53 protein-coding genes and 1 tRNA gene (1 of these 54 running past the window's edge) are annotated in these 57,671 nt (G+C 51.6%); 38 read left to right on the forward strand and 16 right to left on the reverse strand.

Annotated features, from left to right (window positions below):
• Window positions 1-279: 279 nt before the first annotated feature.
• The 17 genes from wecB (at window position 280) to FCN15_RS15625 (ending at window position 19,963) form a co-directional block, all read left to right on the forward strand.
• Window positions 280-1,371, forward strand: coding sequence for a non-hydrolyzing UDP-N-acetylglucosamine 2-epimerase (gene wecB / locus FCN15_RS15545; RefSeq protein WP_138495912.1), 1,092 nt, complete (start codon window positions 280-282; stop codon window positions 1,369-1,371).
• Window positions 1,364-2,350, forward strand: a complete 987-nt coding sequence (locus tag FCN15_RS15550; RefSeq protein ID WP_138495913.1) for a polysaccharide biosynthesis protein — start codon at window positions 1,364-1,366, stop codon at window positions 2,348-2,350. Before wecB ends, FCN15_RS15550 begins: the two co-directional genes overlap by 8 nt.
• A complete protein-coding gene (locus FCN15_RS15555) occupies window positions 2,347-3,186 on the forward strand; it encodes a dTDP-4-dehydrorhamnose reductase family protein (protein ID WP_138495914.1) in 840 nt (279 codons plus the stop codon). Before FCN15_RS15550 ends, FCN15_RS15555 begins: the two co-directional genes overlap by 4 nt.
• Window positions 3,179-4,165, forward strand: coding sequence for an NAD-dependent epimerase/dehydratase family protein (locus FCN15_RS15560; RefSeq protein ID WP_138495915.1), 987 nt, complete (start codon window positions 3,179-3,181; stop codon window positions 4,163-4,165). The genes FCN15_RS15555 and FCN15_RS15560 overlap by 8 nt, the downstream gene beginning before the upstream one ends.
• 17 nt (window positions 4,166-4,182) lie before the next feature.
• A complete protein-coding gene (locus FCN15_RS15565) occupies window positions 4,183-5,118 on the forward strand; it encodes an NAD-dependent epimerase/dehydratase family protein (RefSeq protein WP_138495916.1) in 936 nt (311 codons plus the stop codon).
• Between the two features lie 94 nt (window positions 5,119-5,212).
• Window positions 5,213-5,983 carry a glucose-1-phosphate cytidylyltransferase gene (gene rfbF, locus FCN15_RS15570; RefSeq protein ID WP_138495917.1) on the forward strand — a complete coding sequence of 257 codons (771 nt, stop codon included), beginning with the start codon at window positions 5,213-5,215 and terminating at the stop codon, window positions 5,981-5,983.
• Between the two features lie 53 nt (window positions 5,984-6,036).
• On the forward strand, window positions 6,037-7,008 hold the full coding sequence (locus FCN15_RS15575) for a glycosyltransferase (RefSeq protein ID WP_162515379.1): 972 nt from the start codon (window positions 6,037-6,039) through the stop codon (window positions 7,006-7,008).
• Window positions 7,009-7,183: 175 nt separating this feature from the next.
• Complete coding sequence (locus FCN15_RS15580; RefSeq protein WP_138495919.1) at window positions 7,184-7,372, forward strand: hypothetical protein; 189 nt, start codon at window positions 7,184-7,186, stop codon at window positions 7,370-7,372.
• An 804-nt stretch (window positions 7,373-8,176) separates the two neighbouring features.
• Window positions 8,177-10,615 (forward strand): N-6 DNA methylase, encoded by a 2,439-nt coding sequence (locus FCN15_RS15585; RefSeq protein WP_238996718.1) that lies wholly within the window; start codon window positions 8,177-8,179, stop codon window positions 10,613-10,615.
• Window positions 10,608-12,101, forward strand: a complete 1,494-nt coding sequence (locus tag FCN15_RS15590) for a type I restriction-modification system subunit M (RefSeq protein WP_138495921.1) — start codon at window positions 10,608-10,610, stop codon at window positions 12,099-12,101. Before FCN15_RS15585 ends, FCN15_RS15590 begins: the two co-directional genes overlap by 8 nt.
• Window positions 12,091-12,678 carry a restriction endonuclease subunit S gene (locus FCN15_RS15595; RefSeq protein WP_138495922.1) on the forward strand — a complete coding sequence of 196 codons (588 nt, stop codon included), beginning with the start codon at window positions 12,091-12,093 and terminating at the stop codon, window positions 12,676-12,678. The genes FCN15_RS15590 and FCN15_RS15595 overlap by 11 nt, the downstream gene beginning before the upstream one ends.
• Window positions 12,668-13,729 (forward strand): restriction endonuclease subunit S, encoded by a 1,062-nt coding sequence (locus tag FCN15_RS15600; protein WP_138495923.1) that lies wholly within the window; start codon window positions 12,668-12,670, stop codon window positions 13,727-13,729. Before FCN15_RS15595 ends, FCN15_RS15600 begins: the two co-directional genes overlap by 11 nt.
• A gap of 52 nt (window positions 13,730-13,781) precedes the next feature.
• Window positions 13,782-14,765, forward strand: coding sequence for a site-specific tyrosine recombinase/integron integrase (xerA, locus tag FCN15_RS15605; RefSeq protein ID WP_138495924.1), 984 nt, complete (start codon window positions 13,782-13,784; stop codon window positions 14,763-14,765).
• A 37-nt stretch (window positions 14,766-14,802) separates the two neighbouring features.
• The gene (locus tag FCN15_RS15610) at window positions 14,803-15,399 is read left to right on the forward strand and encodes a restriction endonuclease subunit S (RefSeq protein ID WP_162515380.1); all 597 of its coding nucleotides are present in this window, start codon (window positions 14,803-14,805) and stop codon (window positions 15,397-15,399) included.
• Window positions 15,400-18,312 carry a type I restriction endonuclease subunit R gene (locus tag FCN15_RS15615; RefSeq protein WP_138495926.1) on the forward strand — a complete coding sequence of 971 codons (2,913 nt, stop codon included), beginning with the start codon at window positions 15,400-15,402 and terminating at the stop codon, window positions 18,310-18,312.
• A 179-nt stretch (window positions 18,313-18,491) separates the two neighbouring features.
• Window positions 18,492-19,013, forward strand: a complete 522-nt coding sequence (locus tag FCN15_RS15620) for a DUF6932 family protein (RefSeq protein ID WP_138495927.1) — start codon at window positions 18,492-18,494, stop codon at window positions 19,011-19,013.
• On the forward strand, window positions 19,010-19,963 hold the full coding sequence (locus FCN15_RS15625) for a hypothetical protein (RefSeq protein WP_138495928.1): 954 nt from the start codon (window positions 19,010-19,012) through the stop codon (window positions 19,961-19,963). Before FCN15_RS15620 ends, FCN15_RS15625 begins: the two co-directional genes overlap by 4 nt.
• A 171-nt stretch (window positions 19,964-20,134) precedes the next feature.
• Here the strand turns inward: FCN15_RS15625 and FCN15_RS15630 are convergent, their stop codons facing one another.
• The 5 genes from FCN15_RS15630 to rfbG are packed head-to-tail and all read right to left on the reverse strand — an operon-like array spanning window position 20,135 to window position 24,449.
• A complete protein-coding gene (locus FCN15_RS15630) occupies window positions 20,135-21,262 on the reverse strand; it encodes a DegT/DnrJ/EryC1/StrS family aminotransferase (protein ID WP_138495929.1) in 1,128 nt (375 codons plus the stop codon).
• Window positions 21,263-21,275: 13 nt separating this feature from the next.
• Window positions 21,276-21,962 carry a GNAT family N-acetyltransferase gene (locus FCN15_RS15635; RefSeq protein ID WP_138495930.1) on the reverse strand — a complete coding sequence of 229 codons (687 nt, stop codon included), beginning with the start codon at window positions 21,960-21,962 and terminating at the stop codon, window positions 21,276-21,278.
• Between the two features lie 24 nt (window positions 21,963-21,986).
• Window positions 21,987-22,760, reverse strand: coding sequence for a glycosyltransferase family 2 protein (locus FCN15_RS15640; RefSeq protein WP_138495931.1), 774 nt, complete (start codon window positions 22,758-22,760; stop codon window positions 21,987-21,989).
• 22 nt (window positions 22,761-22,782) lie between these two features.
• On the reverse strand, window positions 22,783-23,334 hold the full coding sequence (gene rfbC / locus FCN15_RS15645; RefSeq protein WP_138495932.1) for a dTDP-4-dehydrorhamnose 3,5-epimerase: 552 nt from the start codon (window positions 23,332-23,334) through the stop codon (window positions 22,783-22,785).
• Window positions 23,331-24,449 carry a CDP-glucose 4,6-dehydratase gene (gene rfbG / locus FCN15_RS15650; protein WP_138495933.1) on the reverse strand — a complete coding sequence of 373 codons (1,119 nt, stop codon included), beginning with the start codon at window positions 24,447-24,449 and terminating at the stop codon, window positions 23,331-23,333. The genes rfbC and rfbG overlap by 4 nt, the downstream gene beginning before the upstream one ends.
• Before the next feature lie 208 nt (window positions 24,450-24,657).
• On the opposite strand from rfbG, the gene FCN15_RS15655 reads away from it, so the two are divergent.
• The 6 genes from FCN15_RS15655 to FCN15_RS15680 all read left to right on the forward strand — a co-directional run bounded on the left by FCN15_RS15655 (window position 24,658) and on the right by FCN15_RS15680 (window position 30,252).
• Window positions 24,658-25,131 carry a hypothetical protein gene (locus tag FCN15_RS15655; RefSeq protein WP_138495934.1) on the forward strand — a complete coding sequence of 158 codons (474 nt, stop codon included), beginning with the start codon at window positions 24,658-24,660 and terminating at the stop codon, window positions 25,129-25,131.
• Between the two features lie 35 nt (window positions 25,132-25,166).
• Entirely contained in the window at window positions 25,167-25,628 is a 462-nt protein-coding gene (locus FCN15_RS15660; RefSeq protein ID WP_138495935.1) for a hypothetical protein, read from the forward strand.
• A gap of 215 nt (window positions 25,629-25,843) precedes the next feature.
• Window positions 25,844-27,361, forward strand: a complete 1,518-nt coding sequence (locus tag FCN15_RS15665) for a glycosyltransferase family 2 protein (protein ID WP_138495936.1) — start codon at window positions 25,844-25,846, stop codon at window positions 27,359-27,361.
• Window positions 27,351-28,061 carry a glycosyltransferase family 2 protein gene (locus tag FCN15_RS15670; protein ID WP_138495937.1) on the forward strand — a complete coding sequence of 237 codons (711 nt, stop codon included), beginning with the start codon at window positions 27,351-27,353 and terminating at the stop codon, window positions 28,059-28,061. Before FCN15_RS15665 ends, FCN15_RS15670 begins: the two co-directional genes overlap by 11 nt.
• Before the next feature lies 1 nt (window position 28,062).
• Window positions 28,063-29,181 (forward strand): glycosyltransferase, encoded by a 1,119-nt coding sequence (locus FCN15_RS15675; protein ID WP_138495938.1) that lies wholly within the window; start codon window positions 28,063-28,065, stop codon window positions 29,179-29,181.
• A 36-nt stretch (window positions 29,182-29,217) separates the two neighbouring features.
• Window positions 29,218-30,252 (forward strand): polysaccharide pyruvyl transferase family protein, encoded by a 1,035-nt coding sequence (locus FCN15_RS15680; RefSeq protein WP_138495939.1) that lies wholly within the window; start codon window positions 29,218-29,220, stop codon window positions 30,250-30,252.
• A 154-nt stretch (window positions 30,253-30,406) separates the two neighbouring features.
• Here the strand turns inward: FCN15_RS15680 and FCN15_RS15685 are convergent, their stop codons facing one another.
• Window positions 30,407-31,300 carry a glycosyltransferase family 2 protein gene (locus tag FCN15_RS15685; RefSeq protein ID WP_138495940.1) on the reverse strand — a complete coding sequence of 298 codons (894 nt, stop codon included), beginning with the start codon at window positions 31,298-31,300 and terminating at the stop codon, window positions 30,407-30,409.
• Window positions 31,301-31,390: 90 nt separating this feature from the next.
• Window positions 31,391-32,056 carry a protein kinase domain-containing protein gene (locus FCN15_RS15690; protein ID WP_138495941.1) on the reverse strand — a complete coding sequence of 222 codons (666 nt, stop codon included), beginning with the start codon at window positions 32,054-32,056 and terminating at the stop codon, window positions 31,391-31,393.
• 167 nt (window positions 32,057-32,223) lie between these two features.
• On the opposite strand from FCN15_RS15690, the gene FCN15_RS15695 reads away from it, so the two are divergent.
• Window positions 32,224-33,291 carry a YhcN/YlaJ family sporulation lipoprotein gene (locus tag FCN15_RS15695; protein ID WP_138495942.1) on the forward strand — a complete coding sequence of 356 codons (1,068 nt, stop codon included), beginning with the start codon at window positions 32,224-32,226 and terminating at the stop codon, window positions 33,289-33,291.
• Window positions 33,292-33,381: 90 nt separating this feature from the next.
• Here the strand turns inward: FCN15_RS15695 and nagA are convergent, their stop codons facing one another.
• The 3 genes from nagA to FCN15_RS15710 are packed head-to-tail and all read right to left on the reverse strand — an operon-like array spanning window position 33,382 to window position 36,210.
• The gene (gene nagA, locus FCN15_RS15700; protein WP_138495974.1) at window positions 33,382-34,566 is read right to left on the reverse strand and encodes an N-acetylglucosamine-6-phosphate deacetylase; all 1,185 of its coding nucleotides are present in this window, start codon (window positions 34,564-34,566) and stop codon (window positions 33,382-33,384) included.
• 14 nt (window positions 34,567-34,580) lie between these two features.
• Window positions 34,581-35,309: a glucosamine-6-phosphate deaminase gene (gene nagB, locus FCN15_RS15705; RefSeq protein WP_138495943.1), complete on the reverse strand. Its 729-nt coding sequence runs from the start codon at window positions 35,307-35,309 to the stop codon at window positions 34,581-34,583.
• Window positions 35,310-35,349: 40 nt separating this feature from the next.
• Window positions 35,350-36,210 (reverse strand): MurR/RpiR family transcriptional regulator, encoded by an 861-nt coding sequence (locus FCN15_RS15710; protein ID WP_420819586.1) that lies wholly within the window; start codon window positions 36,208-36,210, stop codon window positions 35,350-35,352.
• 274 nt (window positions 36,211-36,484) lie between these two features.
• On the opposite strand from FCN15_RS15710, the gene FCN15_RS15715 reads away from it, so the two are divergent.
• Window positions 36,485-36,943, forward strand: a complete 459-nt coding sequence (locus FCN15_RS15715) for a MarR family winged helix-turn-helix transcriptional regulator (protein ID WP_138495944.1) — start codon at window positions 36,485-36,487, stop codon at window positions 36,941-36,943.
• Window positions 36,944-37,023: 80 nt separating this feature from the next.
• Here FCN15_RS15715 and FCN15_RS15720 read toward each other — a convergent pair whose 3' ends face one another.
• From FCN15_RS15720 to efeO, 3 genes are read right to left on the reverse strand one after another with little or no spacing between them, the layout of a single operon-like run.
• Complete coding sequence (locus tag FCN15_RS15720) at window positions 37,024-38,931, reverse strand: FTR1 family iron permease (RefSeq protein WP_238996720.1); 1,908 nt, start codon at window positions 38,929-38,931, stop codon at window positions 37,024-37,026.
• A 20-nt stretch (window positions 38,932-38,951) separates the two neighbouring features.
• Window positions 38,952-40,292: an iron uptake transporter deferrochelatase/peroxidase subunit gene (gene efeB / locus FCN15_RS15725; RefSeq protein WP_138495945.1), complete on the reverse strand. Its 1,341-nt coding sequence runs from the start codon at window positions 40,290-40,292 to the stop codon at window positions 38,952-38,954.
• A 3-nt stretch (window positions 40,293-40,295) separates the two neighbouring features.
• Window positions 40,296-41,216, reverse strand: a complete 921-nt coding sequence (gene efeO, locus FCN15_RS15730) for an iron uptake system protein EfeO (protein ID WP_138495946.1) — start codon at window positions 41,214-41,216, stop codon at window positions 40,296-40,298.
• A gap of 185 nt (window positions 41,217-41,401) precedes the next feature.
• Here efeO and glpK point away from each other — a divergent pair, with 185 nt between their 5' ends.
• Both glpK and FCN15_RS15740 read left to right on the forward strand, forming a co-directional pair.
• The gene (gene glpK / locus FCN15_RS15735; RefSeq protein ID WP_138495947.1) at window positions 41,402-42,892 is read left to right on the forward strand and encodes a glycerol kinase GlpK; all 1,491 of its coding nucleotides are present in this window, start codon (window positions 41,402-41,404) and stop codon (window positions 42,890-42,892) included.
• A 220-nt stretch (window positions 42,893-43,112) separates the two neighbouring features.
• Window positions 43,113-43,337 (forward strand): helix-turn-helix domain-containing protein, encoded by a 225-nt coding sequence (locus FCN15_RS15740; RefSeq protein WP_138495948.1) that lies wholly within the window; start codon window positions 43,113-43,115, stop codon window positions 43,335-43,337.
• A 93-nt stretch (window positions 43,338-43,430) separates the two neighbouring features.
• Here the strand turns inward: FCN15_RS15740 and FCN15_RS15745 are convergent, their stop codons facing one another.
• A complete protein-coding gene (locus FCN15_RS15745) occupies window positions 43,431-44,789 on the reverse strand; it encodes a dipeptidase (RefSeq protein ID WP_138495949.1) in 1,359 nt (452 codons plus the stop codon).
• Between the two features lie 223 nt (window positions 44,790-45,012).
• Between FCN15_RS15745 and FCN15_RS15750 the strand changes: the two genes are divergently transcribed.
• Together FCN15_RS15750 and FCN15_RS15755 are read left to right on the forward strand one after the other, a co-directional pair.
• Window positions 45,013-46,242, forward strand: coding sequence for a peptidyl-prolyl cis-trans isomerase (locus FCN15_RS15750; RefSeq protein WP_138495950.1), 1,230 nt, complete (start codon window positions 45,013-45,015; stop codon window positions 46,240-46,242).
• 196 nt (window positions 46,243-46,438) lie between these two features.
• On the forward strand, window positions 46,439-47,443 hold the full coding sequence (locus FCN15_RS15755; RefSeq protein ID WP_138495951.1) for an MBL fold metallo-hydrolase: 1,005 nt from the start codon (window positions 46,439-46,441) through the stop codon (window positions 47,441-47,443).
• A 105-nt stretch (window positions 47,444-47,548) separates the two neighbouring features.
• Here the strand turns inward: FCN15_RS15755 and FCN15_RS15760 are convergent, their stop codons facing one another.
• Window positions 47,549-48,121 carry a phosphatidylglycerophosphatase A family protein gene (locus FCN15_RS15760; protein ID WP_138495952.1) on the reverse strand — a complete coding sequence of 191 codons (573 nt, stop codon included), beginning with the start codon at window positions 48,119-48,121 and terminating at the stop codon, window positions 47,549-47,551.
• 130 nt (window positions 48,122-48,251) lie between these two features.
• Here FCN15_RS15760 and FCN15_RS15765 point away from each other — a divergent pair, with 130 nt between their 5' ends.
• The 3 genes from FCN15_RS15765 (at window position 48,252) to rdgB (ending at window position 51,165) form a co-directional block, all read left to right on the forward strand.
• Window positions 48,252-49,622, forward strand: a complete 1,371-nt coding sequence (locus tag FCN15_RS15765; protein ID WP_138495953.1) for a GerMN domain-containing protein — start codon at window positions 48,252-48,254, stop codon at window positions 49,620-49,622.
• A gap of 170 nt (window positions 49,623-49,792) precedes the next feature.
• Window positions 49,793-50,542 carry a ribonuclease PH gene (gene rph / locus FCN15_RS15770; protein WP_138495954.1) on the forward strand — a complete coding sequence of 250 codons (750 nt, stop codon included), beginning with the start codon at window positions 49,793-49,795 and terminating at the stop codon, window positions 50,540-50,542.
• Window positions 50,539-51,165 (forward strand): RdgB/HAM1 family non-canonical purine NTP pyrophosphatase, encoded by a 627-nt coding sequence (gene rdgB / locus FCN15_RS15775; protein WP_138495955.1) that lies wholly within the window; start codon window positions 50,539-50,541, stop codon window positions 51,163-51,165. Before rph ends, rdgB begins: the two co-directional genes overlap by 4 nt.
• A 99-nt stretch (window positions 51,166-51,264) precedes the next feature.
• Here the strand turns inward: rdgB and asnB are convergent, their stop codons facing one another.
• The gene (asnB, locus tag FCN15_RS15780) at window positions 51,265-53,109 is read right to left on the reverse strand and encodes an asparagine synthase (glutamine-hydrolyzing) (protein WP_138495956.1); all 1,845 of its coding nucleotides are present in this window, start codon (window positions 53,107-53,109) and stop codon (window positions 51,265-51,267) included.
• A 157-nt stretch (window positions 53,110-53,266) separates the two neighbouring features.
• Here asnB and FCN15_RS15785 point away from each other — a divergent pair, with 157 nt between their 5' ends.
• From FCN15_RS15785 to FCN15_RS15810, 6 genes are all read left to right on the forward strand, one after another.
• A complete protein-coding gene (locus FCN15_RS15785) occupies window positions 53,267-53,617 on the forward strand; it encodes a hypothetical protein (protein WP_138495957.1) in 351 nt (116 codons plus the stop codon).
• 124 nt (window positions 53,618-53,741) lie between these two features.
• A tRNA-Arg gene (locus FCN15_RS15790) sits at window positions 53,742-53,815 on the forward strand.
• Between the two features lie 373 nt (window positions 53,816-54,188).
• Window positions 54,189-54,845 carry a phosphatase PAP2 family protein gene (locus tag FCN15_RS15795; RefSeq protein ID WP_162515382.1) on the forward strand — a complete coding sequence of 219 codons (657 nt, stop codon included), beginning with the start codon at window positions 54,189-54,191 and terminating at the stop codon, window positions 54,843-54,845.
• Window positions 54,846-55,068: 223 nt separating this feature from the next.
• Window positions 55,069-56,523, forward strand: a complete 1,455-nt coding sequence (locus FCN15_RS15800) for an efflux RND transporter periplasmic adaptor subunit (RefSeq protein WP_138495959.1) — start codon at window positions 55,069-55,071, stop codon at window positions 56,521-56,523.
• The gene (locus FCN15_RS15805; protein WP_138495960.1) at window positions 56,523-57,239 is read left to right on the forward strand and encodes an ABC transporter ATP-binding protein; all 717 of its coding nucleotides are present in this window, start codon (window positions 56,523-56,525) and stop codon (window positions 57,237-57,239) included. The genes FCN15_RS15800 and FCN15_RS15805 overlap by 1 nt, the downstream gene beginning before the upstream one ends.
• Window positions 57,236-57,671: the 5' portion of an ABC transporter permease gene (locus tag FCN15_RS15810; RefSeq protein WP_138495961.1), read on the forward strand. Its footprint extends 737 nt past the window's final position; only the first 436 of its 1,173 coding nucleotides appear in the window; its start codon is at window positions 57,236-57,238; the stop codon falls past the right edge of the window. The genes FCN15_RS15805 and FCN15_RS15810 overlap by 4 nt, the downstream gene beginning before the upstream one ends.

Genomic DNA, 57,671 nt, shown 5'->3' on the forward strand with positions numbered 1-57,671 from the left:
GGCCCCGCAGCCGGGCGGCAAGCGGCCCGCCGGCGGCGCCGCAAGCGCAGCAAGGCCGGCCGCCTCGGCCGCCTCGGCCGGCGCGGCAGACGCGGCTGGAGCAGCCAAAGCGGCCGCAGCCGTCTGAGAAGCAGACGGACAGCCGGCCGGCTGCTGGCCGTGAGATCCAAGCGCCGCCGCCTGAAGAAGCCGTCTCCCGGAAGGAAAAGGGCGGCGCCCGCCCCTGCAAGACGGGCCGGTTAATCCGGCCCGTCAATTGAGAAGCAAAGGAGTCAGTCTATGAAAATCATGACCATTCTCGGCACCCGTCCCGAAATTATCCGGCTCAGCCTGATCATCCCGCTCCTCGACCGGTTAGCCGGCAAACATGTACTGGTTCATACGGGGCAGAATTTTACGGCCTCGCTCAGCGATATTTTCTTCTCCGAGCTTGGCCTCCGCCGTCCGGACTACATCCTCCAGGACCGCCAGGCCTCGCTTGGAGAACAGCTGGCCGCCATGTTCGCCGGCATCGAGCGGATCTTCCTTCAGGAGCAGCCCGATAAGGTGCTGCTGCTGGGCGATACCAACAGCGCCCTCTGCGCCATTCTCGCCGAACGGATGGGAATTCCGGTTATCCATATGGAGGCGGGAAACCGCTGCTTTGACCTGCGGGTGCCGGAGGAGAAGAACCGGAAGGTAATCGACGCCATCTCGACCATTAATATGCCGTATACCGGGCAGAGCAGGCAGCATCTGCTGCGCGAGGGGATTCCCGCCTCCAGGATCGTCCTGACCGGCAATCCTATTTACGAAGTGATGCAGCACTATGACCCGCAAATCCAGCAGAGCCAAATCCTGACTAAGCTTGGCCTTTCTCCAGCTGATTATTTCCTTGTCACCACCCACCGGGCCGAGAACGTAGACCATGCCGGACACCTCCGCGAAATTATGGAGGGGCTTAACCGGGTCGCCGAACAATATCAGCTCCGGCTGATCTGCAGCCTCCATCCCCGCACTCGTTCCAGGCTCGGTCCGGCTTACCTGCAGCAGATGCACCCTCTGGTGGAATTTCATGAACCCTTCGGCTTCTTTGATTTCGTGAAGCTGGAGCGCCATGCCAAATGTGTCTTGACGGACAGCGGTACTGTCCAGGAGGAGTGCTGCATTATGCGCGTGCCTACGGTGACGCTGCGGGAGACCACGGAGCGTCCCGAGACGGTGGACTGCGGCAGCAATATCGTGACAGGCCTGGACGCCAAATCTATTGCGGACGCTGTACGCGTCATGACGGAATGTGATACCGGATGGGAAATCCCGGAGGGTTACCTCAGCGGGCATGTGGCTCAGAAGGTGGTCAAATTTTTGCTTGGAGGGAGAAAGCATGTTTAATAATCAAGTCATCCTGATCACAGGCGGCACCGGCTCCTGGGGTCATGAACTGGTGAAGCAGCTGCTGCCGCAGAATCCGAAGGAGATCATCATCTACTCCCGCAACGAGTCCTCGCAAGTGGCCATGAGCCGGATTTTTGAGGATGACCGCCTTACTTTTAAAATCGGAGACATCCGCGACAAGGAAGCGTTAACCGCCGCTTGCCGGAACGTGGACTACGTGTATCATCTGGCAGCGCTCAAGCATGTGCCGATCTGCGAGGATCAGCCTTATGAGGCTTTAAAGACCAATGTGGTCGGGACACAGAATGTGATTGAAGCCAGCATCGAGAACAAAGTGAAGAAAGTGGTCTACATTTCTACGGATAAAGCTGCCAACCCTTCGAACTTTTACGGAATGACGAAGGCTATTGGCGAAAAATTAATCCTTTATGCCAATCTGCTGCCCTCCAGCACCCGATTTGTCTGTGTGCGCGGCGGGAACGTCCTGGGGACGAACGGGAGCGTCGTTCATTTGTTTATGGATCAGATCAGGGATAAAGGCCAGGTACGGATAACGGATATGCAGATGACGAGATTTTTCCTGACGCTTCCCGATGCAATTTCGCTGCTCTTTAAGGCTTCGGCTGCAAGCATGGGCGGGGAGACCTTTGTCATGATGATGCCGACCTGCAAGATTGTCGATCTGGCGGAGGTTCTTATAGAGGCTTCTGGCCGGAGTGATGTGGAGGTTGTTGAAACCGGCATCCGGCCGGGAGAGAAAATTCATGAGATCCTGATCAGCGATTATGAAAGCCAGTCCACCGTTGTGTATGACGAAGAGTATTTGGTCATCCTGCCCACTCTGTCTATTCCCGGCTTGAAAGAGCATTACCGGAATTACCCCAAACTGACGGCCAGCAGCTTCAGCTCTGACAAGAATTTGATGAATAAGGCAGAGATCCGGAAAATCCTCGAGCGCGGAGGTTTTCTCCCATGAAGCTTCTGATCTTAGGCGGGAACGGAATGGCCGGGCATATGCTGGTTCAATATTTCAAGACCCGGCAGGCCCGCGAGGTTTTGTACACGACAAGAGATGCCCGGGACAAGGAAGGGATACTCGCCGATTTTCATCAGCCGGGCACGGTGGAACAATTGATCGGGCAGGTCCGCCCGGATGTCATAATTAATGCGGTCGGAATTCTGAATCAGTATGCGGAGCAGGATGCCGCGGGCGCTTATGAAATAAACGGCTTCCTCCCCCACAAAATCCGGCTGGCCGCGGATGCGGTGCAGGCCCGGCTGATTCATATCAGCACGGATTGTGTTTTTCTGGGGAGCCGCGGCGGTTATACAGAGAACGACCTTCCGGACGGCACCTCGTATTACGCAGTGACCAAAGCGCTCGGCGAGATTAAGCAGGGGCCTCATTTAACGATCCGCACCTCCATCATAGGGCCGGAAATCCGCGAGAACGGCATCGGGCTGCTGAGCTGGTTCTTGAAGCAAAAATCCGGCGTACCCGGCTATACCCGGGTATTCTGGAACGGCGTGACGACGCTTCAGCTGGCCAAAGCAATCGACGGGCTGCTGGATAAACCCCTGCACGGTTTGATGCACCTCGCCCATCCGGAGAGGATCAGCAAATATGAGCTGCTGCAGCTGTTCAGGGACATTTGGGAGCGCAACGATATTCAGATCATCCCCACAGATACCCCCGAGCTGGACAGGACGCTTGTCTCCACAAGGCCGGAGGCGGAGGTCATTCTTCCAGACTTTCCAGACTATACCGCGATGCTCAGGGAACTGCATGACTGGATGAAAGGTTATGAGTAAAGGAATCCTCCTGATCACTGGAGCCGGCGGCTTCACCGGTATTCATGCCTGCAGGCATTTCGCAGGACAGGGATATACGGTGATCGGAGCTGTCCGGCGCATGGACACGTTAATAAGGGTGCCGAATGTCGATTACTTTGTTTGCGATATGAGTGATGAGCAGGCTGTATGGAGCTTGGTGGACAGCACCGCTCCCGATTACGTCCTGCATCTGGCCGGGAATAATTCGGTCCCCGAATCCTGGGAGCATCCGTTCCGATATATGAAAAGCAATCTCTTCTCCGCCTTGACGCTGCTTGAAGCGCTGCGCGGCCGGAGCGCGAAGCTTCTAATCGTCAACTCCAGACTCGGCTCGCTCCTCTCTCCGCATTCTTCCCCTAATCATCCTTACGGACTCAGCAAATCGTTAAGTGCAGCAGCGTCATTAGGCTGGGCCGGATTATTCAATCAGCCTGTTGTGCTTGCCGAGCCGGGCAACCTGATCGGCCCCGGTCCTTCTACCGGATTCTGCTCGCTGCTGGCCCGCCATATCGTCGCCCTTGAGCAGCAGCAGGCCCCAGGGGAGTTCCGGCTGTCCTCAGGCCTGGAACGCCGGGATTTCCTCGATGTCCGGGATGCCGTCAAGGCCTACGAGCTTCTGCTGATGAACGGGGAACAAGGCGGGGTATACCCGGTATGCTCCGGGATTGAGCGCACTCTGCAGGAGACTGCCGATGAATACCAGACGATGACGGCAGTTCCCCTAAAGCTGGGGAGCGGGAACGGGCCAACGCCGGCCCATTCCCTAACTAATTTTCCAAGCCATTCTCCAAGCAATTTCCCGAAAAATTCTCCGGCCGAGACCCCGCTCCTCCAGCCTGCGGAATTATTCCGGATGGGCTGGACCCCGGCGGTGCCCTGGAGGCAGTCCCTCCTGGATACGCTCGGCTATTACCGGGGAGGGGGCCGTTTGATTATTGAACAGCAACCAGACACCTGACAGTAGGGGATGATGAGATGAAGGTGTTATGTACAGGAGGCTGCGGATTCATAGGTTCACATATTACCGATCTGCTCATTGCAACGGGATACGAGGTGGTCGTCATTGACAATCTGTCTGCCGGGCACAGGTCGAACCTGAATCCTCAGGCCAAATTATACGAGGCCGACATTACGTCGGCTGCAGCGGTGGCAGAAGTCTTTGAACGGGAGCAGCCGGAAGTGGTGATTCACCATGCAGCCCAGGTGGATGTCGGCTCCTCCATGAACGATCCTTATCATGATGCTCTGACCAATATTATTGGCAGTGTTAATCTGCTGCAAAGCTCCGTGCAAAACGGGGTCCGAAAAATCATCTATGCCTCGTCCTGCGCCGTATACGGACTGATGAAGGACGAACCGATCAGCGAAGCCGCCCCGGTCCAGCCCTTGTCCTTCTATGGCCTCTCCAAATTCATCCCGGAGCAGTATATTCAAATGTACCACCGGCAATACGGACTTGGCTTTACGATCCTGAGATACGCCAACGTCTATGGACCGAGACAGTCCCTGCACGGGGAAGGCGGCGTCATCTCTATTTTTGCCAGAAAAGCCGCTAACGGGGAAGCACCGGTCATCTATGGCGACGGCCATCAAACCCGCGACTTCGTCTTTGTCAAAGATGTGGCCCGGGCGAATCTTCTGTCCATCGAACGTGGAGATCAGGAGGTGCTTAACATCGGGACAAACGTCAAGACCAGCTTGAATGACCTGGCGGGGCTGATCTCGGCCCAATCTCCCGGACTGAAGCCTCCTTTATATTTGGAAGCAAAGGCAGGGGACATCCGCTTCAGCCGGCTTGACGCGTCAAAGGCCGGACGGCTTCTGGGGTGGAGCCCGCTGTATGACCTGCGCACAGGTCTTGGGGAGACCCTCGAATTCTATGGACTTTTACAAGAAAAAGGGGACTGCTAGCAGGCTCCATAAGTAGCTGTACCTGTCAATCCATGCTCCGCCACATATACTATTATGAAGTATTTTCTAATTCATCATAGGAAGGAGCATATGCATGAAGGTAGTTATTCTTGCAGGCGGATACGGCACGAGATTAAGCGAAGAAACCCGCGATAAACCGAAGCCTATGGTCCGCATAGGAGAAGCGCCGATTCTTTGGCATATTATGAAAATATACAGCCAATACGGATTTAATGAGTTTGTCTTTTGCCTGGGATACAAATCCGAGGTGATTAAGGAATTTTTCGCTGATTATGCGCTCAGTAAGTCGGACGTCACCTATGATTTCACGAACGGGGCCGTGCAGTTTCATTCAAGCCGGACCGAGCCGTGGAAGGTGACTTTGGTCGACACCGGGGAAGGGTCCATGACAGGTGGAAGGGTGAAGCGGATTCAGCCTTTTATCGGGGATGAGCCGTTTATGCTGACTTACGGGGACGGGCTGAGCGATGTAAATATCCCGGATCTGCTAAAATTCCACCAAAGCCACGGCAGAACCGCTACCTTGAGCGCAGTCCAGCCGTCCGGGAGATTCGGGGCACTGGACCTCGGAGCGAATGACCGGGTAGAGAAATTTAATGAGAAGCTCAAGGGCGACGGCAAATGGGTCAACGGAGGATTTTTTGTCCTGAATCCAGAGGTTTTTGACCTGCTGGAGGGAGACAGCACGATCTTTGAGCAGGAGCCGTTGTCCTCGCTTGCCAGCGCAGGCCAGCTGTACGCTTACCGGCATTCCGGATTCTGGTATGCGATGGATACGCTGCGGGATAAGGAGTATCTGGAGAGTCTGTGGCGGTCAGGCCAGGCCCCGTGGAAGTTATGGTAACGAGGGTACCAGCTGAGGGAGAGGCAGTGGAGGGAGCTTCTCTAAATCCGCTTGTGAGCATCTTAATCCCGACCTATAACCGGCCTGAATATCTGGAGGAGGCGCTGCAGAGCGCCCTCGCCCAAACCTACGAGAACATCGAAATCCTCATCTGTGATAACAGCGAAGACGGCCGCACGCAGCTGATGGTTGACTACTACCAGACCGTGCTCGGCCCTTCCAGGATCAAATATATTAAGAACGATACCAATATCGGACCGGCGGCAAACCAGCTCAAATGCTGCACATTAGCCAGCGGGGAGTACATTAACTATCTTATGGATGATGACCTGCTTCACCCGGAGAAGATCAAGCGGATGGCGCATTATTTGAACACGAGAAGTGAGGTCAGCCTGGTCACCTCGCGGAAAAAGATTATCGACTCGGACGGAAAGCTCGTCCGCCTGTCTCCACGCAAAATCCCTTTTGCCGTCCCTGACGGAGAGGCGGCTTTCATTAAAGGGCAAAGTGCCATAGAGGCGCTTCTCCAAACGAGACACAATTACATCGGGGAGCCTACGACCGTCCTGTTTCGAAAGAGCTCCCTGCAGGAGCCCTTCGGCAGCTTCTGCGGAAGCAGGGCGCTGAATAATGTGGATGTCGCGACCTGGCTGTCGCTGTTAGCCAGCGGCGATATGGTGTATATCGGCGAGCCGTTAAGCTCCTTCCGGAAGCACCCGAACCAGATCTCCAAGAGCACGCTCTCGAAGATGGCCGAACTATGCGACTGGATTGATCACACCGTGCAGGCCAGGAAGAGAGGCCTGTTCCAGGACGAGGCAAGATGGCGGAAGACGCTGCTTCGCCTCTCCCGCGAAGCGGCCGAGTATTTTCCCAAATGGAACAAGAAGACCAACTACATGTTTAACGAGGAACTGATGTCAAGGGCAAAGCTGCTGGCCGGCTTCTGCAGGGAGGAGAAAGAGCTCCAGGAGGCGTTTGACAGTCTGAACCGGCTTCACAGCCGGCGGGTAGGGCCGAGGTGAGAGGCGTGATTTGAACACGAACCCGCGTCAGGCAGCTGCGCGTTTTGTGAGGTAATGATATGTGGATTGATGAGCCGGCTGGCAGAGCCGGCTTTCTGCTGCGATAGGGTTCTGGAAGTGTAATGTAAACTGGTGATAAAATAGCGGGAAAGCTTATGACAAAGGCGGACATCGAATGGAAAAGATCAAGGGAAAGTTCACTCTCGTCTTGCAAGAGGAAGAGCAGCGTTCTATTCAAGCTGATGTTAAAGCAAATCCTGAACTGAAGGGCATAGTTGGACATAGTAGAAGAGAATTCAAGTTTGGGAAAGCTATGAGCACATCGGAGCTATTGGAATCCTTATTTCTAGAGGACTTTCGATAATGACCCGTGTAGTTTTATGGTCTTCGGCTCGGCAGTAAGATATAAGCTCTCCCGGTTTCATTCACCAATCCCATCCTAGGCAAAGCATACACAGAGGAAAGCGGCACTTATGTTGGACAAGATGTACCTGCAAGGGATGTCACCTGTATCTGATGAGGGTCTTAAAAAGATAAACCAATTCGAAGCGGAATCGATTGCAGTTGGTTTATTTTTTTGTCGTTTCGTATCCTTAACGTCATATAGTTCGATACTAAGGAGAAGATTAAAAAGATTTAGAATATTTGATCTTTATCGGAACAATTGGTCTGATAAAAGTGATAGAAAGCTACCAGCTCGGCTTGGAACATGGTGGGAAAGAGTGCCTGCAGCGAAGTCATGAGATCACGAATTAAGAACTCACTGTTCTTTGTACGATGTAGAAAGTGTATCTGGTCTACTTAGTTGGACAGATAAAAATAAGAGTTTGTAGAATAAACCTATTATGCTAGGAGAGATAAAAATTCAGAGTCGTGTTTGTGCATGAATATGATTTCAAGGTATCTGCTCTTGTCCGCTAGCTTCAGCAATTCAAGAGTACAGGCTCCTTTAAGGAAGAGGACAATCGCTCGTCCAAAGAAAATAAACTCATTGCTATTCGGTTCAACAAATATCAGATTCACGGAACACAGGTATATATGACACCTGTTCATACCGTCAAGAAGACCTATAAAAATTGTCTGATATTCTCTTGACAATCCGAAAGAAGCTATATAGTAAAATAGTTCTGTCCTTCAATGAGAATGAGATAGTTAGTAGAAGACTGATATGAAGAGGAGTATCGCTAAAGACATGCTTGGTGCAATCATCGGTGATATTGTTGGCTCTCGGTTTGAGTGGAACAATATAAAAACGAAAGAATTTGAGTTTCTAACTTATAGTTGCGAATTCACAGACGATAGCGTCATGAGTCTGGCCATTGCAAAAGCAATACTTGATTGCAACGGAAATTATCTTAATCTAGGGGATTTTGCTGTAAAGTCCATGCAAGAAATTGGTCGCCCCTATCCGAACTGTGGTTACGGAGGCATGTTCAGAGAATGGATATACTCCGATAATCCAATGCCTTACAACAGTTTTGGTAACGGAGCAGCGATGCGCGTATCTGCCTGCGGCTTTGCGGGGAAGACAATAGAAGAAGTAAAGTGGCTTTCAAGGAAAGTTACGGAAGTTACCCACAACCACCCTGAAGGAATTAAGGGTGCTGAAGCAACAGCCGTTTGTATCTTTCTTGCCCACGAAGGAAAGAGCATGCTTGAGATTCGTGATTATGTGAACGAATATTACTATCCGATGAATTTTACTCTAGATGGAATTCGGGATAGCTATACATTTAATGAAACCTGTCAAAATACGGTGCCGCAAGCCATTATGGCCTTTTTTGAATCGACATCATTTGAGGATGCGATTCGCAATGCGATTTCCATCGGGGGAGACAGCGACACACTTGCGGCGATTACAGGTTGTATTGCGGAAGCCTATTACGGTATTCCCACGGAAATGCGGAAGCATGCTTTAACGTTCCTTGATGAGCGACTGCTAAAAATATTGATCGATTTTGAAAATGTCTTTCCACCTACACTGGAGAAGAAAATAGAAGATAAAGTTGTGAAGGTCAAGGGGCGAAAACGGAAAATTTCAGGTGAAAACCGATCGGAAGTGATTCAAATGTCCATGTTTGCTGCAGAAGAAGATTTAGAAGAATCTTATGCTACGCATGAGGAGACGACGAGTGAGCAACTGTTCCGTCATCTTTTTGGTGCATGTAATATCCTGCGCGGACCAATTAATCAAGATGAGTATAAGAGCTACGTCACACCCATCTTGTTTTTTAAACGGTTGTCTGATGTATACGATGAGGAAACGGTTAAAGCTTTAGAAGAGTCTGGCGGCGATGAGGAGTATGCTGCTTTTCCGGAAAACCACCGCTTCATCATTCCGGAAGGCTGTCATTGGAATGATGTAAGGAATGCTCATGAAAATATTGGGAAATCCATTGTAATAGCGATGTCAGGCATCGAGCGGGCCAACCCGGATACGCTTTTCGGCGTGTTCTCCAGCTTTGACGATGCGAATTGGACTGATAAAGGAAAGCTATCTGATGAACGGCTTAAAGACCTGGTAGAGCATATGTCTAAAATCAAAGTTGGCAATGAAAACTATTCCGCCGACGTGATGGGTGATGCTTACGAGTATTTGATTAAAAAGTTTGCCGACCTATCGAAAAAGAATGCAGGCGAGTTTTATACGCCTCGCACCATTGTCAAATTAATGGTGATGCTTCTAGCTCCTAAAGCAGGAGAAACGGTGTATGACCCCGCATGCGGAACAGGCGGAATGCTCATTGAAGCGATCCGTTATATGAATGATGACAAACAGACGTATGGTAAAATATACGGGCAGGAGAAGAATCTTGCAAACTCGGCAATTGCTAGAATGAACCTGTTCCTGCATGGTGCCCGCGATTTTAATATATCGCAAGGTGACACACTTCGAAATCCGAATTTTCTGTATCGAGGCGAGCTTCAAACGTTTGACTGTGTAATCGCTAATCCGCCATTTTCTTTGAAAAACTGGGGAGCGGAACAATTTTCAAGCGATATCTATGGGCGTAACCTTTGGGGAAGTCCGACGGATTCGAATGCAGATTTTGCTTGGCTGCAGCATATGGTTAAGTCCATGGATAGGAACAATGGTAGACTTGCTGTGGTACTTCCACAAGGTGTTCTCTTTAGAGGCGGCAAAGAGGGCGAAATTCGCAAGCAGATGATCGAATCGGACAAGCTTGAATATGTGATTGCACTAACGGGCGGTATTTTTTACTCTACAGGTGTTTCTGCATGCATCCTCGTGTTAAACAACAACAAACCGAATCATCATAGGGGCAACGTCTGTCTTGTGGATGCTTCGAACATCTATACAGCTCAACGGGCACAAAATATAATGACCGATCAAAACATCGAAGAAGTATACAAGTTCTGCTCGGACTATACGCATGCTATCGACAAAGTGACGATTGCATCTCTTGATGACTTGCGAGGGAAGAACTACACGCTTTCGGTAAGTGCGTATATTGAAAAATCAGCACAGGAAACGGTTTCCCCTGCTGAAGTGCGCAAACATTTCTTCGCAGCGCTCGAAGACGTTCGTGTCGCCGAGGAAAAATTGAAGGCACTGCTTGTGGAAGGAGGGTACCTCAATGAATAAAAGAATTACGCTCGATGAACTTAAAAGCTACCTTTGGAACTCAGCAGTTCTTCTTCGTACCCATATTGATGCCGGATCGTACAAGCAGTACATCTTTCCGCTCTTGTTCTTCAAGCGGATCAGCGACGTCTACGATGAGGAATGCGCTGCCGTTTTGGAGGAGTACGGAGATGAAGAAGCATTGGAATTTCCGGAAAACCATCGTTTTGTAGTCCCAAAAGGTTATCACTGGAGAGACGTCAGAAGCGTTGCTGATAATGTTGGTGTGGCGATTGTTAATGCTTTTCGAGCCATTGAACGGGCAAACGCCGAGCAGCTTCAAGGGGTATTTGGTGACGGAGCCTGGACGAACAAAAATCGTCTTCCAGACGAACTGTTAAAGAATCTGATCGAGCATTTTTCTACATTGACGCTATCTATAGCCAATTGTCCTGAGGATGAGCTTGGACAAGGTTACGAGTATCTTATCCGAAAGTTTGCGGATGACAGTGGCCATACGGCGCAGGAGTTTTACACGAATCGTACGGTTGTGCATCTCATGACAGAAATGCTCAAACCAGAGTCTGGTGAATCGATTTACGACCCTACCAGCGGCAGTGCGGGAATGTTAATCTCAGCCATTGCTTACCTCAAAGCACAAGGGAAAGAATGGCGAAACGTGAAAATTTACGGACAAGAGATCAATGCGCTGACTTCGGCGATTGCCCGGATGAATTTGTTCTTGCACGGTGTGAAAGACTTCCAAATCGTAAATGATGATACGCTTACGAACCCTGCATTTATCGAGAACAATCGTTTGAAGACATTTGATATCGTAGTGGCCAATCCACCTTACTCCATTAGCCAGTGGAACCGCGAGGCATTTGCTGCAGATAAATACGGTCGGAACTTTCTTGGAACACCGCCGCAGGGACGTGCTGATTATGCTTTTTTCCAGCATATCCTTAAAAGTTTAGATCCGGACACAGGACGATGCGCGATCCTCTTTCCACATGGAGTATTGTTCCGTAACGAGGAAAGTGCGCTCCGTGAGAAGCTAATTACCTCTGATTTGGTAGAATGCGTAATCGGGCTTGGGGCTAATTTATTCTATAACTCACCGATGGAAGCATGTATTATTATCTGTCGGACAAGCAAACAACCAAAACGGCGTGGTCAAATCTTGATCATCAATGCAGTAAACGAAGTGACGAGAAAGAACGCCCAAAGCTGGCTTGAGGATGGGCACATCAAAAAAATTGCAGACGCATACGAAAATTATGCAGAAATTGAAGGCTTTTCTAAAGTAATCACCGTTGATGATACTGCAAAGAACGGCTATTCCTTGTCGATTCCGCTTTATGTCCGTGAGGTTGCTAGCGAAGCAGCAATAGACAACCGCTCCGTAACGGAGTGTGCCACTTCATGGGTTGATCGTGTATTTGAAACTCGGTTAGCATTTGAAGAATTGAAATCATTAATTGTAGGTGAGCAGGATGAGAGTTAAGTTAGGTGAAGTCGCGAGGGAAAGCCGCGAGACCTTGCGAGGAAGTAAGCAGGGGCTTCCCGTTGTCGGACTTGAACACATTACGCCAGGTGAATTAACACTTTCAGAATGGGACTTTGACAGTGAAAACACGTTTACCAAAACATTTCGCAAAGGACAGATATTATTTGGACGGCGAAGAGCCTATCTGAAAAAGGCAGCTGTTGCACCTTTTGATGGAATTTGCTCCGGGGATATCACTGTTATAGAAGCGAATAGCGACAACATACTACCGAATCTTTTGCCATTTATTATTCAGAATGATATTTTCTTTGACTATGCCGTTGGAAAGTCGGCAGGTTCACTCTCTCCACGAGTTAAGTGGGAACATCTTAGCGAGTTCGAGTTCACGCTACCTTCGATTGCTGAACAACGTAAACTTGCAGACTTGTTTTCAGCTATGAACGCTACGAAGGCTGCGTATAAAAAGCTCCTTGCCGCAACCGATGAGCTTGTCAAATCGCAATTTATCCAGTGGATTAATTGCATAGTTCAAGCATTCTTCCATCCGAAAGGAGGCTTGCGCTATGCGGTATAAATTTGAGGATATTGCTTTCAATAGTACAGCAAAAAAGAAGCCAACAGAGTCAGATAAGGATACCTATTTAGGGCTTGAACATTTGGATTCTGGTAGTCTAATCGTTAACCGGTTCGGTTCTGAAGTTGCACCGATTGGTGAAAAACTGGTAATGAAAAAAGGAGATGTGCTTTTCGGTAAACGACGCGCCTACCAAAAGAAGGTTGCAATAGCGCCTTTTGATGGAATATTTTCTGCACATGGTATGGTCCTTCGTCCAAAAGAGGCGGTCATAGATAAAGGTTTTTTTCCGTTGTTTATGAGCTCAGATTATTTTCTCGAAGCTGCCATTAAGATCTCTGTAGGGTCCCTATCGCCAACAATAAATTGGCGCGATTTAAAGGAACTGGAGTTCGATCTTCCTTCACTAAGTGAACAACGTCGACTTGCTAAGTTGCTTTGGGCGGTAATAAAGACTAAAAATGCTTATAAAGAGTTATTTAATCAAACGGAACAACTCGTGAAGTCGCAATTTATCGAGATGTTTGGGGACCCGAAAACAAACTCAAGAAGTCTACCAACTACTGAATTTGTAAATGTTGTGAAAATGCAAAGAGGATTTGACTTGCCTGTTCATCAAAGAAATTCAAAAGGAAGCATTCCTATATATGCTTCAAATGGAATAATTGATTATCATATAGAAGCCAAAGTACCTGGGGGAGGTATCATTACAGGACGTTCAGGTACAATTGGAAAAGTATACTATTCGTTGAATGATTATTGGCCGCTGAACACTACACTTTTTTCTCTGGATATTAATGGAAATAACATTATTTATTTAGCATACTTATTGGAATATTTCGACTTAACGAGATTTGCAACAGGTTCGGGGGTCCCCACACTAAATCGAAATTCTTTCCACTCTGAGCAAATAATTGACGTTCCACTTGAAGCTCAAGATACCTTTGCTAATTTCGTCATACAGGCCGACAAATCAAAATTTGAACTCAAACGTACAATGGATGAATTAGAGGCAACATATAAATCTCTTTTGCGGGAACATCTCGGTTAATGGTGATTTCCTCCGATAATAGTAATAAAGAAATTATTGGGAGGAAATCTCATTGGAAAATCAACTGATTATCGACATTGAGCAAGAAATGCTTGTGCATCTTGATAATCATCAGATGGAACAACTTCACAAAGTTCTTACTCACTACCTTCGGGAGAAGACTACTTCCTCTACGACACATACGAAGGAAAACAATAATGATAGCTTACTGGTTAGTTTTATTGCAGCGAAGCGAGTTGAGGGCTGTTCGAGTAAGTCACTACGTTACTATGAGTCAACTATCCAGAATATGTTGAATTCGGTAAACAAACCGTTAAAACATATCATTACCGATGACCTGAGGCAATATTTAGACAAGTATCAGCAGAGTGGTGGTGCTGGAAAGGTTACGATTGACAACATCAGACGTATTTTATCCAGCTTTTTTTCTTGGCTTGAGGAAGAAAATCTAATTTTAAAAAGCCCTGTACGTCGAATTCACAAAGTGAAGACAGGTACAACAGTCAAAGAAACATATTCTGATGAAGCCTTGGAATTAATGAGGGACCATTGTGGATCTCCACGTGATTTGGCCATGATAGATCTTCTCGCATCCACGGGAATGCGTGTTGGAGAACTCGTAAAGCTAAACCGCTCCGACATAGACTTTAATAATCGAGAGTGCATCGTATTTGGAAAAGGAGATAAAGAGCGGAAGGTATACTTTGACGCACGGACAAAGATACATCTGAAAAACTATCTCGATCATCGTGTTGACGAAAACCCTGCATTATTCGTAACACTGCAAAAGCCATATGAGCGTCTGCAAATAAGCGGAGTTGAGATACGTCTTCGAGAGCTAGGTCGTAAGTTGAATATTCCAAAGGTCCACCCGCACAAATTCAGAAGAACACTGGCGACAATGGCTATTGATAAAGGAATGCCGATCGAGCAGGTTCAGCAATTGCTTGGTCACCAAAGTGTCGATACGACACTCCAGTATGCGATGGTAAATCAAAATAACGTAAAGTTATCACACCGTAAGTATTTAGCTTAACTTCAAATCGCAATTTATCGAGATGTTTGGGGATCCAGTGATAAATCCGATGGGGTGGGAAATAAAGCAACTTGAGGACAATATTGTGTTTCTTACGTCAGGCTCACGCGGTTGGTCAGGTTACTTTGCAGATGATGGTGAGATGTTCATTACCATTAAGAACGTGAAAAACGGATCTATTTTGACTGACAATGTTCAGTATATCCACGCTCCTGAAACAAAAGAAGCCGAAAGAACGCGTGTAAAAGAAGGCGACTTGCTTATCAGCATTACAGCTGATTTGGGAAGGACTGGTGTTGTAAATGCTGAAATTGCAAATTACGGTGCTTACATCAACCAACATTTATCCCTTGTCAGACTTGACAAAACGAAGATTAACCCCTATTTTGTTTCGCACTATTTAGAAACTGATGCAGGGAAAAAACAGTTTGAGAGTAAGAACCAATTTGGTGTAAAGGCGGGATTAAACTTCAATGCAATTAAATCCCTGACTGTTATTGTACCGCCCTTGGAACTTCAAAACCGATACATCAGCTTCATGCAGCAGACCGACAAATCAAAATTTGCCGTGATGAAACAGATAAAAAGCACTCTAACCATCTGCACTCACTATAAAATCCTCGGAGGTATGTAAATGTTCGCCGAATCTGATCTTGAGAAGATGCTGATCGAAACGATAAGCAAGAATGGCTGGAGGTACATTCCTGCCGAGGAACTGCCAAGGGCTCATTCGGATGTCATGGTAGAATCGATGGTGCGGGATGCGCTAATTCGGCTGAATCCAGAAATCGCTGCAAAGCCTGATTATGCTGATGATGTGATTTACAAGCTGCGTACTGTTATATTGACCGTGCAGCCGCATAATCTTGTAACCCAAAACGAACAATTCAAGAAATTGATCTTTGAAGAGAACTCTTATCCCTTTGGCGAAAACGGGCGGATGATTCCTATACGTTTTTTCGGTACTGGCACTAAAGATAGTTTGGAGCAGAACGATTATGTCGTAACGAATCAATGGGTGTTTCCGAAAGATGACGGTGGCAAGCGCCTTGACATTGTATTGCTCATTAATGGCTTCCCTGTGGCCATTGGGGAATTAAAGACACCGACTCGGAACGCGGTAACCTGGCTTGATGGAGCTGGTGATGTTGCGGCCTATGAAAAGAGCATTCCTCAGATGTTTGTCACAAATGTCCTTAATTTCGCGACCGAAGGAAAATTATTCCGCTTCGGTTCTGTAAATATGCCGATTAATCTTTGGGGTCCGTGGCACACACCTGATAACAAGAAAGAGGGTACACTTGCAGATGTGAATCGGAGTGTATCAGCGATGTTGAAACCGGAAATTGTGATGGATATATTTCAATTTTTCACTTTGTTTGCTACAGACAAGAAGTTCCGGAAGTACAAGGTGATCTGCCGGTATCAGCAGTTTGAAGGAGCTAATCTGATCGTGGAACGTGTTAAGGCAGGTTATCCGAAAAAAGGCTTGATATGGCATTTCCAGGGGAGCGGGAAGTCGCTCTTAATGGTGTTCGCGGCTCAAAAACTTCGCATGACGCCGGAATTGAAGAACCCGACGGTTGTTATCGTCGATGATCGTATTGACCTGGAAACGCAGATGACGGCCACTTTTAATGCCTCTGATATTCCCAATTTGCAGAGTGCGACCAGCAAGGAAGAACTCATTGCGTTTTTTAAGGGCGATATGAGAAAAATACTGATTACAACCATATTCAAATTCGGAGAGGTTGACGGAGTTCTCAATCCGCGTGATAACATCATCCTTATGGTTGACGAAGCACATCGAACGCAGGAGGGGAATCTTGGCGAGAAGATGCGAACTGCTTTGCCAAACGCTTTTTTCTTCGGGCTTACGGGAACTCCTATTAATCGCACAGATAAAAATACTTTTCTCACATTTGGTGCAACAGAGGACAAAAGCGGATATATGAGTCGCTACTCTTTCTCGGATTCGATTCGAGATAACGCTACATTGCCCTTGCATTTTGAAGCAGTTCCAGTAGAACTACATGTCAATCAAGAAGTGATTTCTCAAAAATTCGAAGAAATGGCCGATTCCATTGGTCTAACAATTAGAGAAAAATCGGATGTAACCTACCGTGTAAATATCGAAGCGATCATGAAGTCGCCTGAACGCATACGCAAGGTTTGTGAACATATCGCCAAGCATTATAAAGAGAAAATTGAGCCTAACGGATTTAAAGGACAAGTCGTCTGCTATGACCGTGAATGTTGTCTCCTGTACAAGAAGGAGCTTGATTCACTTCTCGGCGAGGAAGCCACGAACATTGTCATGGACACGAACAATGATAAAGAAGGGCGCTACAAGGATTATCGTCGTGACCGTGACTCGGAGGGACGGCTGCTTGATTATTTCCGCGAGCCGAATAGTCCTTTGAAGCTCGTTATTGTTACAAGTAAACTGCTTACCGGTTTTGATGCGCCCATTTTACAAGTGATGTATCTTGATAAACCTATGAAAGATCATACACTGTTACAAGCGATCTGTCGTACGAACCGAGTTTATGGACAGGACAAGTCGCATGGGCTGATTGTGGATTACATTGGCATTTTTGATAATGTGGCAAAAGCTCTCGATTTTGATGAGAAAAACGTTCAACAGGTAATTACGAACATTGCAGAATTGAAGAAGCAGTTTCCGGCCTTAATGGGAAAATGTTTGACTTTTTTTCATGGCGTTGATCGCACAATTGAGGGGTGGGAAGGGCTTATGGCGGCGCAGGAAGCACTGCCAACAAATAAGGAGAAGGATGCATTCGGGGCGGATTATCGTATCTTAAACCGTGCTTGGGAAGCATTGTCGCCAGATCATTTCCTTACTCCATATAAGTTTGATTACCTTTGGCTGACAAGAGTTTACGAATCCGTAAAACCTGCTGATCCTCGCGGTGGGCTAATATGGGCGGCGCTCGGTGCGAAAACGATTGAGCTTGTTCATCAGAATATCACTGTTGAAACTGTCCGTGAGGATCTGGAGATACTTAAGTTAGATGCTGATATGATAGATGACTTTTTTGAACATAACAAAGATGCAAAAAAGAAAACGAAGGAACTCGAGATCAACCTTGTTGCTAAAATTCGTAAACACGGCGGGGATAAGCGCTTTATTAAGCTCGGTGAACGCCTTGAAGAATTGCGGGAGAAGCACGAGCAAGGCTTGGTCACTAGCATCGAGTTTCTGAAATTGCTGCTTGTACTTGCCAAGGAAGCAGCGCAAGCGGAAAGAGAAATGGTGCCAGAAGAGGAAATGGACAAGGGCATTGCTGCATTAACAGAATTGTTCAACAGTGTGAAGAATGACAATACGCCTATTATCGTCGAGCGTATTGTAAATGATATCGATGCTATCGTTAAAATTGTTCGCTTTCCCGGTTGGCAGAATACCACGGCTGGAAGGCAGGAAGTAACCAAGGCTCTGCGGAGTGTCATCTGGATTAAGTACAAAATCAAGGATAAAGACGTCTTTGATAAGGCGTACAAGTACATTGAAATGTATTACTAAGAAATAGCAATTATATGCTGACTGAATTTCACTCTCTCCATACTGCAGGAATAAACGGCTACTTTAGGGTGTCCGTTTTTCGCTAGTAGGAGCCTCGTATTTAGATTGACAGCAATTACCTCGAGGTTATAATTAAGGGATGGAATGCAGCTTAAATGGGAAAAATGGGAGAACAGGTTATGATACAACAATTTTTATCAAACGGCAATCTGACACCTGGGATTCACACCTATAAATTAGATGAATTTAAACAACAATTTGTTGCTGATTTTAAAACATCATCACGTAGGCCAATTATTTATAACAATTTTACAATTTGGATCGAGCAATTGCTTAATGTCCTTCCACCTCGTTTTGTCTGGTTAGATGGGAGTTTTCTTACTACAAAGGTTGATCCTAATGATATTGACCTTGTTGTATTCTATTATCCCGAAGATATTCAGAACCCTGAACAAGCAAATTTAATCAAGGAATTAATTCAAAATGAATCGAGAAAGTTTAACTGTGACTCGTATCTCTGTTATTCCTTTGAACATTGGAACTCTGAACAGCTTGCAGCTATTTCTCAGCGAAATCTAAAAATTATGCAGACTTACTGGATGGGTCAATTTGGGTTTGATAGATCTAGGAACCCGAAAGGCATGGTTCAAATAGAACAGCAAGAATTGCAAGCATTTATTACAGGAGGTGTAAAACGATGAACGCCTTCGATGAACTAACGAATAAAATTAAAGCTACAGAACAAATTATTGATGCCTGTAAAGCTAATCATCAAGCTTTAGGATTGCCGAAGTTTATATCTGAATTAGAAATCGGTTCTCTTCAACAGAGACTGGATGAATTAAAACGCCAAGCTATTGAAGAGAGTGAGATTCAAGCGGAAGAACTGGAAGTGAAAATGCAAACTAAGAGTCTACCCTCGGGGCATATACCAATAAGGACCCTCACAACTGTTCTAGGTGGTTTACAAGCACTAACCGATTGTGTTGCCAACACATTATTTAATCAGCCAAGCAACCGTGGACCTATTCCACAAGAGATTGTCGAAAGAAATTCGTGGATTCTTAAAGCTGTAAAGGCAGGTTCTTTTATTGCTGTTATTGACTTGAAGCATGAGAATCAGTTAACAATCGATGAATCGCCCCAGCATCAAATCATATCCGAACTTTACAGTTTATTTAATGCCTCTGATGAAGAAGAATCATTATTGGAAGCAATCTCCGCACTGGGAACTAGGACTCTGAAATATTATACTGACTGGACTAAGAGTATACGTGATCTGGATGTTCCTGTTGAAATAAATTGGCTTACAACTAGAGCGAATTATAACCAAGAAACGAGAATATCTTTTGATCCGAGTAAGGCAGGAAAAATATTCACTATACTTAATGAACGTTTAACGTCGAGAGAAGAGGAAACTGTCTTAGAAGGAAGATTAACGGGCATTAATGTGCGAACCAACTCATTTGAACTGTGTACTTCAGATGGTATCAAAATAGTAGGTAGAATTGTTAAGGACAGAGTAACAAAATCTGCAGGATACTTAGATAAGATATGTCGTGCAGAGTTAATAAAAGTTACTACTCAAAGTTCTGCCGGAAAAGAAAAGGTATCTTGGATTTTAAATGACGTCGCTGAACGGGAGAATTAGGATAGAAAATCTTAATTTTAAAAATGTCTCTCTCTTTTTTGTGCCATTCGACAAGTTTTGTTTTTTATCCTATTGTTCACAACTTCCATAGCCTAACCTTCACCAAAAAACATCCCCGGGATCCCAATCCCGGGGATGTTCTTCTTCTGCCCGCTTTCCCAGTGACCAGCGTCAGCTGTACTGCTTTACAGATTCAATTACATAATCTACTTCCTGCCCGGTCAAGTCCGTGAACAGCGGGAGGGTGACCAGCTCTCTCCAGACGGAGGAGGCGACTGGCGTCTCGGAGGCATATTTCATAAACAGCGGCTGCATCGGCAGCGGCATGTAATGCACGCCGGTTGCTACGCCCTGCTGCTGCATGTGGGCCAGAAATTTCTGGCGCTCCTGGACCCGGACCACAAAGGCCCAATAGGAGGAGTCCTGCAGCTGGTAAGGGACAGCCGGCTTCACCGTTTCAAGCTGCCCGATTCCAGTGAGATACTGCTTCAGAATCTCTTCTCTTCTGCGGTTCATTAGGTCCAGCTTGCGCAGCTGGACGAGGCCGATCGAAGCCATTAAATCATTCATATTGTATTTGTAGCCGATGTCGTTGATTTCATAGTACCAGCTGTTGGCATCCGGGTGGCCGAGCTGATAATCCTCATACCGTTCCCAGGTATCCTTGTTGATGCCGATCCAGCGGGAATGGCGGAGCGGCTTCAGCAGCTCGGCGTCGTCCGAGGAGATCATGCCGCCATCCCCGGTTGTCATGCATTTCTTCTCCTCAAAGCTGTAGCAGCCGATATCTCCCCAGGTTCCGAGCGTTTTGCCTTTATATTGGCCGCCGGCAGTATGCGCGCAGTCTTCAATCACTTTAAGGCCGCGAGTTTTGGCCCAGGCAGTCAGCGCATCCATGGGTGCCGGATGCCCCGCGAAGTGAACCGGCATAACGGCGACGCAATCTTTATCGTATTTGCGGTCCAAATCCTCCAGGCTGATGCTCAGCGTTGCTTCATCAATATCTACAAACACAGGAATGAGCCGGTTGTATAGAACCGCCATAGCGGTGGAGGCGAAGGTCAGGGCCGGGACGAGCACCTTTTTGCCCTCCGGAAACCGAAAGGCGGACAAGGCCAGATGGAGAGCGGCCGTACAGGAGTTGACGCCCACCGACTCCGCTGCGCCGACATACCGGCTCCACTGCTGCTCGAATTGAATCACCTTCGGACCCAGTCCGAGCCAGGCGCTGTCGAACGAGTCCCTGATGCTGTCCAGCTCCTCAATTCCGACGGAGGGTTTAAACAATCTGACTTTCATAGCGATACCGCCTTTACTCTTTTTTTAAACTGCTGCCCTGCAGCTGGAGGAAATGCTCCCGCTTGATCCTCATGGTCAGCAGCTCGCGCTCGGCAGCTTCGCCTTCGCCGGCAGGCTGTTCAGAAGGGACCCAGCGGAGGACGCCGTCCAGCTCCACTTTAACGAGAGGAATTCGCTCTACTTCCTGTGCGCCAAGGCTTTGATAAATCCGGATGGCCCGGAAGTTGTCGGCGAGCACGCGGATGTACCCGGTCTGCAGCCCGAGGACGGTGATGCTCCATTCCCCGAGCGCGATCAGGGCATACACCATGATGTTGCCGAATTTGCCCTTCCGTCCTCTGAGCAGGTTGTCGAATTCGCATTCCTTGGCTTGATCATCATAATGAAGCAGGCCTACCTGTCCGACGGGCGTCAGCTCCTCGTCTTCAACCATAAACAGAATTCTGTCGTCCGCTTCGATGACCTGTTCCTTGATCCAGCGTTTTGTTCCTTCTGCAGACATTGGAAATTGGGAGGTGAACCAGGAGGAGGAGGCTTCCCTCCACTGGGTCATCATTTCGATCTCATCCTCACGATTCAGCAGGTCGGCGGTTACAGGGCGGAGCCTGCCGCGCTGCCTGCCGTTAACGAAAATAGGGATGCAGTATCCGGGAAGTTCATCGACGGATGCCTGCTTATAAGCCCGGAGAATGTCCTTCATCGTGCATCAGCCCTCTTTCCCCAATCATTTCTTAAATCCATGCATCTTGGCAAAACGCTTAAATGTCTTGTAATCCAGCTTGCCGATTTCTCTCGCATATTTGTGCTGGGACAGCTGCTTGGAGTGGTAGCGCAGATAGCTGAGCGGCTGAACCATATAGACGCCTTTTCCCTGCGTCAGCAGATTGAGCCACGTCGCCAAATCTACCGCGAAGAAGACCTGCTTGCCGGCGAGGACGCCAAACGGCTCCTTTAATGCGCTTTTCTTGAATAAAACCGTTGTCGGCTCGCCCAGATAATTGGTTTCATTTTTCAGCATCAGCTTGCTCAGCTTGCGGCCGTCCACAATCGTATCTTTCGGGTACAGCTGCTTAAAGGTCCAGAGAGGCGGGAGATAGATCCGGTTCCCCTTGTCGTCAATAACTCTGCGCTGGGAGGTGACCAGAACAATTCCTTTATGTTTCAAGAAGTAGTGCATCATCTTCTCGATCTTCTGCGGGTGGAACAGATCATCGTCGTTCAAGTAATTCACGTATTTGCCCTGTGCGCGGTTCAAGATTCTCTGCTGGTTGGCGATCGGCCCTATATTCTCTTTGTTTCGATAGTATCTGATCCGCGAGCCGCCGGGCATTGCCTGATACTTCTCTACAATCTGCTGGGTAAGGTCATTGGTGCTGTTGTCCGAAACTACGATTTCGATGTTTTTATAAGTTTGATTAAAGGCGCTCGCAAGCGCTTGTTCAAAATATTCAGGCCGGTTATAAGTAGGCATCAAGATACTGACCAAGGGTTGTTCCATCGTTCTAATCTCTCCTCTGCTTTCAAATTCCTAGCTGACGTTTATAATCCTCCAAAGGAGGCAGGAGCTTATCCCGGTCCGAAATGACGGGCTTCAAGATGGGCCAGGTAATCCGCAAATCCGGGTCATTCCAGATAACGCCTCCCTCGTGTTCCGGGGAGTAGTACTGATCCACTTTATATAGAACTTCACAATTAGGTTCCAGCGTACAGAAGCCGTGGGCGAACCCTTTGCTGATGTAGACCATTTTGTTGTTATCTTCGGTTAGAAGGATCGAATCCCAGGTACCGAAGGCAGGGGAGTCCGGCCTGAGGTCGACAAAGACGTCATAAATGGCGCCCCTGGATACCCGGATGAGCTTGGTTTCCGCATAAGGTCCCTGTTGGAAGTGAAGCCCCCGAATCGTGCCTTTCTTTACGGAGAGAGACCGGTTCTCCTGAACCCAGTCCCAGCTCAGTCCATTTTGTTTAAAGATCTGCTGATCGAATACCCGGGAAAAATGGCCGCGGTGATCCGCCTTCGGACTAAGCGTAATCTCGTAAATCCCTTGCAGTCTGCAAGGCTTGATGATCATGCTGACGGCCCCCCCTTCATATAAGCTTGAATATCCTGGAGACAGACCTCCCGCATATCCTGCTGGAGCTGGAATGCTTTGGCCCAATTTACGGTGCGGTGCAGCGCCGTTTGCAGATCCCAGCGGGGCGCCCAGCCCAGCTCGTGTCTGGAGAGAGAAGAATCCAGGCGCAAATAGTGGGCTTCGTGAACGTGAGCGGCATCTTCCTCAACCACGCAGCTTGCTCCTTCGCCCCAAATCGCGCACAGCCGGCTCACCAGCTCCTCAACCGGAACGGCATCGTTCTCATCCGGACCAAAGTTCCAGCCTCTGGCATAGGCGGAGCCGGAGCCGGATTCCCACAGCCGCTGGGCGAGGAGCAGATATCCCGAGAGGGGCTCGAGCACATGCTGCCAGGGACGGACCGCTTTCGGATTGCGGATGTGAACCGGTTTGTTCTGCAGGAAGGCCGCAATGGAATCCGGCACAAGCCGGTCCCTGCTCCAGTCTCCTCCGCCGATTACATTGCCCGCCCGGGCGGACGCCACAGCCACCGTTCCGGCTGGCGATCCGGGATAGAAGAAGGCCTGGCGGTAGCTGTCGGTGATGATTTCGGCCGCAGCCTTGCTCCCTGAGTAAGGGTCGCTTCCTCCCAGCCGGTCTATTTCCCGGTAGCTCCAGATCCATTCTTTGTTCTCATAACATTTATCTGAGGTGACGTTGATAACGGCCCTGACCGGACTTCCGCTGAGCACAGCCGTTCTGACAGCCTCCAAGACGTGAACGGTTCCCATCATATTGGTCTCATAAGTGGCAACAGGATCCTTGTAGGATTCTCTGACCAGCGGCTGGGCGGCAAGATGAAAGACGATATCCGGAGAGGTCTGCATGATGGCTGAGGCTAAGGATTTCAGGTCGCGAACATCATTTATATAGGAAGAGATAAGCTGATTCATGCTGCAGGAGTTGTACAAGTTCGGTTCAGACGGAGGCTCCAGGGCATATCCGGTTACTTCAGCCCCCAGCGAGTGCAGCCATAAGCTCAGCCAGGTGCCTTTAAACCCGGTATGACCTGTTATAAAAACCTTTTTGTTCCTCCAAAACTCCGGTTCAACTTTTGACTTTATGGAAGGCATAGCGGTATAAGCGATCCTCCTTTTGGTTTTGATTAAATTTCTCCTATTAAAAAAGAAGACTCTTGCGATTTCAAAGCATCATATGAACCGAGCAGTCACATAGAAACGGCAGGCAACCATTGTGCGGTAAAATCCGGAAATTATGTATTCATCCAAGCACCCTCTCGGATTTTGCATAGTATGGCAGAAGAAAGGAGGGAAACAAGACATGAGTGACCTTGAAACTAGATTGACACAGATCTTCGACCGAATTCAGACGATGGTGCTGAAAGATGATCACGTTTTGGGAGCCTTGTTAAGAAGATTGGGAGAGACACAGGTTGTCATGGATTCTGCTGCGGAAGGCAGTATGGATCAGGAAAGCTTCAGCCAGCTCAAAACCCAGATGCTTGCTCTTAATCTGGATGATGCTACTAAAGCGAAACTTCTGGCCCTCGCAGGAAAGAACCAGACCATGAATAACGGCCGCGCCTTCCAATTCATTGAGGATGCTTTCAGCAAACTCCGCTCGATTCAAACCTCGGCAGGCAGCGGGAACGCCGATCCTAATGAACTCGTCTCGCAATTGAACAAATTTTATTCGCAGGCCAGATCCGAGGTTGATGGAGCGATCCGCTCTTTGAATTTGAAAGAAAGCTCGATTATGGGAGCTTTGGAGAAAATCGCCGGCACCCGAAAATAAGAGAATACGAAATTAGAGATGGAGGTTTGGCAAATATGGCTAATCAAGTAACCTTGGAAGAATTGGTTGACCTGATTCAAAACGCTGTGCGTCCCGGCCCGATTACCCGTATTTTTGGGTTAGGCTCTACAGGGATCAATGAAGTCAGTGAAGTTTTGAGAAGATTCGCAAATTCGAATGGAACTGGTGAATCGGTAGAATCGCTGCTGGGTTCTTCGCCTTTGAACTCGCCATTGAACGGCATTATCGGCATTATTATCAATATCATTGAAGGCTTTATTAATCCTAGACCAACTCTTCCTTCGCCGTTTGCCCGGCTTGCCCGCGCCAATTTGGGCAATAACGTGCTGATGACGACTACAGCAGGGACGGTAGAAGGCGTAGTAGCGGAGGTTGGAAGCTGGTATGTAGTTCTGACTGAGGCTGCTGGTTCTACGGTTATCGTCAATCTGGAAAATACGACTGCGTTCCAACCATATAATCCGGGGGTGGCTTAAGTATGACTTTTGCTGAAAGAGTAAGAGAATGTGTCGGTGAAATTGTTCATGTGGCAACTATTGTGGATACAGTTCCTGGAATTCTTTTATCCTCTAACAATAACTTTCTGACTTTGCGTGCTAGCAGTGCGGTAGGATACGGCCCAACGGGTAATGTAGCCACACTCACAAGCTCGACTGCTTTTGTACGGACAACAGAATAGAGGACAGCTTTAATGATGAATGTTAAACTGTCCATCGTGCTCTCAGCCTCTTCTCATGTCACACGGCTGAGAGACACGATCATAACCTGTCGGATTCTGCAGCCCTTTGAGATCATTCTGCTGACAAATGGACCTCAAGCAGCGCTGAACGCTGAAGCAGCCTCATCGGGATGCAAGATTTATTCATTTGAATCCGGAAACCACGAAAACCGCCTTCCCAGCGGTTTTCGTGTATCCGGAGATGTAATTCTGCATATCGACGCCGGGATGACACTTGAGCCTGTCCTGCTTCGCCGTTTGGCTGAACAGGTGGTGTACGGTAGAGCGGATACCGTATTTTTAGAGGAGCCTTGGCATAAAGAGGGAGCTTACCCTTCGCCGCTGGTGTCTTTTGCATGTCTGCTCAATTCCCTTCTGGGACGTCCAGATTTGCAGGGCTGCAGCTTCTATTCGTCCGTGTTCGCCCTTACGCGGAAAGCGGCTGATCTGGCAGGACAGGACCTTTGGCTGAACCCGGCAGGAGCAATGGTCAAATTAATCCGGAGCGGCTTGCGTATAGAGCGCATGGCTAGTCCCCCTAATATGAACCGCGGAATCTGCTTCCGGCCAGAGCTGCTTCGTGCGCCTGCTCATGAATTATCCTCTTATGAACGGCAGCTGGCGGGCAGGTACCTGAGCGCCTTCGCGCAGTCCGCAGTCAAGCCGAGAGGCGGCTTTACGGACGGGAACAGACGGCGGGACCTCGTTCAGCAGGTCATTTCCGGGCAGCGTAAGCCTGCTCTTCAAGGAAAAGAGAATTTGAGGCGTTCTTCCCTGTATGGTGGAAAACAGCTGTCTGTTATCATTCCGGCCCTAAATGAAGAACAGTACTTACCGTCTTTGCTCCGGGAGCTTAACGGGCTTGAGCCTGCGGAAATCATTGTGGTCGTGAACGGCTCGAGTGACCGGACGGCACAAAGGGCGCTGCAAGAAGGTGCAAGAGTGATTGAATTTGCGGAGAAATTGGGGACGGACTGCGGCAGGGCCATTGGTGCCTTCTATGCCAAAGGTGACATCCTTCTGTTTGTCGACGGAGACATCCCGTTCACCGCAGCGGAAATGTTCCGGTTCCCTACAGCCATTGCCCAAGGCTATGATCTGGCTTTAAACGACCAGAACGATTTATTTCATGGAGGAGGAGTGATTAATCCGGTTGCATCCGCTGTTTATTCCCTTAATATGTCTCTTGGCCGCAAAGACCTCGGGGTTTCTTCCATGACCTTCGTGCCATTTGCCATCAGCCGCAAGGGGCTGCAAACCATCGGGTTCGAAGGCCTGCAGTGTCCGCCGCGGGCTCTTGCCGCCAGCCTTATTCACGGGCTGAAGCCGGTATTGGCGGATCGGGTCCAGCTGGAGAAGCGGAACCGTCTCAGACCGGAAAAGCATTTTGCAGGGACAGGGCTCACCCCGGCTGCCAGCCAGATTGTCGGCGATCACATCGAGGCACTGCTCTATCTTAACTCGAAAGGTGTGAATAGAAGTGCTTTATGACCGGACGCCCGGATTAGTTAGCGTAGTTGTAACGAACTACAACAAGGCTGGTTATATAGAAGAATGTCTGGACAGTCTGAAGCAGCAGACCTACCGGAGCTGGGAGCTCATCATTGTTGATGATTGTTCCACGGATTCCTCCAGGAAGAGAATTGAAGATTGGCTGAAGAACCGGCGGTTCCGGGCAGGCTGTTCGGCTGTATTTTTGCCTATGCCAAGGAATGTGGGCTTCTCGGGCGCTTTGACCGCAGGTTATTTTATGGCCAAGGGGGAGTTCATTGCCGTACAGGACGCTGATGATTTATCCCATCTTGAACGGTTGGAGAAGCAGGTTGCTTATCTGCAGGCCCATCCTCAGATTGGTGTAGTAGGCACCAATTATAAATTAATGGAAAAGAATGCCCGGGGGGAAATCACTTACACGGATGCAAAATGGCTGAAATACGGGGAGCAGATCAAACAAACTTACCTGGAGGGCGGGCACTGCGTCTGTCATGGAACCCTGCTGTTCAGGGGAACGGTGTTTGACCGGATCGGCGGTCTTACCCGGAATATTAAAGGCGCAGAGGACTACGAATTTATTGCCCGCTGCCTGACTCACAAAGTGGAAATCGAAAATATAAGAGAGGTTCTATATTACTACCGCAGCCATTCCGATCAGCGCTCCCGGCAATTTTATAAGAATAAAGGAGGGAAGTGACTTGGCTCCGGTTCGGATTATGATGGTTCTTGACACTATGGATTACGGCGGCACGGAGACGCATGTCATAAGCGCGGCCCAGAGCTTTGAGAGAATTGGGGCAGAGGTTGTTATAGCAGCCGGAGGAGGCAAGCTCCAGGACTTGTTCAGCCGTAAATTTCCCGTCTATTCCCTGAATTGGCCGGCTCCCCAGACGGAGGAGTATGGCAGAACCATTGAGAAGCTCGCAGCCTTAATGAAACGGGAGAACATCTCCATCGTGCATATTCATCAGACGCCTTCGGGCTTAATTGCCGCACTGGCAGCAGAGCGCCTTCGAATTCCGGTTGTCTTCACCGTTCATGGCACTTACTATCCGCAGGGCGAACTGATCTCGGTCATGGAGCACTCCTCGGCGGTTATAAGCGTCAGCAAGCCTGTCGAGATTCATATCCGGCGCTTCGGCAGGGAGTCCCATCTGATTCCCAACGGCGTGGATCTGGATACCTTTTCGCCTTCTATTGACAGCTCTCCCCACCCGCTTCGCCAGCAATTTGGCATTCCGGAGCACGCACCTGTCGTCGTTTATGCGAGCCGGCTGACCTGGGGGAAGGCCACGGTCTGCTCCCACCTGCTTGCGGCTGCCAAACACCTGCGGCTGTCCAGCTTCAGGAATTTGGAAGTGGTTGTGGTCGGAGACGGCTTTCAGGCCGGTGACCTGAGAAATCTGGCTGCCCGTATAAATACCGAAATAGGCAAGACGTTTATTCACATGGCAGGGAATCAGACCCGTATGGCGGATTATTACCGGATGAGTGATTGCGTGGTGGGAACGGGCAGGGTGGCCCTGGAGGCCATGGCCTGCGGCAAACCGGTGCTGGCGGTGGGAAATGCAGGTTACTTTGGCTGGGTTGCACCTGACTACCACGATGCCGCATGGGAGATGTATTTCGGGGATCACGGCTCTGTCCGCGGAGTCAACCGGCTGATTCTGATGGAATCCCTCTTTAAAGGTCTTTCGAACCGCGACGGCCTGAATTATCATGGCAGCAAGAACCGGGAGTGGGTCGAGCAGTTCTTTAATGCGGAGGTCATGGCGCAGAAGATGATGGAGGTCTACAAGGGGCTGTTATCTGAATAATTACTAATTAACTGCTTCAGAGGAAGGAGAAGCTGAATGAAGAAGATTCTGTACCTGGGCTGGATCGGCTACAACAATCTGGGTGATGAATTGATGTGGGAGCTCTTTAAGAAGCATTTTGAAGAGCAGAATTTAGGCCAATCCATGCTTGTGCCTTCCGTGCCGGAGGTCGATACGGGCAATCTGTCTGAATACGATTCGGTTGTTCTGGGCGGCGGTTCGCTGCTCATTCCCGGCTATACCGATCTCGCTCACCGGGCACTCCTTGCAGGCAAACAGGTCTGCATCTGGGGAAGCGGCTATGACCGCCTCGACGGGTCTGAATCTTGGGAACCGGTTAAGGAATGGGTGGACGACAAAATGGCGGCCCAGATCGCGGATTTGGCTGCGGGAAGTGTTTATTTTGGCGTGAGGGGCCCTTTGACGTACCGTCTGCTGAAATCGGCGGGGATCCCGATGGGCCGCATATTTGTGAGCGGGGACTCGGGGCTGCTCCTGCCGGGTCCGCGGGCTGGTGCTAAGCCTGCAGCGGATAAGACCATCGCTATTAACTGGGGCACAACCTACAATAAACTCCTTGGAAAAAATGAGCTGCAGGTCGAGGACGCTCTTGCGGCAGCGGCCCGTGAATGGGTGCAGCAGGGCTGCCGGCTTTATCTTTATCCTGTATGGGGACCGGACAGAGGGCCTCTGGAAAGACTGGCCGGTAAAATTGGGAACCAACCTGCAGTCGAGGTGGAACGGCGGTTATTGGGAGCGGCTGAGGTTATAGATCGGCTGTCCGGGTGCAGGCTGTCCGTTAACTTTAAGCTTCATGCCAATATGCTGTCCTTGGCGGCTGAGGTTCCGTTTATAAGCCTCGGCTATCGTTTCAAATGCTTTGATTTTGCAGAATCGGTCGGCATGTCCGATTTGATCCTGCCAACGAATGCTCCGGACCTGACGCTTCGCTTAAGGAACAAAGCGGCTGCGCTGGAGTCCCGGCGCGAAGAGTTTGTCCGCCGGATGCTGCTTCACCGGGACAATTACCGGAAGAAGCTTCTGGCTCCTTTTCACCAACATCTGATTTAATCCTGCGGGCCGCCAGAGACTTGGTGGCTTGTTCATCTCTTGGGGACAGGCTTTGGCCTTGTTTAAATAGGCCGTTCAAAAAAATCCGTTCAACAAAAAGCCCTTTGCACCTGTGGGGTAGATGCAAAGGGTAAAGGACTTTGACAGGAGTTCCTTATTTCGGGTAGTTGGATTCTGAGCGGGTGAAGCAGTAGGACAGAATCCGGTTGAGCGTTTCCTGATGATAGATATTTTTCCACTGATTATGCTCAAGAAGCTTATTGGCCCAGGCCAGCGCCTTGGAGTATCCCTCATAGTCGTGAACGGGAATGTTGTATCTGAAGAATGAGAGGTGAATCCGGTATTCCTCCTCCGTTGGAGAGATCCCGAGTCTTGCCAGCAGGCTCTTCCGGACATTGTCCGCGGTCTGGTTCTGAACGTGATGCTGGCTGGTGGAGACCTGGCTTTTGTGCATCCGGTAAGCGAAGAGATATTCCGGCAGGTTCTCGATCCGCGTCACTTCAGATAAACGGTTCCAGATTTCATAATCTTCCGCATGCAGGAAATCCGGGTTATAGCGGATTTTATGCTTCTGCATCACACTGTTGCGCATGAAGACCGTGGGATGTCCCATGCAGCAGTAGAACAGCTGCCAGCAGCAAATTTCCTCATGGGTAACCGGTTTGGGAATATGCTGGCTGTTATGGTACAAGGTCATGTAAGTGCCCAGAACACCGACTTCGGGATGCTCCTCCATATAGGCATACTGGCGTTCAAAGCGGTGGCGCGCGCTGATATCGTCGCTGTCCATCCGGGCAATGTATTTGCCGTCAGCCATATTCAAACCCTCATTTAAGGAATAAACCAGACCTTTGTTTGAGGAATGGGTAATGAGGCGGATTCGCGGATCTTTAAGTCCTCTTAAGTATTCCAGGGTGCCATCCGTGGAGCAGTCGTCTATAATTACAAATTCAAAATCCTTGAAGCTTTGGTTTAATATGCTGTCAACGGCGTCTTTGATATATTTCCGGGTATTATAAGCTGGCATCAGGACGGTGATCTTCGGCATATTGTACGCTCCTTCTTTAAAAGGTTGTCATGGGTTAGTTCCCCTTCCCTCCATTGTATTATTATGGGGACTATCCGTAACGGCAGCTACCTATAAGAAGGACTCTAATTGATGGATTAACTGACGGGCAGAAGTATACCTTTCTTCCTCGTCAGGGCTGAACGGATTCAGGAGCACAGCCCCCAGCCGCTCATTCTCGAATTCTGTGCTCCGTATATCTTCGAGAGAACCGTTCAGCAGGAGCGCGCACAATTTGCAGACATCCTGCAGCTCTTTATGCATTTCCTTATTACCGGTTATTTTCTTGGCAATATTAAAATCAATCACTTTCAGCTGCTCAGGATCATTCTTGTACAGCATAATGTTCTTCGGCTTCACATCATCATGAATATAACCGATTTTGTGCAGCTTCTCGATACCTTTGAGGACGTTTATGGTTATGGCAATACTTACGGGTTCGTCCATTTTAGGGAGCACGGTGTTTTGAAAGGTGCCTCCCATTGATTTTCCCTTTACATATTCGGTTACGAGATGGGCTTTCTTATTAAGAATGAAGAAGTCATAATACCGGGGCAGATAAGGGGAGGATTCGTAACGGTTCATTATTTTTGCCTCGCGTTCAGCAACTTCAATATCCGGCATGACCTTGATCGCCAGTTTCTTCCCTTCCGGGTTATAAGCTTTGTACACCTTGCAGTACGAGCCGTTTCCGATGATGTCCAAATCAACGGTATATTTTCTCCACATCGTCTTCATGCTCTGCAACACCTTCCGTGAGCGGGATAATACCAAATAATGAATATGTTATGCGTCTGTAACCAATGTGTTAAGGCAATGACAAATTCTTTCTGGATACCCTCCCTCCATAGGGGCCATTCTATAGCTGTTACTCATTATCCTTTATGGAAGGGGAATATCCACCTATGAGAGCATCCAAACCAGTCGCTTTGTCTTTATCAGCAGCACTTCTTGTCGGGGTTGGCCTTACCGGCTGCGGAGACAACAACAGCAAGGTTGGTACACAAGGGGTTAAGAATCAAAGCGCTCACCGCCTGAACATCAACTCGGCTGATCAGGCCCGGGCTGGACTGACCAATATGAGGTACAGCAAGTCGTTAAGCCAAAAAGTAACCGAGCTGGGCAGCGTGCACTCCGCCCGCGTCATGACTTCCGGCAGTGAAGCCTTTGTTGCCGTCCGAATGAACGGCACCAATCCTTCCACAACCGGCGGTACCCGCGCATCGGCCGACAGGATGGGCACACGCAGCCTAAGCGGAACCGGGACCGGGACAATGAATATTCCGAACCGGCCCGATATGACAGTGCCAAGAACGCAGGGAACGGGGAACGTAATCGGTAATCCCGGTATGATGGGCCGTTCCCCCGGCCAGGGCGTCAATCCCGGCGGCAGTGATTACCGGCCGAACGGCGTAACAGGCTCTGCCGGGCTTGGATTTTCCGGCGGCGTCAGCGGCGGTACCAACAAACAGGGAGGCTATTATCCGAACCCGGGAACCATTTATGACGGGTCCAGACTTGGCGGAGGCTTGGGGGTACAGGCCGACAACAACCGTCCGGGGTCCCGTATGAATGGGGCTGGCAGTACCGGCGGCTACAATACTTTGAGCACGGACAACAACAGCATGACCAACAATGTCGGCACCGGCAGCGGCACCGCAAACAACAGCAATATTCCTGCTAACGTTCGTACGGAAATCGAGCAGGCCGTTAAAGGCGCCGCTCCGCATATTCAAAACGTTTATATTTCCGATGATTCGGATTTCATGGACCGCTTGGGCAGCTTCAGTACGGACGGCATGACGCTGGGCAACAACCCGCTGACCAACGGCGTCCGCAATGCAACTAATGATCTGGGCCAGATGATTGACCGCCTCTTCCCGGACCGTATGCGGAATATGACCAATACAAGCGGTTATAATACAAACGGAATCAACAACAATACCCGTTTCGATATGAACCCGAACCGATAATCCGGCTTATTCCTATTCTGCTTGGTGGAACTGGAAGAGCAGAAAGAGCATTCCCCCTTTGCGGGGAAATGCTCTTTTTTTTATAATCGGTTAATGCTCCAGCTGCAGCCCTTTAACCCAGACCTTCTGCAGTTCAAGCTCCGGGTCAAGCAGAAGCAGGTCGGCCTGTTTGCCGGTTTCTACAGCTCCTGTGCGGTTGTCGATCCGGATCAGCTTGGCAGGGCTGCCGCTGGCTGCCTCCGACGCCCGTTCGATGCTGAGGCCCACCTCCTGGACAAGGAAGCGGAAGCCGCGGATCATCGTCAGCGTGCTGCCGGCAAGCGTGCCTTCGCTGTCTTTCAGCGTACATACCCCGTCTTTCATGATGACAGGCAGATCACCGAGCATATATTCGCCGTTGCCAAGACCGGCTGCGGACATGGCATCGGTAATCAGGACGAGGTTATGGTGATCTTTAAGCGAAGCCAGTACCGATACAACGGCAGGATGGACATGGATGCCGTCCGCAATGATCTCTGCGCTCATCTGCGGCGAACTGAGCAGGGCGCCGGCGGTTCCCGGATTGCGGTGATGCATCGGCGTCATGGCGTTAAACGTGTGAACGGCGTGATGAAGCCCGGCGTCCACAGCCGTCATGATCTCCTCGTAGGTCGCATCGGTATGGCCGGCGGCGGCAACGATGCCGCGCTCGCGCAGATACGTGATCAGCTCCAGGGCGCCTTCGCGTTCCGGCGCAAAGGTCACCTGCTTGATCAGCCCCGGGTATTGCTTCTCCCAGGCTTCGATCCAGCTGCGGTTTGGATTGACGATATGCTCCGGATTTTGGGCTCCCGGCCACTTGGGGCTGATAAACGGACCTTCCAGGTGAACGCCCTCCAATTGGGCGTAAGGCATCGGGCGGGAACGGAACTCATGAACCTCGGCCAGCACTTGATCGAGGACGCTTCTCGGCGCAGTCATCGTCGTGGCCAGCATCGCGGTTGTCCCCTGGGAGCCGTGGAACTTCGTAATGGCTTCCAGTCCCTGCTGATCAGCGCCCGTAAAATCATGGTGGACCCCGCCGTGCACATGGATGTCGATAAAGCCGGGCAGGACATAGCCTCCGCCTGCATCAAGCACTTCCGGATACGAATCCAGTGTATGCTGGAGGGCAGCGGTTGAGCCCGCAAAGGTAAGGATTCCGTCCTTAACGGCAACAGCCCCGTCCTTCAGGATTCCGTTTGGCGTAACGACCTGGCCGTGAATAATGGCGAACGTGCGGTTATCTGAATTCAAGCGATTTTCCGGATTCAAATCAAACGCCCCGCTTCCTGATCGGCCAGTACGATGACGTTTGGATGAGTCTGCAGAAGGGAAGCCGGAACTTTTGTGGTAACAGGCCCCTGCATTGCCCGAGCAATGATCTCCGCTTTCTCGCCGCCCCTCACAAGCAGCAGGATCTGTTTGGCCTGCAAAATGGAGGCGATCCCCATGGTGATCGCTTGTTTCGGCACCTCCTCAATGGAGGAGAAGAAACGGGCGTTGGCCTTGCGCGTGCTTTCGTCCAGCGTTACGACGTGAGTGAAGCCCTGAAGCTCATCGCCGGGCTCATTAAAGCCAATATGGCCGTTCAGGCCCACGCCCAGAATCTGCAGATCAATCCTTCCCGCCTGGCGAAGCAGCTCCGTGTAGCCGGCGGCCGCCTGCGCCGGGTCAGGCGAAGCTCCGAGCGGAACATGGGTATTTTCAGCCAGAATATCGACGTGATTAAACAGCTTCTCATTCATAAAGGTGCGGTAGCTTTCCGGATGGTCGACAGGCAGTCCAACGTATTCGTCCAGATTGTAGCTCTGAGCCTGCGCGAAGCTGACCGAACCCTCCTTGTACAGCTCAACCAGGCGTCCATATACCCCTACAGGCGAGCTTCCGGTAGCCAGGCCCAGCAGGGCTTTGGGATTGCTTTGCAGAAGGCTGGCAATAATTCCGGCGCCGATGTCGTTAAATTGTTCTTCGCTTTGCGCTTTGATAATGTTTGGCATTTTTGTTTCCCTCCAATTATTTAGCGTTATTTCGCGTTATTTAGCGGTAATTGCGCACATTATGATAAGAATGCTCGAGCTTCGGCACATAATCCTCAAATCCGGAGCTGACCATCCCCATAAACAGGATGTCGATCAGATGAAGCTGGGCTATGCGGGAAGCCATATCGCCGCGGCGCATTCCTTCCTCCAGAGAGGAGGAGAACAGCGGAATATCGGCAAGGGAAGCCAGCGTGCTGCTGCCGTAATGGGTGAGGCAGATCGTCAAGGCTCCGCTGTCTTTGGCGCACCGCAGTGCGGCAATCGTCTCCGGTGTTTCCCCCGAATAAGAGACCGCAATCGCCGCGTCTCCTGCCTTCAGGGTTGAAGCAGAAGTTATCTGCATATGCGGGTCTGCAAAGGCCGTGCAGTTCTTGCCGATCCGGATCAGCTTCTGATAAAAATCCTGGGCCACGATCGACGAGGTCGCGACCCCGTACAAATCAATCCGGCCGGCCGCGCACAGCGCCTGAACCGCCTGCTGCAGCTGCTCCATATCAAGGAGCCGGGTCGTATCGGTTATAGAGGCCACATGATTGGCTTCTATCGCTGCAGCAATCGTCCGCAGATCGTTGCCGGCAATGACGTCCTGGTACGCATTGTGCGCAGGCTTCTGCGCAAGCTCGCCGGCCAGCTTCATTTTAAAATCCGGATAGCCCTTAAAATGAAACACTTTACAGAACCGGGTCACCGTGGCAGGACTGACGCCGCATTTCCCGGCCAGCTCCCGGATCCCCAAATCGACGATAGAGGCGGAGGAAGCCAGAATGTACTCAGCCACCCGCCGTTCCTGCTGGGAGAGCTGCTGCAGATGCTCTTCAACCGCATGGAGAATAGGTGTAGAAATTGTTGATATGCGGATCACCTTCTCGTTTTCACATTCGGAAAATATTTTTTACAAATATTAATGATTTTATGAAAATTATTTTTATATTATCTTATTTCATTTCCATTCGGGATGCAAGAGGCACAGCTGCCTCCGCCCCCGGCGCGGCATCAACCAACCGCCAGACAGCAGGCTGGGAACCAAGCAAGGATTGAGATATGGGGACAATTGGGGTAAATTGATAGTATAAACATCCGTTGAATCAGGCATGCAGAACCACAGGGGCAGAGCGGCAGAGAGGGGGCAGATCATGGAAGCGGATCAGGCGGATCTGGACCATTATATAGTAAGGCTTCAAAAAGGCTGGACCAAAACCTTCAGGCAGCTGGAGAACGATATTATGCAGCACAAGGATCTGGGGCTTACCGGGCCGCAGTTTCATATGCTGATTTATATTTTCCGCAAAGGGACGTGCAAGGTCAGCGATCTGGCGGAAGCGCTTGAGGTTAAGCCCAGCGCCATTACCGTCATGCTGGACAGGCTTGTCCAGAACGGCTTTGTGGAACGCCGCCATGCCGAGGAGGACCGGCGGGCAGTTCTCGTGTCACTAACGGAGTACGGCAAAGAGGCGATGCTGCAGGGACGGAAGAAATCGCTGCGCATTGTCAAATGGTATCTGGAACAGCTCGAAATAAGCGAAGTGGAGAGTCTTGTGCAGATCATTGAGAAATTGTCGGTGATGGATAAGCCGCCGTGGCTGGAGAAATAGCTGCTGGAAAACAAGATGAGGGAGGGAATGCGCGTTCAGGCGCTTTCCCTCCCTCTGTTGTTATTATTGCAGTTTGTGCGTTACTGCAGTGCATTTGGCCCGGTGGCCGGACGTTTGTCTTCGGCCTTGCTGTGCCTGCTGCTGTACGAGCGGAATCCGAAGGTAGCTAAAATGTACAGGAGCAGGAGCACCTGCGGAACAAAGGTCTCCCAGGTCGGATAGCAGCCGAGCCAGCTGAGGGACGGCAGTCCGCTTTGATTGTGGGCGGGAAGCCTGCCGGCGATCTGCAGGGCGTGAATGCTCTCGCCCAGGAAGCGCAGTACCAGATAATAAATGAAAGCAGTGGCCGTCAGGAAAAAGGCCCCGACCGGCAGTTTGCTGCTGAACCGGATCATGGCATAGCCCAGCAGAACGAGCCCGACTAAAGCCCCTCCAATGCCGAGAATAAGCTGCGCGGGAGTGATTGAGGAAGCCATGCCGATGTAAAAGACAGCCGTCTCTGCGCCCTCCCGCAGGATGGCCAAGCCGGACAAGGCGAACAAGGACCATAAGCTGCCGCGCGCAAGGGCGCCGCCAACCTGCCTGGAAATGTAGCGGTTCCAGGCAGCCGTGCTGGCTTTGCCGTGAAGCCAGGCGCCTACTGTCAGCATCATCACCACCGCCGCCAGGCCTGTAATCCCTTCCGTCAGTTCCCGTGCTCCGCCGGAAGCTGCGCGCGATACGGCGTAGGTGAGCACAACGGCGAACAGGCCGCTCAGCACCAGACCTGCCGCCGCGCCCGACCAGATAAATCTGCGGGCCGGGCGGTTGCCTGCCCGTTTGGCAAAGGCCAGCAGAGCGGTGACGACCAGGATCGCCTCAAGGCCTTCGCGCAGCATGATCAGCGCGGCGTCCCACGCCGAATAGGAGGTAACGCTGGAGATGGGCTCAAGCTCGTTCAGCATGCTCTGAACAACGGATTGGGCTTTGTCTGCTGCCGGAGGATCTGAGGTCAGATAGCCCAGCGCTTCCGTCATCCGGTTCTCCGTATTCTGGTAAGCGGATGACGAGGAGATGGAGACCTCGCCTTCCACGGAAGGCCACATCTCGATAAACTGATTCAGCTTCTCCTGCGCGCCTGCTAGGTCCCCGGAAGCCATCAGGCTGGACGTGCTGTGCAGCAGGGCAACCGCATCGCTCAGCGAAACGCTGCCGTCCGCCGGAGCGGCATCCTGCTGCCCGTCAAGCTTGCCGTCCAGATATTCCTGCAGCAGGGCGTTCATGTCCGCCAGCTGCGAAGCGGCCTGGCCGGCCTTGGCAGGCTCGGCCTGCAGCGCTACCCGGATGAGGCTCATCTTCGTCTCCAGCTTGCTGTATAGTCCGAAATGAGCCTGGCGGATCGGCGATTCGAGCTTGGTCCAGCCGTCCGTAACGGCCTTGAAGTCCTGCTTTGCGGCTTCAATATTGGATTGCTGCAAGTCCTCGGCAGCCTTCCGGCTCATACCAAGCAGCGTATTGGCCGCCTCCTTGCCGGCATCCGTGGTGGCGGAGCCGGAAGCCCCGCCACCGCTCTCCGAAGCTCCGCTGCCAGCGGCCTCGACGTAGCTGTTCACGTCCTTGGCCAGCGCAGACAAGGCTTGGGAGGCCGCCTCCTTATCTTTGGAAGATATGGCGGAATCAGCGGCCGCTAGTTCCGTTTGGATGCGGCTGTCCGTATCGCCAGGCACGGCGAGGCCGCTCCAGGCCGCAGTGAATTGGTCCAGCTCGCTGGCCGCCTCCGCCCAATCCTCACTGCCGGCGGCTGCCAGCGACCCGCCGACCAGCGGGAGCAGGTCTTCCAGCGCCGGCTGCTCTTGCTCTCCGGCTGCGGACACTGCGGACACCCAGGCGGTGCCGGCTCCGGCGCCGGACAAGGCGACCGAGAAGGCAAGCGCCGCCGGAAGCAGGCACCGCCCCAGCCTGCTGAATTTTCCGTGCCCATGTTCAGAATTCCTGTTCGGTTGAGTCAACTTATTACCTTCTTTCTGCCCTAAAATAGCGTGTCCCCTATATATCCGCCCTCGGCAGCTCCCGGGAAACAGGCGAAGCCCGCGCTTCCGACATGGGAGATGTATTCGTTGAGCTTGTCGCTCGCCGCCAGAATTTGCTGCATGGCGATAAACTGCTTACTGACATTCCGCTGGAAGCAGATGAAGAACAACCCGGCGTCCAGCTGGCCTGTCTTGGCGTCCAATCCGCTGGAATAGGAATAAGCCCGGCGCAGCAGCTTTGTATTGCCGTCCATATGGGCGAGCCGGGAATGGGAGGTCACCGGAAGCGCGGGCTGGCCGGCTGCGTCCTTGGCATTCAGATCAAGAGGATCAAATTCATCCTGGCCGCCAAGCGGAGCGCCGCTGTCCCGGTACCGCCCGAACGTCCGCTGCTGGTCATCCAGCGTGGACCGGTCCCAAACCTCCAGACGCATCCGGATGCGTCTGGCCACCATATAGCTGCCGCCAGCCATCCAGGCAGCGCCGTCCCCGGCCTGCGCCCAAACGACCTCATCCATCAGTTTGGCGTCGTTCACGTCCGGGTTGCCGGTGCCGTCCTTGAACCCCATCAAATTGCGCGGGGTTCCATTTGCCGGCTCGGCAGCCCCGGTCCGCTGGAAGCCTTCCTGCGTCCAGCGCAGCACCGCGGAGCCCCTGGCGATCCGCGCCAGGTTGCGGACCGCGTGGAAGGCGACCTGCAGGTCGTCCGCGCACACCTGGACGCCGATATCGCCGCCGCACCACTGCGGCTGAAGAGCATCGCCCCGGAACTTGGGCAGATCCGGGAAAGCCGCCGGCCGTTTGCTCGCCAAGCCGAACCGGCTGTCAAAGAAGGACGGCCCCGCCCCAAAGGTAATGGTCGTCCGGGAAGGGATCAGACCGGCCGCTTCTCCGGTATCGGCCGGCGGGAGATTCAGGCTGGTATTTGCAGCTGAATCTCCGAGCATGCTGCCCTGCGTCATGTTTGCCGCAGCAAGGGTCCATTTTTGAAACAGCTCACGCACTTCATTAATGGAGGCGACGGTGAGATCGAAAGAAGCGAAGCACAGGAAATTTTGCGAGGGGGTTATAATGCCGGATTGATGCTTGCCGTAGAAAGGATGCACCTTCTCGTTCGTCCGGCCCGCATTCAGCACGCTTTCCTTCCGGGTGAAGGCCTTGGTTCCTTTGAAAAGAGCACCCGCGGCTCCTCCCCCGAGCAGCAGGCCCAGCCCGCCGATCCCTGCCATCTTGAGGACATCCCTGCGGCTTACGGGTTTATTCAGCAGAGAACCGGGCGTCTTGGAAGACGTCCCGGCTTCTTGTAGATTTTCATTTGTTTTGAGGTCACTAGGCTCCATGGATTACACTCCCAGCAGCGTGCCCATTTGAGACAGCGGTTCAGCGAGCGCGTCGAGATTCTGGCTCAGCTTGCGCACTTCATCTTCTTTCAGCACATCGTAGGAGACGTATCCGCCGTCCTTCGCGTAGCTGTTCAGCTCATTTTGCAGGACGGTAAAGCTGTCGCCGATTTTCTTCTCCAGCTCCGGATCCTTGTCGGCCAGATTTGGCTTGAGAAGCTCGTAAATCTTCTCCGCACCTTCAACATTCGCGGCAAAATCGTACAGATCCGTCCGGGAATATCGGTCTTCTTCACCAGTAACCTTGGACGTCGAAACTTCGTTCAGCAGCTCAACCGCGCCTGTTACCAGCAGTGAAGGTTCAATATCAACGGTTTCCACTTTGGCACGGAGCAGCTTGGTGTCGCTCAGCAGGCGGTCGGCGTATTCCTTGGTGCCGTCGGTGGACTTATCCTCCCACAAAGCTTTCTCCAGCCGGTGGAAGCCGCGCCATTCGGAGGGATCAACATCCCCGTCCCGGGCGTCGATATTCGGATCGAGATCGCCAAGCGCTTCGGCAATCGGCTCAATCCGCTCGTAGTGCATGCGGGCCGGGGCATACAGCTTCTTGGCTTCTTCGATATTTCCGCTGTTAATCGCATCGACAAACGCTCCTGTATCTTTGACGAGGGCGTCCGTCTCGGTGATGACATATTCCCGGTAGCTGTCAATCGCTGCTGTGAAGTCAGCGCTGGCTGCAGCCGATGCCGATGCCGGCGCGGAAGAGGAATCCGAGGATGAAGATGCTGAAGCTGCTGCTGTTCCGGTATTGGAGGAAGTAGAAGCGGCATTAGCCGAGTTGGTGTCAGTGCTGCTGTTGGAGCAGCCTGCGGTCAGAAGGGTGGCCGCCAAAGCAGAGAGGGCCAGAGAGGATCGGATATTCATGGATACACTCCTTAAATATGTACTTTTTGGAATTGATAATGATTCTCAGTATCATAGGATTAAATCTATCATAGTCAGCCTTAAGGAATCCGTCAATTCCTAAAGTGACTTTTTTTACAAATCCTTCGGATTCTCTTACTATATAAAGCAGGAAACAGGATCTAACGAAACGGGGAGGAAGAAGTATGGGGCAGTACATCATGGCTCTTGATCAGGGGACGACAAGCTCCCGCGCCATTTTATTTGATAAAGAAGGACGGGTGGTGCATGCTGCGCAGCATGAATTCCCGCAGTACTTTCCAAAGCCGGGCTGGGTGGAGCAAAACGCCAATGAAATATGGGGCTCCATCCTTGCGGTCATTGCCTCCTGTCTGTCCGAGGCGGGGATCAAAGCGGCCGACGTGTCCGGCATCGGCATTACAAACCAGCGGGAAACGGCGGTTGTCTGGGATAAAAATACCGGGATTCCGGTGTACAACGCCATCGTCTGGCAGTCCCGGCAGACAGCGGACATTTGCGAGGAGCTCAGAGAGCAGGGATTGAGCAAGCTTTTTCATCAAAAGACAGGCCTGCTGATCGACCCTTATTTTTCAGGCACGAAGGTAAAATGGATACTCGATCATGTGGAGGGCGCCAAGGAGCGGGCGGAGCGCGGGGAGCTGCTGTTCGGCACGGTGGATTCCTGGCTGATCTGGAAGCTGTCCGGCGGGACTGTTCATGTAACCGATTATTCGAACGCTTCGCGCACGTTGATGTACAACATTCACGAGCTGTGCTGGGATGAAGAGATTCTGGAGATTCTGGATATTCCCCAATCGATGCTCCCGGAGGTCCGCTCCTCCTCGGAAGTATACGGTCATACGATCGAATACCATTTCTTCGGAGCAAAGGTGCCTATCGCAGGTGCGGCAGGAGACCAGCAGGCGGCTTTGTTCGGGCAGACCTGCTTTGAAGAGGGCATGGTCAAAACGACCTATGGCACCGGCTGCTTCATGCTGATGAATACGGGCGGCAGGCCGGTGGATTCCGAGCATGGGCTGATTACTTCTATTGCCTGGGGAATAAACGGCAGGGTGGAGTATGCGCTTGAGGGCAGCATTTTTGTAGCAGGCTCCGCGGTACAGTGGCTGCGGGACGGGCTGCGGATGATCAAATCGGCGAAAGACAGCGAAACGTATGCGCAGCGGGTGGACACGACAGACGGCGTCTACGTGGTTCCGGCTTTTGTCGGGCTGGGCAGTCCCTACTGGGACAGCGACGTGCGGGGCGCGGTCTTCGGCTTGACGCGGGGGACCAGCAAGGAGCATTTTATCCGGGCAACGCTGGAATCGCTGGCTTATCAGACCAAGGACATTTTGACGGCCATGGAGCAGGATTCGGGCATGAAGGTGCCGATGCTGCGGGCGGACGGCGGGGCGGTTGCCAACCGGTTCCTGATGGAGTTCCTGAGCGGCATGCTGGATGTGCCGGTGGAGATTCCGGAGGTCAGCGAAACAACTGCGCTTGGCGCAGCTTATCTGGCGGGGCTGGCAGTCGGCTTCTGGAGCAGCCGTGAAGAGATTTGCAGCAAGTCGAAACTGAAGCAGCGCTTTGAGCCGGAAATGACGGCCGGTCAACGGGAGCATTTATACAGCGGCTGGAAAAAAGCCGTTCATGCGGCAATGGCCTTTAAATAGGCCGAGCTAAAGACGCAGGCAATCGGCGCACAGGCAGCAGGCACAGGCCGAAGGCCGTAGGCATAAGTGCTGCCGGACCTTCCGGCAGGGGCGGAGTCCCGGGTTCCGCCCATTTTTACCCCGTTACCGCACCAACATATGGCCCCTCTCATAAACTGTGTTGACTGTATCCCTTAACCTTGTTAGACCACAAAACCCGGGCAAGGAGGGGTGACACATTTTGAAGAGCAGCGATCGCAACAGCAAATTTTTGCTTACACATCGAGAGCGGGAAGTTTTTGAGTTGCTGGTACAGGACAAAACGACTCGGGATATTGCGGAACAACTGTTTATAAGTGAAAAGACCGTCCGAAATCACATCTCGAATGTCATGCAAAAACTGAACGTAAAGGGCCGTGCGCAAGCGGTAGTCGAGCTCATCAAGCTTGGGGAGCTCAAGATATAGCGGCTGTTCATCAGAGTTCCCCCAAATGCAAATAGCCTTTTCTTTCTTCCGCCCGGGAGAGAGAAAAGGCTCTTTTGTTATTGCCTGATGTGCTTACAGAGCTTTCAAATACTCAACAACGGTCAGCAGACCTTTGTCAAAGTTCTCAAGATTAAAGTGCTCGTTCGGTGCGTGCAGGTTCTCGTCAGGCAGTCCGAAGCCCATCAGCACGGCAGGCGCTGTCAGCACGCGGGACAAGGTTTCCACGATCGGAATGGAGCCGCCGTCTTTGGTGAAGAGGGCGCGTGTTCCGTATACTTTTTCATAAGCGTCAGCGGCTTTCTGCAGCATCGGCTGGGAAGGGTCGATGTTGAAGGCAAAGGCTTTCTCACCCGCATGGAAGGTCAAAGCGGCGCCGGCCGGCACATAGGCGTTCAGATGGCGTTCGATCTTCTCCATAATGTCATGCGGGTTCTGGTTGGCCACCAGACGGCAGGTGATTTTGGCATGGGCTTCTTTCGGAATGACTGTTTTGGAGCCTTCGCCCTGGAAGCCGCCGTACAGGCCGTTGATTTCAAGCGTAGGGCGCGCGCCAATCCGTTCAACAAACGTATAGCCCGGTTCGCCGAACAGGGAAGTCAGACCCAGATCCTGTCTCAGCTTCTCTTCATTAAACTGCTGCTTCTCGAATTCGTCATGCATTTCAGGAGACAGCGGGAGCACATCGTCGTAGAAGCCCTCAACCGCAACGCGTCCGTCTGCGTCATGCAGCGAGTTAAGCAGGGTTACGATCGAATGCAGCGCATTGGGAACACCGCCGCCGAAGGAGCCGGAATGCAGGTCGGTATTGGCCGTATTGATCGTAAGCTCCATGGAGCATAAGCCGCGGAGGCCTGTGGAAATCGCCGGCTTGCCTTTTTCAATCAGGGCGGTGTCAGAGATCAGCACCACGTCGGCTGCCAGCTTCTCCTTGTTCTGTTCCAGGAAGATCGGCAGATTTGGGCTGGACACCTCCTCTTCGCCTTCGATGCAGAATTTAATATTGACCGGAAGCTGCTTCTCTTCGGCAAGAATGGCTTCAACGGCTTTAATATGTAGAAAAACCTGGCCTTTATCGTCCGTAGCTCCGCGCGCATACAGCTTGCCGTCACGCACATCAGGCTCAAACGGAGGCGTCTGCCACAGATTCAGCGGATCAACAGGCTGAACGTCATAGTGTCCGTATACCAGAACAGTCGGTTTGCCCGGCGCATGCAGGTGATCGGCGTAGACAATTGGATGTCCCTTGGTTTCGTTGATGGTGACATTGTCAAGACCTGCACGGGTCAAGGTGTCGGCAAGCCACTGGGCGGCACGGTTCACATCGGGTTTGTACTCTGAAATAGCGGAAATACTCGGAATGGAGAGCCATTCTTTCAATTCATTTAAATGCTGCTCTCTGCGGTTCTCAAAATAAGTCTGATAGCTGCTCATATGGTTATTTTATCCTCCCTGACTCAATTCTACGGTCTATTGTACTACGATTTGACTGTCAGCGGAAATCGCACGCTTTCGGCATGAAAAGGGTGATTTTGGCTAACATTAAGAGAACCTTAAGATCAGGTTTGATAATTTTTAATAAACCTTAAGGTTTTAAATAAGATTTTCTGTTATCTTTATAAGAGCTTAGCAAATTCAGAAGGGAGTCAAGATTGGAATGACTGAAGAGAAAAAAGATTTACAGGGATTAGACCCGAACGCTTCAGAGCCTTTGAAAGACGAGCAGGCTGCAGAAGCGGAAGCTGAACATACAGAAGAGGCTGTGAGCGCTGTGGAAGCTGATGGACAAGCTCCTGAAGCCGGACACGGGGAATCGGCCGAACAACCCGAAAGCGGTACAGGCGTTCCGGTAACGGGACTCGAGAGCAGCAGCGAAGCGCTGGCCGTGATGCAATCCGAAGACGAAATTCATACTCAGGCGGCTGAAGAACCTCCTGTTAAACGTAATAACAGCGGCATCTGGATGGGCGTGTCCCTTATCCTTGTTGTTCTGCTGGTCATTTCCTTGTTTACAAGCCCGTTTGCCCAGAAGGATTCCGAGAAGGCCGTTGCTACGGTCAACAACGAGAAAATTACCAAAGAGCAGCTGTATGACGCTTTGGTTAAAGCTGGCGGCGAGCAGACGCTGAGCGGCATGATCGACGATGAGCTGATCCGCCAGGAAGCAGTGAAAGCGAACGTTGAGGTAACTGACGCTGATATTCAGAAAGAGAAGGATTTCTATATTACGCAGTTTGGCTCTGAGGAAGCGCTGAATGAACTGCTCTCCCAATACGGGATGACAGACGAGGATTTCCAGGAGCAGCTCAAGAAAGAGGCCCAGATCCGCAAGCTGCTTGAACCTCAAGTGACGGTTACGGATGACCAGATCAGTACTTACTTCGAGCAAAATAAAGCTTCTTTTGATACGCCTGCACAGGTACAAGCTTCCCAAATCGTTGTCGCAACGGAGAAAGAAGCCACCGATATTATCACCCAGCTGAAGGGCGGCACTGATTTTGCCACTCTGGCTAAAGAGAAGTCTACTGATACAGCTACCAAAGACAACGGCGGCGATCTTGGCTTCTTTGCCCAGGATTCCGGCACAGTTGATTCTGCGGTCGTAACTGCTGCATTCAATCTCAAGAAGGACGGCATCAGCTCCGCTGTTCAAATGTCCGACGGCCAGTATGCAGTTGTGAAGGTTACGGATACGAAGGAAGCTCACACGGCTACCCTGGAAGAGAAGAAGGCTGAGATTAAAGACCTTCTGATCACCCAGCAGGTATCCTCGATGTCCACTTCCTGGCTTGATAACTTGAGAGCTGAAGCAAAAATCACCAACACGCTGGACAGCAGCAGCTCGGAAGAAACAGCTGCGGACAGCAGCACGACTACAGCCGAATAATTCCGGTTGTTCACTGAACTCAAGAAGCCCTCAGGGCTCAAGAGCCGCAAGAGAGCAGCAGACGGGCATTTCGCCCGTTCTGCTGCTCTTTTGTATAGGCGGACAAAAGGATTTCTGCCGACGGTTTAAATTTGATTCAAAGAACGATAAAATAACAACTGACAGTAGGATTATTTGGCGGGAAGAAGGTTGCGGAATGCCGGAAATAAAAGGTTGGATAGACGGAAGGCTGCTGCAGGTGCCGGTATCGATGGCGCCGCCGCTCAGGCTGGTTAACAGCTATCTTCTGCGGGATGCGGAGTCGGATTCTTATACGGTGATTGACCCCGGGCCGCGGTCGCCCGTGACGGAGAAGGAATGGGCGGACGTTTGGGAAGCCCTGCAGATCAGCCCCAAGCAGATCAGGCAAATCGTGGTGACCCATCATCATCCGGACCATATGGGTCTGGCCGGGTATCTCCAGGAGCTGTCCGGCGCAAACGTACGGATGTCAAAGACGGCTTATGAGGAATCGCTGCGCATGTGGCCTGAGGACCGGAGCATGAATGAGGCTCTGCCGGATTTCTACCGGGAACACGGAATGCCGGAGGAGCTTGCTTCGCAGCTGCCTGTGCACCTGGAGAGCTTCTATACGCAGGTCCATCCGCGGCCTGAAGTGACTTTCGTGAGTGAGAACGAAGAGCTCTGGATGGGCGGATGGAGCTGGAAGCCTGTGGAGACAGGCGGCCATGCTTCGGGGCACCTGTCCTTCTACAACCGGCAGGAGCAGGTCATCCTCTGCGGGGATGCGGTGCTGCCGCAGATTTCGCCGAATATCAGCTATTATCCGGGTGGGGATGATCAGCCCCTGCACACTTTCCTGAGCGGGCTGGTTAAGCTGGGCCAGTTAGAGGTTAAGCAGGCTTTTCCGGGGCACCGGCATCCGTTTGATTCCTTTCGTGCCCGGACGCAGCGGCTGCTTGAACATCATGAGGAGCGGCTGGAGAAGGTGTCCGGACTGCTGCAGCAGGGCGGGCCGCACACCGGTTTTGAAATCTGCGCCGAGCTGTTTGGCACCAAGCTTGGCATTCACCAGATGCGCTTTGCCATGTCGGAAAGCCTGGCCCATCTGGCCGAGCTGGTCCGCCGCGGCGAGGCGGCAGCCGAACGCGCGGGCAGCGGGAGCATCCGCTTTATTGCCCTGAAATATGTCAAGGCTTAATAATGGCGAGGTATAAATAAAATAAAGCTGCCGGGAGAAGACGATCCAGCATTCGTCTTCTCCCGGCAGCTTTTTTATAGGGGCAGTGATGCTGTTCAAAGCAGGCTACATGGAGGTGCCTTTTTCCGCGAGAGTATCAACGGATTCTTCGCCGCGTGCCTGCTCGCGCTCGGCCTGCTTGCGGTGCGCAATCCGGCTGCTGGCGGCTGCCGCCACTGCGCCTACGATATCGTCAAGGAACGTGTTGACCGGGCCGAGGCTCTTGTCGTTCAGCCGCTCCAGAACACCCGGCTTCAGCTTGTCCACATAGCCGTAATTCGTAAATCCGATGCTTCCGTACACATTTACGATTGAGAAAGCAAGAATTTCGTCAACGCCGTACAGACTCTCATCATATTTAATCATGTCCTGCAGCTCCGGGATCAGCAGGTTCTGCTCACCCAGAATATCGAGCTGGATGCCGGTCAGCACCGCATTCTGAACCTCCCGCTTCGAAAGCACCCGCTCAACGTTGTGGATACACTCGTCCATGGTGAGATTCGGATAGTATTTCCGCTGCAGGATCATGACCAGCTCCGCGATCTCCTCGATCTTGACGCCGCGCTTCTCCAGCCAGTATTTCGTGGCCTCCGCGACCTTTTTACTGTTCAGTGCATAAGGATTTTTGATCTCTTCCATTCTTCCTCCACCTCATTCATGTCATGGTTAATAAGCTGTCCAATTTGAGAAAAAATATAGTTATTTTTACGGGGAAGGCTCGTATACATAGTAGTACAAACCAGCACAAAATGTAGGGAGGCTCCCATTCATGAAACGTATTCCACATTGGAAAATGACAGCTGCAGCCAGCGCAGTTGCGCTGCCGCTTCTACTATCAGGCTGTTCCTTGGCAGGCCTTGGCCCATCGGGCCAGATCGATGCGCCGCCGGCGAACGCCGAAGCGCAGATGCTGAGCGGTGAAATCCCGACAGCTGCAGGGGTCCAGCATGATCCGGCAGATTTAACGACCGTCTACCTGTCCAATGGACAAGGCCTGCTTGCGCCGGTCTCACTGCCATTGAACGCCGAGAGCGGTTCCGCGCAAACGTCAGGGGAAGCAGACGGAGCGGATTCCGCTGCTGCCAAACAAACCTCGGCGACCTCGGTCAGCGATCCGCTGGCAGAGGACAGCTCCGGCGCTGACGGGGAAGCTGCTGCAAACGCTGCAGTGAGCGCTCCAGCGAATGAAGGCGAAGCTGCCGCGGCAGAGCCAGTCGCCGGGACGGACGGCAGCGCGGTCGCTGCGGATGACGATTCGGCAGACAGCAGCGCCAAGCAGACAGCTGCCGATGCTTCATCCGACTCCGCTACCTCCGCTACCTCTGCCGCCTCGGCGGCTGCTGCATCAAACGAGACGCTGATCAAGAGCCTGGAAACTCTCGTCATAAACGGGCCGTACCAGCAGGAGCTTCCAGTCGGGTTCAGCGGCATTCTGCCTGAAGGCACTGAAGTCAAAAGCGTGACTGTCAAGCCGGATCAAAAGCTTGCGGTCGTCGAATTTTCCAAAGCCTTCACAGGTTACGATAAAGCCGATGAGCGCAAAATTCTTGAAGCCGTCACCTGGACAATGACCGAACAGACGGGCGTAAATGCGGTAGAGGTTTGGGTAGACGGGCAGCGCCTGAGCGAAATGCCTGTAGATCATACGCCGATTCCGTATCCGTTGACCCGGGCGGTAGGCATCAACCTGGAGCTGGACGGCGGGGCCGTCTCGCAGACGACACCGGTGACGGTCTACTTCACGGCAACCGCAGAAGACGGTTCTCCTTATTTTGTACCCGTTACCCGCTTTGTTCCAAACAGCGAAGAACCATTGAAAGCGGCTTTAGGCCAGCTGATCAGCGGCCCTCAGCAGGGGGACGGGCTGGAGCAGGTATTGACGGAGACGGCAGCCCTGAAATCAGTTGAAGAATCCAAGGACGGGGTGGTCAGCGTATCCCTGACCGACGACATGTTTGAATCCGGTGAACGTATCCCGGCAGAAATGCTGGAAGCCGTAGTGCTGACGGTCACGGAAAATGCCAAAGGCAGCAAGGTGAACATCACCTTTAACGGCAGCAAGGATGTAGTCGATACGCTTAATAAAGCGTACAGCAATCCGGTGACAAGACCGGAGAAGATTAACGACCTTTCTGTTTAAAATTGAGGCTGTGCCGCTTAATTCAAGCCATGAGCGAAGTATCGGAGACCGGAGCGGTCTCTTTTTTTTTATAAAAAATAAGAATAAGGGGGCGGTGTGCTTTTGCCCGGTGACTTTGCTAAAATAAGATGAACAAACGACAGGCTGAATTTTAGGAGGATAACAGGATTATGAGATTGGATGGGCGCGCCCATGATGAGCGCAGACCGATGACACTTGCGGTAAATACAAATAAATATGCGGAAGGCTCGGTTCTGATTGAAGTCGGAGATACCAAAGTGATTTGCACGGCCACCGTGGAGGAACGGGTTCCTCCTTTTATGAAAGGACAGGGCAAAGGCTGGATAACGGCTGAATATTCCATGCTGCCCCGTGCGACTCATACCCGCAACCAGCGCGAAGCAAGCAGAGGCAAGCTGACGGGGCGGACGATGGAAATCCAGCGTCTGATCGGCAGAGCGCTGCGTTCGGTCGTGAATCTGGAAGCGCTTGGCGAACGGTCCGTATTGATTGACTGTGACGTCATTCAGGCTGACGGGGGCACGCGCACCAGCTCCATTACCGGCGCTTTTGTAGCGATGACGATGGCTATTGAGAAGCTTGCGGCCAAGCATAACCTGCCGGTGTTTCCGGTTACGGATTATTTGGCTTCCGTCAGCGTCGGGGTTATTGGAGAGAGCCTGCTGCTGGACTTGAATTATGAAGAGGATTCGAAAGCGAAAGTAGATATGAATGTCGTGATGACCGGACAGGGCAAATTTGTTGAGGTTCAGGGCACAGGGGAAGAGAATCCATTCTCCCGCCAGGAGCTGAACGGACTGCTGGAGCTTGCGGAGAAGGGCATTTCCGAAGCTATTTCCCAGCAGCGCGAAGCGCTTGGAGCCCTTGCGTCCAAGATCGGAGGTGGGGGAAAGGCATGATGGAGCAGCAGGCCATTATTGTTTCTACCCGCAACAAGGGCAAGGTGCGTGAGTTTGCGCATGCGCTTGCTTTCCTGGGGAAGCCGGTGCAGAGCATGTATGATTACCCGGATGTACCGGAGGTCGTAGAAGACGGGGAGACCTTTGCGGAAAATGCCCGTAAGAAAGCCAAGGAGGTCGGCGACCGGCTCGCGATGCCGGTGCTGGCCGATGATTCCGGCTTATGCGTAGACCGGCTGGACGGCAGACCGGGCGTTTATTCTGCCCGTTTTGCAGGCGAGGGCGCGGCAGATGAGCAGAACAACGAGAAGCTGCTGGCTGCGCTCGCGGAGCTTAGCCTGGGCGAGGATACGGAGCAGCCGCTGCTGAGTCCGGCCCGTTTCGTCTGCAGTTTGGCGTATTACGACCCTGCAGACGGCAGCTTTGTGGAAGCGGACGGCGAGGTCGAGGGCTGGATTACATCAGAGCCGGCCGGCAGCGGGGGCTTCGGCTACGACCCGCTGTTCTACCTGCCGGAATACGGGAAGACGATGGCGGAGCTCAGCCTGGAGGAGAAGCAGGCGATCGGCCACCGCGGCCGGGCGCTGCGCAAGCTTGTAGAGAAGCTTGGAGGACAAGCTTAAAGGGAAAGCTTAAAGGGAAAGCTTAAAGGGAAAGCTTAAAGGGAAAGAAACAGGGACTGACTCGGGTGGAGTCAGTCCCCTTTTTTTTAAAATTTCAAATCAGCGGATCGAAACCTTGTAATCCTTCAACCAGCGGTTGATTTGCGTCATGTAGGCAAACAGCTGCGGCCCGGACATGAGCTGGCTGAACCATGGCAGATGGGATGTCGAATCGGTGGCTGCGGCAATTTCCCGCAGCTTCGCGCTGTCAATCAGCGGCAGAATGGGAGAAGAGGGGTCATCCAATACAGCAAGCATCTGGTCTCTGACCGCATCGAGATAAGCCGGATTATGCGTTTTTGGATAGGGGCTCTTCTTGCGGTACAGCACATCATCCGGCAGCAGGCCTTCCAGAGCCTTGCGCAGAATGCCTTTTTCCCGGTCGCCGGTCATTTTGATATTCCAGGGAATGTTGAATACATATTCAACGAGGCGGTGGTCGCAGTAAGGAACGCGCACCTCAAGCCCGGCGCCCATGCTCATCCGGTCCTTGCGGTCCAGCAGCGTCGGCATAAAGCGGGTGATATTCAGGTAGGAGATCATGCGCATCTTGGCGTCATCGCCGGTTTCACCTTCCAGTTCCGGCACCTCGGCGAGCGCTTCCCGGTAACGCTGGTCGACATAGTCAAGGGGCTTGATGTGCTCGCGAAGCTCCGGAGACAGAAGCTCTGCGCGGAATGGGCTGGAGACGGACCACGGGAACGTGCCGGAGTCGCGGAGCTCTTTGCGGTGAAACCATGGATACCCGCCGAAGATTTCATCCGCAGCCTCGCCGGATAAGGCGACGGTTGCTTCTTTCTTGATTTCGTGGCAGAACAGCAGAAGCGAGGAATCCACATCGACCATTCCCGGTAAATCCCGGACTCTGGTTGCTTCGTCCAGCGCTTCAACCAAATCGTCCGTATCAATCAGGACATAATGGTGTTCGGTCTGCAGCTCCTCGACCATCCGCTTGATCCAGGGGCCGTCAGCTCCAGGCTGGAAAATGTGCTCTTTGAAATGCTTATCGTTGCCCACATAGTCGACAGAGAACGTATGCACCTGGCCTTGCCCGGTCTGCTTGTAGTAATTAACCGCCAGCGCCGTCAGCGCGCTGGAATCGAGTCCTCCGGACAGCAGCGTGCAGAGCGGGACATCGGAAATCAGCTGGCGCTCAACGGTATCGGTGAGCAGGGCGCGGAGTTTTTCAGCCGTTTGCTCCACACTGTCCTCATGCCTGGTGCTTTCGAGCTTCCAATACGCGTAAATGCGCAGCCCCGCCTGGCTGTAAATCATGGCATGCCCGGGACGAAGCTCCTTCAGCTCTTTATACACGCCATGGCCGGGCGTACGGGCCGGTCCAATCGCAAAAATCTCGGCAAGCCCTTCCGCGTCAACGGACGCTTCGACCTTCGGGTGCTGGAGAATGGCCTTCGGCTCAGAGCCGAAGATCAGCAGCCCGTCTTGATCGCTGTAAAATAAAGGCTTCACGCCTAACCGGTCGCGGGCCAAAAAGACATGCTGCTGGACACTGTCCCACACCGCAAACGCAAAAATCCCGTTCAGCCGGTCCACACAGCCGGGCCCCCACTCGGCGTAAGAGTGAAGCAGCACCTCGGTATCGCAGTCCGTGCGGAAATGGTGTCCCCTTTGGAGCAGCTCTTTTTTCAATTCGTTAGCATTATAGATCTCTCCGTTATATACGATGCTGAACAAGGCGTCCTCCTGCTGAAAAATCATAGGCTGCGCGCCGTTCTCGGGGTCCATGACGCTCAGGCGGCGGTGCCCGAAAGCACACGGATTGGAGATCCAGGTGCCGTGGGCGTCAGGCCCCCGTTTGGACAAGGTTTCAGTCATATTCACCAAGAGCTCGGAATCCTGCGTCAAATCCCTGCCCCATTCAATAAATCCCGTAATTCCACACATGGTTAATGTTCATCCTCTCTATCGGCCAATTCCTGGTGCGTAGTGTCGTCGCCCAAAGTAATAACAAATTATGCCGAACAAGGGCATAAAATGTCTGTCCTTTATGGAAACTAATGAAGGAAGCGGATGCAATTGAAACCAGGAAGGGAGATATAAGATGTACAACATTACCAACGCTGAATTCCGCCGGATGGCGGACTATCGGGGCCAGCGCTGTGCGGAAATTGAGGTGAACTCGGGCAAGGCCGGAGAACACGATCTTCTGGTATATGTGGCGAGAACGCCGCAGGGCGCTTATGATATTGTCCATATGTACAGCACGGATATTGATCCTGAGATTGACTGGTATAACAACAATCTTCATAATGCGTATGAGGAAATATCCGAAGACGAATTTGGCGCACGGTCGTCTTCGTCCATGCAAACGGCCGAACTGCATAAAGCCCAGTTTAAGGAAAAGCTGTTCGGTATGAAACATATCTCCGCTAAACTTCAGGAGAATTTATAAACAAAACGGATTCCGCCCGGGCTTAATCCTGGGCGGGTTCTGGCATGCCCCTTCAGCCTCACAGCGAAAACCACTTGAAATAAACAAAAATTGCAGTATAATAGTTAATGTTGTCCTTACATATGTCCCAGTAGCTCAGCTGGATAGAGCAACGGCCTTCTAAGCCGTCGGTCAGGGGTTCGAATCCCTTCTGGGACGTCAAGCAAAGCTCTCCTTTTGGAGAGCTTTTTTATGTCCCACGGGATGAGAACCCCAGGGGGTTCGTCGCAGTGAGGCCATCGGAACCGGATGGCCGAACGGAGTCAGCCGCTGAGACGGCTGTACCCCGACTGGGACGTGAGCGGGCTCTCCAACGGGAGAGCTTTTTTTACGTCCCACGGGATGAGAACCCCTTGGGGGTTCGTCGCAGTGAGGCCATTCGCATCATTTTTAGGGAGGCCATCCGCATCCTTTTTCCTGTAAAAAACAGGTTGCCGCTCAGGGAGATCCGCAGTAAAATGAGTCGGTTAGTATTTCGACGGGCATCGCCCGAACCTGCATGGGGAAGGGTCTGATTAAATTGATCCAATTCTTGCGTATTGGCCTGAAAGAGCCTAAGCGGTGGCTGCCGCTTGGTTTAATGCTTATTTTTCCGCTGCTTGGATATATGTATCATTTTGTAGATCATCCAACAAGACATGTGCATTCTCTGGTTACCAGCTTTGACCGTGCGACGCCGTTTATCAAGTATTTTGCGCTTCCGTACGGCGTCTGGATTTTTTATATTTACGTCTGCCTGATTTATTTCTATTTCAAGGACCGCAAGGCCTATTACCGCTCCATTGCACTGTACACGGTTTGCGCGCTGACCTGCTACGCGATTTACAGCGTGTTTCAAACGACGGTTCCGCGGCCGGCCGTCACGGGCGATGATGCATTTGCCCGCCTTGTCACTTACATTTACCACCGGGACGAACCGTACAACTGTTTTCCAAGCATTCACTGCTTCTCCAGCTATATGGTGATGAGAATGATCTTTACGAGTCCTGCGCGGGGCCGGTGGAACCGGGTTCTCATCGGGACGATGTCGGTGACGATTATCTGCTCGACCCTGTTTATGAAGCAGCATGTCATTCTGGATGCCGTTTCGGCGTTTGCGCTGGTGGAGATCTATCGTCTGCTGCTGCTGAAGACAGCTTCCTGGTTTGGACAGCAGAATGCCGTCCGGCGCCAGCAAATGCAGGCTTGAATTCCTGTCAGGCCCCGGCCGCGGGCTGGTAGAATTGGACAAATAAGCAGACAGAACAGCTTCAGGGCTGTTTTGTCTTTTTTTTATACCAAAGCTTTATTCACCGCCCTAAGCTAAACATTCAGCAAATATTCAGTTTCATTTCAGGAACCCTTAATTTCCGCACTTTAAAATGAAAGAACAACATACATATTTTCTGTTTAGGGAGAGATGAGGGGCGCCGATGAAGAAGAAGAGATGGATTTGGACCGGGGTTATAGTTGTGGTGCTTGCATGCGCCGTTTTTGTGTTTTTGCAGTTTTATCCAGGAAAGAAAGAACAGGTACAGGCTGCTGCGCAGAGCACGACAACCGTCAAGAAAGGGGATATTACTGTCAGCGTGTCCGGCTCCGGCTCGGTTGTGGCTACAGATAATGAAAGTGTAAGACCTAAAGATGAAGGCAAAGTGGACAAAGTGCTGGTTGAGGTTGGCGATGTTGTGAAAAAAGGCCAGCAGCTGATGACTTATCAGGCTGATGATGTAGAGGATCAAGTGAAGCAGGCTAAATCCTCCATTGAACTGCAGAAATCCGACCTGGAAGATCTGCAGGAGCAGTATAAAGAGAAGATTCAAGCCGGAGCTACGGATGATGAAATTGCCGCAGCGAAGAAGGCGATCGAGCAGCAGGAAGTGGATATCAGCACAGCGGAAGATAATCTGGCTGAAGTCATCGAGGATGCTGCCGCACCGGATCCGCTGTTGGCTCCAATTGACGGCACCATCACGGCGGTAAATATTACGGATGGTGAACAGGCCCAGGACGGTACGGAGCTGTTCGTCATTACGGACTATCAGAAACTGAGCGTTACGGTAAGCGTGGATGAGCTGGATGTTCCGCAGGTTAAAATAGGGATGACAGCCAATATTACGCTGGACGCGCTGCCTGATACAACCTTTGAAGGCGAAGTTACAGATATTGCGGACGAGGGCACATCCACTAACGGGGTTTCCTTGTTTGACGTAACCATTGTACTGAAAGACCCGGGTGACGCGCGTGTAGGCATGTCAGCTGAATCCTCTATTATCATCCAGGAGAAAAAGGATATTCTGACGCTTCCAATTGAAGCGGTTCAGCAAAGAGGAGATAAGTACATGGTCATGCTGCCATCAAGCTCTGCTTCAGCTGCTTCGGGCAGCGGGGAGAACGGCAGCAGTGAGGGAGGCTTCCCTCAAGGCTCTGCAGCTCCAGACGGAAGCTCTGCAGGAAGTGCAGCAGGTCAAGGCACCGGAACAGGTCAAGGCACCGGAACAGACCAGGCAGCTGGCGGTTCGCAGCAGTCCGGCACTCAAACCGGATCCAAAGGTACAGCTTCAGGTACAACTTCAGGCACAGCCTCAGATGCAGCCGGCGGAACATCGGGCAGCAGCCCTTCCGGCGGAATGAACAGAGGCCAAATGCAAGAAGTAGAAGTCGGCATCCACGACGAAAGCACGATCGAAATCGTCAGCGGTCTGAACGAAGGTGATGAAGTAGTAGTTCCTACGGTTAAAGCTTCTTCCACTTCTTCCAGCGAGCAGACTCAGGCGAATATGAACGGCAGCTTTGGCGGCATGGGCGGCTTCACTGGAGGAGGCAGCTTTAGCGGCGGAGGCGGCGCCCCTGGAGGAGGCAGCTTTAGCGGCGGAGGTGGCCGTTAATGAACCAGACTTCGGCTCAGAATAAAGATCATCCGCTTATCGAAGTGATTGGTCTGGGACACGGATATGTCATGGCCGACCAGACCATGACCGTGCTTGATGATATTAATTTCAGAATTGATTACGGTGAATTTGTAGCGATCATCGGGCCGTCAGGCTCAGGCAAATCAACTTTGATGAATATGCTTGGCTGTCTTGATATTGCGAATGAGGGCACTTATTTGCTGGACGGCCAGGATGTGAAGAAGCTGTCTGATAATAAGCTCGCCAAGATCCGCAACGAAAAAATCGGCTTTATCTTTCAGCAGTTCAACCTGCTTACAAAGCTTTCCGCAGTTGAAAATGTGGAACTGCCGCTCATTTACCGCGGGATGTCCCACCGGGAGCGCCGGAAAAATGCCGAGGAATCCCTCGCAAAAGTAGGTCTCCAAGAACGCATGCATCACCGGCCGTCGGAGCTTTCCGGCGGTCAGCAGCAGCGGGTAGCGATTGCCCGGGCAATTGCCGGCAATCCGCCGGTGCTGCTGGCGGACGAACCGACGGGAGCTCTCGACAGCAAGACAGGGGTCGAGGTTATGAACAAAATGAAGGAACTGAATGAGCAGGGACACACCATCATCCTGATCACGCACGACTTGTCCATTGCTGAGCAGGCAAAGCGGGTGATCCGGATTCAGGACGGCAAAATCGTCGAAGATCGGGGGAATCCGGCATGATGATTTTGCAAAGCTTTAAAATGGCCTGGAAAGGCATTTCCGGCAGCAAGATCAGATCCTTTCTGACGATGCTGGGCATCATTATCGGGGTTTCCTCCGTTATTGCGCTGGTTTCTGTCGGCAAGGGGACGACCTCCCAAATTACCTCCCAGCTGGAGGGATTGGGAACGGATCTCCTAACGGTGAGTATCATGGGGCGGGGGAATACAACCTACTTGACTTATGATGAAGCTGAAGCCTTGACCGATCTGGACGGGGTAAAAAGTGTATCCCCGGTCATCAGCGGTTCCATGACCGCTAAATACGGCACGGAGAATACCGATGTCTCCGTTGAAGGCATCACGCCGGCTTATGAGGATATCCAGGATTTCCACGTCCAATCCGGACGCTACATCCTCGACATCGACAACGGCTACCGGATGAAGGTGGCGC

Origin of the sequence: Paenibacillus pinistramenti (assembly GCF_005869875.1) — a bacterium.
GTDB classification, from domain to species: Bacteria; Bacillota; Bacilli; order Paenibacillales; family Paenibacillaceae; genus Fontibacillus; species Fontibacillus pinistramenti.

Bases quoted from the DNA above. Each gene is read 5' to 3' on its own strand.
- FCN15_RS15590 (WP_138495921.1), top strand. From the start codon at position 10,608: ATGAATAAAAGAATTACGCTCGATGAACTTAAAAGCTACCTTTGGAAC.
- nagB (WP_138495943.1), bottom strand. From the start codon at position 35,309: ATGCCAAACATTATCAAAGCGCAAAGCGAAGAACAATTTAACGACATC.
- glpK (WP_138495947.1), top strand. From the start codon at position 41,402: ATGGGGCAGTACATCATGGCTCTTGATCAGGGGACGACAAGCTCCCGC.
- rfbF (WP_138495917.1), top strand. From the start codon at position 5,213: ATGAAGGTAGTTATTCTTGCAGGCGGATACGGCACGAGATTAAGCGAA.
- FCN15_RS15560 (WP_138495915.1), top strand. From the start codon at position 3,179: ATGAGTAAAGGAATCCTCCTGATCACTGGAGCCGGCGGCTTCACCGGT.
- FCN15_RS15585 (WP_238996718.1), top strand. From the start codon at position 8,177: ATGAAGAGGAGTATCGCTAAAGACATGCTTGGTGCAATCATCGGTGAT.
- FCN15_RS15715 (WP_138495944.1), top strand. From the start codon at position 36,485: ATGGAAGCGGATCAGGCGGATCTGGACCATTATATAGTAAGGCTTCAA.
- FCN15_RS15655 (WP_138495934.1), top strand. From the start codon at position 24,658: ATGAGTGACCTTGAAACTAGATTGACACAGATCTTCGACCGAATTCAG.
- wecB (WP_138495912.1), top strand. From the start codon at position 280: ATGAAAATCATGACCATTCTCGGCACCCGTCCCGAAATTATCCGGCTC.
- FCN15_RS15690 (WP_138495941.1), bottom strand. From the start codon at position 32,056: ATGAAGACGATGTGGAGAAAATATACCGTTGATTTGGACATCATCGGA.
- FCN15_RS15580 (WP_138495919.1), top strand. From the start codon at position 7,184: ATGGAAAAGATCAAGGGAAAGTTCACTCTCGTCTTGCAAGAGGAAGAG.
- FCN15_RS15565 (WP_138495916.1), top strand. From the start codon at position 4,183: ATGAAGGTGTTATGTACAGGAGGCTGCGGATTCATAGGTTCACATATT.
- FCN15_RS15620 (WP_138495927.1), top strand. From the start codon at position 18,492: ATGATACAACAATTTTTATCAAACGGCAATCTGACACCTGGGATTCAC.
- FCN15_RS15800 (WP_138495959.1), top strand. From the start codon at position 55,069: ATGAAGAAGAAGAGATGGATTTGGACCGGGGTTATAGTTGTGGTGCTT.
- FCN15_RS15600 (WP_138495923.1), top strand. From the start codon at position 12,668: ATGCGGTATAAATTTGAGGATATTGCTTTCAATAGTACAGCAAAAAAG.
- FCN15_RS15625 (WP_138495928.1), top strand. From the start codon at position 19,010: ATGAACGCCTTCGATGAACTAACGAATAAAATTAAAGCTACAGAACAA.
- FCN15_RS15635 (WP_138495930.1), bottom strand. From the start codon at position 21,962: ATGAAGGACATTCTCCGGGCTTATAAGCAGGCATCCGTCGATGAACTT.
- FCN15_RS15750 (WP_138495950.1), top strand. From the start codon at position 45,013: ATGACTGAAGAGAAAAAAGATTTACAGGGATTAGACCCGAACGCTTCA.
- FCN15_RS15660 (WP_138495935.1), top strand. From the start codon at position 25,167: ATGGCTAATCAAGTAACCTTGGAAGAATTGGTTGACCTGATTCAAAAC.
- rfbC (WP_138495932.1), bottom strand. From the start codon at position 23,334: ATGATCATCAAGCCTTGCAGACTGCAAGGGATTTACGAGATTACGCTT.
- FCN15_RS15630 (WP_138495929.1), bottom strand. From the start codon at position 21,262: ATGAAAGTCAGATTGTTTAAACCCTCCGTCGGAATTGAGGAGCTGGAC.
- FCN15_RS15785 (WP_138495957.1), top strand. From the start codon at position 53,267: ATGTACAACATTACCAACGCTGAATTCCGCCGGATGGCGGACTATCGG.
- FCN15_RS15765 (WP_138495953.1), top strand. From the start codon at position 48,252: ATGAAACGTATTCCACATTGGAAAATGACAGCTGCAGCCAGCGCAGTT.
- rdgB (WP_138495955.1), top strand. From the start codon at position 50,539: ATGATGGAGCAGCAGGCCATTATTGTTTCTACCCGCAACAAGGGCAAG.
- rfbG (WP_138495933.1), bottom strand. From the start codon at position 24,449: ATGCCTTCCATAAAGTCAAAAGTTGAACCGGAGTTTTGGAGGAACAAA.
- FCN15_RS15745 (WP_138495949.1), bottom strand. From the start codon at position 44,789: ATGAGCAGCTATCAGACTTATTTTGAGAACCGCAGAGAGCAGCATTTA.
- FCN15_RS15665 (WP_138495936.1), top strand. From the start codon at position 25,844: ATGATGAATGTTAAACTGTCCATCGTGCTCTCAGCCTCTTCTCATGTC.
- FCN15_RS15755 (WP_138495951.1), top strand. From the start codon at position 46,439: ATGCCGGAAATAAAAGGTTGGATAGACGGAAGGCTGCTGCAGGTGCCG.
- FCN15_RS15550 (WP_138495913.1), top strand. From the start codon at position 1,364: ATGTTTAATAATCAAGTCATCCTGATCACAGGCGGCACCGGCTCCTGG.
- asnB (WP_138495956.1), bottom strand. From the start codon at position 53,109: ATGTGTGGAATTACGGGATTTATTGAATGGGGCAGGGATTTGACGCAG.
- FCN15_RS15640 (WP_138495931.1), bottom strand. From the start codon at position 22,760: ATGGAACAACCCTTGGTCAGTATCTTGATGCCTACTTATAACCGGCCT.
- FCN15_RS15555 (WP_138495914.1), top strand. From the start codon at position 2,347: ATGAAGCTTCTGATCTTAGGCGGGAACGGAATGGCCGGGCATATGCTG.
- FCN15_RS15695 (WP_138495942.1), top strand. From the start codon at position 32,224: ATGAGAGCATCCAAACCAGTCGCTTTGTCTTTATCAGCAGCACTTCTT.
- FCN15_RS15760 (WP_138495952.1), bottom strand. From the start codon at position 48,121: ATGGAAGAGATCAAAAATCCTTATGCACTGAACAGTAAAAAGGTCGCG.
- FCN15_RS15685 (WP_138495940.1), bottom strand. From the start codon at position 31,300: ATGCCGAAGATCACCGTCCTGATGCCAGCTTATAATACCCGGAAATAT.
- rph (WP_138495954.1), top strand. From the start codon at position 49,793: ATGAGATTGGATGGGCGCGCCCATGATGAGCGCAGACCGATGACACTT.
- FCN15_RS15595 (WP_138495922.1), top strand. From the start codon at position 12,091: ATGAGAGTTAAGTTAGGTGAAGTCGCGAGGGAAAGCCGCGAGACCTTG.
- FCN15_RS15805 (WP_138495960.1), top strand. From the start codon at position 56,523: ATGAACCAGACTTCGGCTCAGAATAAAGATCATCCGCTTATCGAAGTG.
- efeO (WP_138495946.1), bottom strand. From the start codon at position 41,216: ATGAATATCCGATCCTCTCTGGCCCTCTCTGCTTTGGCGGCCACCCTT.
- FCN15_RS15615 (WP_138495926.1), top strand. From the start codon at position 15,400: ATGTTCGCCGAATCTGATCTTGAGAAGATGCTGATCGAAACGATAAGC.
- FCN15_RS15680 (WP_138495939.1), top strand. From the start codon at position 29,218: ATGAAGAAGATTCTGTACCTGGGCTGGATCGGCTACAACAATCTGGGT.
- efeB (WP_138495945.1), bottom strand. From the start codon at position 40,292: ATGGAGCCTAGTGACCTCAAAACAAATGAAAATCTACAAGAAGCCGGG.